44 protein-coding genes and 1 tRNA gene (2 of these 45 cut by a window edge) are annotated in these 57,671 nt (G+C 45.8%); 19 read left to right on the forward strand and 26 right to left on the reverse strand.

Annotation, left to right across the window (positions count from 1 at the left end):
- The 4 genes from AB4Z08_RS23605 to AB4Z08_RS23620 all read right to left on the reverse strand — a co-directional run.
- Positions 1 to 4: the start of a SusC/RagA family TonB-linked outer membrane protein gene (locus tag AB4Z08_RS23605; RefSeq protein WP_441576254.1), read on the reverse strand. 3,413 nt of this gene lie to the left of the window's left edge; 4 of the gene's 3,417 nt are visible here — the first part of the coding sequence; the start codon lies at positions 2 to 4; its stop codon lies beyond the left edge, outside the window.
- 191 nt (positions 5 to 195) lie between these two features.
- Positions 196 to 1,389 (reverse strand): FecR family protein, encoded by a 1,194-nt coding sequence (locus AB4Z08_RS23610; RefSeq protein WP_441576255.1) that lies wholly within the window; start codon positions 1,387 to 1,389, stop codon positions 196 to 198.
- Between the two features lie 92 nt (positions 1,390 to 1,481).
- On the reverse strand, positions 1,482 to 2,051 hold the full coding sequence (locus AB4Z08_RS23615; protein WP_441576256.1) for an RNA polymerase sigma factor: 570 nt from the start codon (positions 2,049 to 2,051) through the stop codon (positions 1,482 to 1,484).
- A gap of 167 nt (positions 2,052 to 2,218) precedes the next feature.
- The gene (locus tag AB4Z08_RS23620) at positions 2,219 to 3,220 is read right to left on the reverse strand and encodes a glycosyltransferase family 4 protein (protein WP_441576257.1); all 1,002 of its coding nucleotides are present in this window, start codon (positions 3,218 to 3,220) and stop codon (positions 2,219 to 2,221) included.
- 220 nt (positions 3,221 to 3,440) lie between these two features.
- Between AB4Z08_RS23620 and bshC the strand changes: the two genes are divergently transcribed.
- Both bshC and AB4Z08_RS23630 read left to right on the forward strand, forming a co-directional pair.
- A complete protein-coding gene (gene bshC, locus AB4Z08_RS23625) occupies positions 3,441 to 5,033 on the forward strand; it encodes a bacillithiol biosynthesis cysteine-adding enzyme BshC (protein WP_441576258.1) in 1,593 nt (530 codons plus the stop codon).
- A gap of 147 nt (positions 5,034 to 5,180) precedes the next feature.
- Positions 5,181 to 7,550, forward strand: a complete 2,370-nt coding sequence (locus AB4Z08_RS23630; protein WP_441576259.1) for an ABC transporter permease — start codon at positions 5,181 to 5,183, stop codon at positions 7,548 to 7,550.
- A gap of 70 nt (positions 7,551 to 7,620) precedes the next feature.
- Here AB4Z08_RS23630 and AB4Z08_RS23635 read toward each other — a convergent pair whose 3' ends face one another.
- A complete protein-coding gene (locus AB4Z08_RS23635; protein WP_441576260.1) occupies positions 7,621 to 9,852 on the reverse strand; it encodes an FUSC family membrane protein in 2,232 nt (743 codons plus the stop codon).
- 383 nt (positions 9,853 to 10,235) lie between these two features.
- On the opposite strand from AB4Z08_RS23635, the gene smc reads away from it, so the two are divergent.
- Positions 10,236 to 13,766, forward strand: a complete 3,531-nt coding sequence (smc, locus tag AB4Z08_RS23640) for a chromosome segregation protein SMC (RefSeq protein WP_441576261.1) — start codon at positions 10,236 to 10,238, stop codon at positions 13,764 to 13,766.
- Between the two features lie 77 nt (positions 13,767 to 13,843).
- Positions 13,844 to 14,239, forward strand: coding sequence for a DUF4259 domain-containing protein (locus AB4Z08_RS23645; RefSeq protein WP_441576262.1), 396 nt, complete (start codon positions 13,844 to 13,846; stop codon positions 14,237 to 14,239).
- A gap of 277 nt (positions 14,240 to 14,516) precedes the next feature.
- Here the strand turns inward: AB4Z08_RS23645 and AB4Z08_RS23650 are convergent, their stop codons facing one another.
- Positions 14,517 to 15,779 carry a NupC/NupG family nucleoside CNT transporter gene (locus AB4Z08_RS23650; RefSeq protein WP_441576263.1) on the reverse strand — a complete coding sequence of 421 codons (1,263 nt, stop codon included), beginning with the start codon at positions 15,777 to 15,779 and terminating at the stop codon, positions 14,517 to 14,519.
- Positions 15,780 to 15,930: 151 nt separating this feature from the next.
- Here AB4Z08_RS23650 and AB4Z08_RS23655 point away from each other — a divergent pair, with 151 nt between their 5' ends.
- From AB4Z08_RS23655 to AB4Z08_RS23665, 3 genes are all read left to right on the forward strand, one after another.
- Positions 15,931 to 18,216 (forward strand): DUF7133 domain-containing protein, encoded by a 2,286-nt coding sequence (locus AB4Z08_RS23655; RefSeq protein ID WP_441576264.1) that lies wholly within the window; start codon positions 15,931 to 15,933, stop codon positions 18,214 to 18,216.
- A 270-nt stretch (positions 18,217 to 18,486) separates the two neighbouring features.
- Positions 18,487 to 20,043: an FMN-binding glutamate synthase family protein gene (locus tag AB4Z08_RS23660; RefSeq protein WP_441576265.1), complete on the forward strand. Its 1,557-nt coding sequence runs from the start codon at positions 18,487 to 18,489 to the stop codon at positions 20,041 to 20,043.
- A gap of 41 nt (positions 20,044 to 20,084) precedes the next feature.
- Positions 20,085 to 20,468 carry a GreA/GreB family elongation factor gene (locus tag AB4Z08_RS23665; protein ID WP_441576266.1) on the forward strand — a complete coding sequence of 128 codons (384 nt, stop codon included), beginning with the start codon at positions 20,085 to 20,087 and terminating at the stop codon, positions 20,466 to 20,468.
- Positions 20,469 to 20,574: 106 nt separating this feature from the next.
- Here AB4Z08_RS23665 and AB4Z08_RS23670 read toward each other — a convergent pair whose 3' ends face one another.
- The 5 genes from AB4Z08_RS23670 to dnaE form a co-directional block, all read right to left on the reverse strand.
- Complete coding sequence (locus AB4Z08_RS23670) at positions 20,575 to 21,105, reverse strand: DUF192 domain-containing protein (protein ID WP_441576267.1); 531 nt, start codon at positions 21,103 to 21,105, stop codon at positions 20,575 to 20,577.
- Between the two features lie 12 nt (positions 21,106 to 21,117).
- Complete coding sequence (mqnE, locus tag AB4Z08_RS23675) at positions 21,118 to 22,299, reverse strand: aminofutalosine synthase MqnE (protein WP_441576268.1); 1,182 nt, start codon at positions 22,297 to 22,299, stop codon at positions 21,118 to 21,120.
- Complete coding sequence (locus AB4Z08_RS23680; RefSeq protein WP_441576269.1) at positions 22,296 to 24,437, reverse strand: M43 family zinc metalloprotease; 2,142 nt, start codon at positions 24,435 to 24,437, stop codon at positions 22,296 to 22,298. The genes mqnE and AB4Z08_RS23680 overlap by 4 nt, the downstream gene beginning before the upstream one ends.
- 120 nt (positions 24,438 to 24,557) lie before the next feature.
- The gene (gene trxA / locus AB4Z08_RS23685) at positions 24,558 to 24,875 is read right to left on the reverse strand and encodes a thioredoxin (RefSeq protein WP_133810785.1); all 318 of its coding nucleotides are present in this window, start codon (positions 24,873 to 24,875) and stop codon (positions 24,558 to 24,560) included.
- A 107-nt stretch (positions 24,876 to 24,982) separates the two neighbouring features.
- Positions 24,983 to 28,627, reverse strand: a complete 3,645-nt coding sequence (gene dnaE / locus AB4Z08_RS23690; protein ID WP_441576270.1) for a DNA polymerase III subunit alpha — start codon at positions 28,625 to 28,627, stop codon at positions 24,983 to 24,985.
- A 186-nt stretch (positions 28,628 to 28,813) separates the two neighbouring features.
- Between dnaE and AB4Z08_RS23695 the strand changes: the two genes are divergently transcribed.
- The 6 genes from AB4Z08_RS23695 to AB4Z08_RS23720 all read left to right on the forward strand — a co-directional run bounded on the left by AB4Z08_RS23695 (position 28,814) and on the right by AB4Z08_RS23720 (position 34,230).
- Positions 28,814 to 29,485, forward strand: coding sequence for a C40 family peptidase (locus tag AB4Z08_RS23695; protein ID WP_441576271.1), 672 nt, complete (start codon positions 28,814 to 28,816; stop codon positions 29,483 to 29,485).
- Positions 29,486 to 29,574: 89 nt separating this feature from the next.
- Complete coding sequence (locus AB4Z08_RS23700; protein ID WP_441576272.1) at positions 29,575 to 30,513, forward strand: hypothetical protein; 939 nt, start codon at positions 29,575 to 29,577, stop codon at positions 30,511 to 30,513.
- Positions 30,506 to 31,198 (forward strand): methyltransferase domain-containing protein, encoded by a 693-nt coding sequence (locus AB4Z08_RS23705; RefSeq protein ID WP_441576273.1) that lies wholly within the window; start codon positions 30,506 to 30,508, stop codon positions 31,196 to 31,198. Before AB4Z08_RS23700 ends, AB4Z08_RS23705 begins: the two co-directional genes overlap by 8 nt.
- A 24-nt stretch (positions 31,199 to 31,222) precedes the next feature.
- Positions 31,223 to 32,221, forward strand: a complete 999-nt coding sequence (locus AB4Z08_RS23710; RefSeq protein WP_441576274.1) for a polysaccharide deacetylase family protein — start codon at positions 31,223 to 31,225, stop codon at positions 32,219 to 32,221.
- Positions 32,222 to 32,224: 3 nt separating this feature from the next.
- On the forward strand, positions 32,225 to 33,466 hold the full coding sequence (locus tag AB4Z08_RS23715) for a glycosyltransferase (protein ID WP_441576275.1): 1,242 nt from the start codon (positions 32,225 to 32,227) through the stop codon (positions 33,464 to 33,466).
- Between the two features lie 8 nt (positions 33,467 to 33,474).
- Entirely contained in the window at positions 33,475 to 34,230 is a 756-nt protein-coding gene (locus AB4Z08_RS23720) for a glycosyltransferase family 2 protein (protein WP_441576276.1), read from the forward strand.
- A gap of 111 nt (positions 34,231 to 34,341) precedes the next feature.
- On the opposite strand, the gene AB4Z08_RS23725 is transcribed toward AB4Z08_RS23720, so the two are convergent.
- Both AB4Z08_RS23725 and AB4Z08_RS23730 read right to left on the reverse strand, forming a co-directional pair.
- Complete coding sequence (locus tag AB4Z08_RS23725; RefSeq protein WP_441576277.1) at positions 34,342 to 36,843, reverse strand: YfhO family protein; 2,502 nt, start codon at positions 36,841 to 36,843, stop codon at positions 34,342 to 34,344.
- Between the two features lie 175 nt (positions 36,844 to 37,018).
- On the reverse strand, positions 37,019 to 37,150 hold the full coding sequence (locus AB4Z08_RS23730; protein ID WP_441576278.1) for a hypothetical protein: 132 nt from the start codon (positions 37,148 to 37,150) through the stop codon (positions 37,019 to 37,021).
- 37 nt (positions 37,151 to 37,187) lie between these two features.
- Here AB4Z08_RS23730 and AB4Z08_RS23735 point away from each other — a divergent pair, with 37 nt between their 5' ends.
- Positions 37,188 to 37,994, forward strand: a complete 807-nt coding sequence (locus AB4Z08_RS23735; protein WP_441576279.1) for a queuosine precursor transporter — start codon at positions 37,188 to 37,190, stop codon at positions 37,992 to 37,994.
- 102 nt (positions 37,995 to 38,096) lie between these two features.
- Here the strand turns inward: AB4Z08_RS23735 and AB4Z08_RS23740 are convergent, their stop codons facing one another.
- Together AB4Z08_RS23740 and AB4Z08_RS23745 are read right to left on the reverse strand one after the other, a co-directional pair.
- Complete coding sequence (locus AB4Z08_RS23740; RefSeq protein ID WP_441576280.1) at positions 38,097 to 38,549, reverse strand: NUDIX domain-containing protein; 453 nt, start codon at positions 38,547 to 38,549, stop codon at positions 38,097 to 38,099.
- Between the two features lie 19 nt (positions 38,550 to 38,568).
- Complete coding sequence (locus tag AB4Z08_RS23745; protein WP_441576281.1) at positions 38,569 to 39,507, reverse strand: magnesium transporter CorA family protein; 939 nt, start codon at positions 39,505 to 39,507, stop codon at positions 38,569 to 38,571.
- Between the two features lie 125 nt (positions 39,508 to 39,632).
- Between AB4Z08_RS23745 and AB4Z08_RS23750 the strand changes: the two genes are divergently transcribed.
- Complete coding sequence (locus AB4Z08_RS23750) at positions 39,633 to 41,084, forward strand: lipopolysaccharide biosynthesis protein (protein ID WP_441576282.1); 1,452 nt, start codon at positions 39,633 to 39,635, stop codon at positions 41,082 to 41,084.
- 97 nt (positions 41,085 to 41,181) lie between these two features.
- On the opposite strand, the gene AB4Z08_RS23755 is transcribed toward AB4Z08_RS23750, so the two are convergent.
- The 3 genes from AB4Z08_RS23755 to AB4Z08_RS23765 form a co-directional block, all read right to left on the reverse strand.
- The gene (locus AB4Z08_RS23755) at positions 41,182 to 42,360 is read right to left on the reverse strand and encodes a TDP-N-acetylfucosamine:lipid II N-acetylfucosaminyltransferase (protein WP_441576283.1); all 1,179 of its coding nucleotides are present in this window, start codon (positions 42,358 to 42,360) and stop codon (positions 41,182 to 41,184) included.
- A gap of 96 nt (positions 42,361 to 42,456) precedes the next feature.
- Positions 42,457 to 43,242 (reverse strand): diaminopimelate epimerase, encoded by a 786-nt coding sequence (dapF, locus tag AB4Z08_RS23760; RefSeq protein ID WP_441576284.1) that lies wholly within the window; start codon positions 43,240 to 43,242, stop codon positions 42,457 to 42,459.
- Positions 43,243 to 43,435: 193 nt separating this feature from the next.
- Positions 43,436 to 44,314, reverse strand: a complete 879-nt coding sequence (locus tag AB4Z08_RS23765) for a nucleoside phosphorylase (RefSeq protein WP_441576285.1) — start codon at positions 44,312 to 44,314, stop codon at positions 43,436 to 43,438.
- Positions 44,315 to 44,519: 205 nt separating this feature from the next.
- On the opposite strand from AB4Z08_RS23765, the gene AB4Z08_RS23770 reads away from it, so the two are divergent.
- Positions 44,520 to 44,590, forward strand: a tRNA-Cys gene (locus tag AB4Z08_RS23770).
- Positions 44,591 to 45,128: 538 nt separating this feature from the next.
- A complete protein-coding gene (locus AB4Z08_RS23775) occupies positions 45,129 to 45,614 on the forward strand; it encodes a GNAT family N-acetyltransferase (protein WP_441576286.1) in 486 nt (161 codons plus the stop codon).
- A gap of 112 nt (positions 45,615 to 45,726) precedes the next feature.
- Here AB4Z08_RS23775 and AB4Z08_RS23780 read toward each other — a convergent pair whose 3' ends face one another.
- The 4 genes from AB4Z08_RS23780 to AB4Z08_RS23795 all read right to left on the reverse strand — a co-directional run bounded on the left by AB4Z08_RS23780 (position 45,727) and on the right by AB4Z08_RS23795 (position 50,771).
- Positions 45,727 to 46,464 carry a 3-keto-disaccharide hydrolase gene (locus tag AB4Z08_RS23780; protein WP_441576287.1) on the reverse strand — a complete coding sequence of 246 codons (738 nt, stop codon included), beginning with the start codon at positions 46,462 to 46,464 and terminating at the stop codon, positions 45,727 to 45,729.
- 48 nt (positions 46,465 to 46,512) lie between these two features.
- Complete coding sequence (locus AB4Z08_RS23785) at positions 46,513 to 47,835, reverse strand: Gfo/Idh/MocA family oxidoreductase (protein ID WP_441576288.1); 1,323 nt, start codon at positions 47,833 to 47,835, stop codon at positions 46,513 to 46,515.
- Positions 47,836 to 48,108: 273 nt separating this feature from the next.
- Complete coding sequence (locus AB4Z08_RS23790; RefSeq protein ID WP_441576289.1) at positions 48,109 to 49,614, reverse strand: sigma 54-interacting transcriptional regulator; 1,506 nt, start codon at positions 49,612 to 49,614, stop codon at positions 48,109 to 48,111.
- 62 nt (positions 49,615 to 49,676) lie between these two features.
- A complete protein-coding gene (locus AB4Z08_RS23795) occupies positions 49,677 to 50,771 on the reverse strand; it encodes a vWA domain-containing protein (RefSeq protein ID WP_441576290.1) in 1,095 nt (364 codons plus the stop codon).
- 330 nt (positions 50,772 to 51,101) lie between these two features.
- Here AB4Z08_RS23795 and AB4Z08_RS23800 point away from each other — a divergent pair, with 330 nt between their 5' ends.
- The gene (locus AB4Z08_RS23800; protein ID WP_441576291.1) at positions 51,102 to 51,947 is read left to right on the forward strand and encodes a sugar phosphate isomerase/epimerase family protein; all 846 of its coding nucleotides are present in this window, start codon (positions 51,102 to 51,104) and stop codon (positions 51,945 to 51,947) included.
- A gap of 19 nt (positions 51,948 to 51,966) precedes the next feature.
- The gene (locus AB4Z08_RS23805) at positions 51,967 to 52,221 is read left to right on the forward strand and encodes a hypothetical protein (RefSeq protein WP_441576292.1); all 255 of its coding nucleotides are present in this window, start codon (positions 51,967 to 51,969) and stop codon (positions 52,219 to 52,221) included.
- Between the two features lie 56 nt (positions 52,222 to 52,277).
- Here the strand turns inward: AB4Z08_RS23805 and AB4Z08_RS23810 are convergent, their stop codons facing one another.
- From AB4Z08_RS23810 to AB4Z08_RS23825, 4 genes are all read right to left on the reverse strand, one after another.
- Positions 52,278 to 55,511, reverse strand: coding sequence for a glycosyltransferase family 117 protein (locus tag AB4Z08_RS23810; RefSeq protein ID WP_441576293.1), 3,234 nt, complete (start codon positions 55,509 to 55,511; stop codon positions 52,278 to 52,280).
- Positions 55,512 to 55,682: 171 nt separating this feature from the next.
- Positions 55,683 to 55,976, reverse strand: coding sequence for a putative quinol monooxygenase (locus AB4Z08_RS23815; protein WP_441576294.1), 294 nt, complete (start codon positions 55,974 to 55,976; stop codon positions 55,683 to 55,685).
- Positions 55,973 to 56,800: an SAM hydrolase/SAM-dependent halogenase family protein gene (locus AB4Z08_RS23820; RefSeq protein ID WP_441576295.1), complete on the reverse strand. Its 828-nt coding sequence runs from the start codon at positions 56,798 to 56,800 to the stop codon at positions 55,973 to 55,975. The genes AB4Z08_RS23815 and AB4Z08_RS23820 overlap by 4 nt, the downstream gene beginning before the upstream one ends.
- A 245-nt stretch (positions 56,801 to 57,045) precedes the next feature.
- Positions 57,046 to 57,671, reverse strand: partial view of an SDR family oxidoreductase gene (locus tag AB4Z08_RS23825; protein ID WP_441576296.1) — the 3' portion only. The gene runs 187 nt beyond the window's last position; 626 of the gene's 813 nt are visible here — the last part of the coding sequence; its start codon lies off the right edge, out of view; its stop codon occupies positions 57,046 to 57,048.

The raw sequence follows: 57,671 nt of genomic DNA on the forward strand, positions 1-57,671 counted from the left end.
TCATGATCCTCAAAACTTTTAGAATGAGCTTCCCGCCCTCTTGGTTTGATAAAATGGAAATCGGAATTAATTGCATAGTTTTGCAATGTTTTGGGTTTGTGAATCTGTTTCTCGACGGTATTTAAAAGCCCGGATCCTGCCAGGAGTGTTAAGGCCACTCCTGGCTTCTTTTTGGGCAATAGTTTGTTGCTGGAGCTATCTTATAATCAGTTTTCTTCCCGTGGTGGCGTTTACTTTTTCTTCAATGCTGAAATGTACATTTGTGGCTTGTAATACTTTCAAAACCGTGGATAAACTACTGCTGCGTTTTACAATCGCAAAAAACTTTTCTTCAGGCATTTTCCCTTCGAAAACAATATCTACATTATACCATCTCGAAAACTGGCGGAGTACTGTAGCAAGCGAAGCGCTTTCGAAGTGAAAATATCCTTCTTTCCAGGCCATTATCTCTTCTGTGTTGACATGTGTATTTATAGTTAACTGACCATCGGGCGCCAGCACTGATTGCTGTCCAGGCGACAATCGTACTTCCTGGCTGCCTTTTTTTACATTCACTGCGCCTTCTAATAACGTGGTGGTAATAAATGGTTCATCCGTATAGGCGTTGACGTTAAAATGTGTTCCCAGCACTTCTACGGTAGTGCCATTGGCAACAACGCTGAAAGGAATGCTCCGTTTCCGCCGGGGATCATTTGCATGCGCTACTTCAAAATAAACTTCTCCTGTCACTTCCACTTTACGTACATCACCTGTAAATGCAGAAGGAAACCGGATGCTGCTGGCAGCGTTCAACCACACCCTGGAGCCATCTGCCAGCACCAGGGAGATCTGCTGCCCCTTTGGTGTGCTCATGGTATTATATACCACCGGCAGCACCTCTCCACTAACGGGTACATAACTGACTACATCTCCTGATTTGCGGATCAGCGCATTGCCTTGCTCAGCCAACTCTCCGTCCCCGGTGGCATTCAATACAATCTCTTTTCCATTATCCAGCGTAAGCACCGCACCTGTACGGCCGGGCGGCACATCAGCCATCGCTAACTGTTTGGCAGGGGCGTGGTGAATACGCTGCTGTATAAAAAAAAACGAGGTTGTCAATATCAGTATCGTACACACAGCTGCCGCCGGCATCAGCCACCGGCGCCTGCCGGTAATCGGTTTCTTTATCGGATTACCCATCCGGAGAAATGCTACCAGCGCCTTTTCCGGGGAATCTGAAGGATTAGCCAATGGCGGAGCATTCGTTACATATTCCTGCAGGATCGCCATCAGAACCGGCTTATATTGCTCCTGGAGTACTATATCCATCAACTCCCGTTCTTCTTCCTCATCGGCCTCCTTACGTATGTAGCGGTAGAACAGGTGTGTTAATCTTTCCTCTGTCATTTTAATTAAACCAATAGTCTGATAATAAAGAGTACCCCAGGTAGGGTGGTGGGTTAGTGGAGAAAAAAATATTTTCTGCGGAAAAGCAGCAGTCAACAGATCAAAAATACTTTGAAGCTTGCCTTGCAATAAGCACGGATAGATTTTAATGCTTTCGCGAGATGCGCTTTTACGGTTTCAGGATGGATATGCATTACATGGGCAGACTGTTCTCTTGACAAGCCCTCTATTTTTACCAGCTGATATACCTGTTTCTGCTGAGGAGACAATCGATTAACGGCTTTGTGAAGTAGTTGCTGGTATTCTGAAACAAGTATGGATTCCATGGCATCATTGTGATGCAACTCCTCCGGACGAAAGGTGGCAGCCTTCTTTTTTTCTATCGCTGTTTTCTTAAGCGCCTTATACGACTTGTTGCGCGCGATGATAAACAGGTATGATTCAAAACAATCCAGTTGCAGAAGATGCTCCCGCCTTTTCCATATAATAATGAAAACATCCTGTAGTAATTCCTCTGCGCTTACCTGTGAACGGGTAAGTGCCAATAAAACGGAGTAAACTTTAGCCTTGTGGTGATTAAACAGTTGTAGGAAAGCCAATTCATTGCCCGAGGCAACCATTGACAATAGTGCTTGTTCATTATAGTCCTTAGTCGATCCCATTACGACTCTTCTAAAATTGACGTCATAGATATTTCCTGCTAACTAAATGTAGTGCAATTGGCAGGAGGAAAAATTCCATTATTCCGGCAAATATTGACGCTATTTTTGCCGTAGACGAGGTTTCGATACGAGGGACAGTCTGTGGATATTTTCCGGAGAGATGGGTACTACATAGTATCGTACAACGCCATATATTGTTCCACCATTTTTTCTGCACTGAATTTTTCCCTGGCGTGTAAATAACAGTCCCGCCGGTTGATCAGGCTTAGATCTTCCACTGCGGCCGCTGCTTCGTGTATATTGTTTACCAGGAAGCCAGTTTTGCGGTCTGTAATCAGCTCGGGCATAGATCCTTTATTAAAGGCAATTACAGGTGTACCGCAAAGCATCGCCTCCGCCACGCTCAGGCCAAAGGGCTCATTAAAACTGATGGGATGCAGTAATGCCTGTGCACTACCCAACAGCTCACTGCGTTTTTTGCCGCCTACGGCGCCTATATACCGGATCTGGTTTTCGTCAATAAAGGGTTTCACTTTTTCATTGTAGTATCCTTCATCCTGAATAATACCTGCTATGACGAGTTTACGGCCGGTGTGGAGGGCTATCTGCACCGCTTCATGGGTACCCTTGTCCGGATGGATACGGCCATAATACAGCAGGTAATTATCGGGACTGGGCTCAAAGGCAAAATCAGCGGTGCGGATGCCATTATATATGGTGGCCGCGTAATGCAGCGTTGGATGGCGATCCGAGTTACTGATAGATACATATCTGACAATATCATTGAAGCGCTGGTATACCGGTAATATTTTGGGAGAAGAAAAGCCATGGATCGTTGTTACCATGGGCGTTTTAACCAATCTTGAATAGGTGAGGGGCAGGAAATCGAAATGATTGTGAATGATATCGAAGTCCCGGGCCTGTTCCATCAGGTAACTGATATGCATACACTCATTTACTTTGGCATCAGCATGTGGATCCTCTGCGTAGCCTTTGGCACAGATAGCCGATAGTTTGCCTGATGTAATAGCGTCAGCTGTCGCAAAAAGGGTCACATCTGCTCCTTTTGCCACTAATCCTTCTGCCAGGTTGCTGGCCATTTGTTCCCAGGGACCGTAATGCCTGGGAGGAGTACGCCATGCTATTGGTGCCAGTATCGCTATCTTCATATTGAGTCTTTTTGAATGAAAGAGGTGGCCATACGGCCATCCATCCCGTTACCATTGTCAAAACAAGCGCCAAAGAAAACCTTCCGGCCGTATTGGATACCGGCCAACCAATAATCTGATCAACCAATTAACTATTTACCTAACTTCGTACATTCAAAAATTTCGATGTATTGGCACTGCATCCTTTTTTTAATTGGTAATTTGTAATTCGCAACTTAATATGCTGGAGTATATTCCTTATGGGAAAACTGGTTATTTTAACCAGCTGGTAACAGATTTTTTAGCAGAGCATCCGCAGATAAGACCATTTTATACCTATTCTCCTGTACATCCGGACTTTGCAGCGGCTATTCAGGCCAGGCAAAACTTTGATACACCGAGAACCGCACTGGTGGCCGCGCTGGAAGCACAATATGCAGCACTCGAATCGGTAAAAGCAGTAAAGGATAATATTGCTGCTCTCCTGCAACCTACCACCTTTACGGTGTGTACCGCACACCAGCCCAACATCTTCACCGGCTATCTTTATTTCGCTTATAAAATTCTGCAAACAATAAAGCTTTGCACCACACTGAAACAGGAATTTCCGCAGCATAACTTTGTGCCGGTATACTATATGGGCAGTGAGGATGCGGACCTGGAAGAACTGGGCAGCATTTACCTGGATGGTAAAACACTGACCTGGAACACCCCTCAGCAGGGCGCTGTAGGCCGTATGCAGCCGGAAGGACTGGAGGTGATGCTGGCTGAAATTAAAAAAGGACTGGGCTACGCCCCACATGCAGAGGAGCTGATGGCGCTCCTGCAAAAAGCCTACCTGGAACATAAGAATATCCAGGAAGCGACCCTCTACCTGGTAGATGCACTGTTTGGCCGCTTTGGCCTGGTGGTGCTGGTTCCGGACAGCCCTGCGTTAAAACGTTTATACCTTCCCGTTATAAAGGACGAATTGTTTCATCAGGCTTCTCATGCCATCGTAAATGATACATTGGAAAAGTTGACCACGCACTATAAAATGCAGGCCAATCCCAGGGAAATAAATCTTTTTTATTTACAGGACGGTATGCGGGAGCGTATCGTACAGGAAGGCGATCAGTGGAAAGTATTACACACCTCGTTGACTTTCACCGCCGCCTCCCTGGAAGCCGAGCTGGAAGCGCATCCGGAAAGATTCAGTCCGAATGTGATTTTACGTGGTATGTTCCAGGAAACCATTCTACCTAACATCGCTTTTATTGGTGGTGGTGGTGAAATCGCCTACTGGCTGGAGTTACAGCAACTGTTTGCACACTATAAAGTTCCTTTCCCCATATTATTGTTGCGCAATTCCCTGCTGCTGACGGATGAAGTGTCCCGCCAGAGAATGCACAAACTGGGTATCACTACTGCAGAACTTTTTAAGACCACCGAAGATATTGTCAACGACTATGTGAAACAGCATACCAATGCTTCCCTGGTGTTGAAAGATGAATATGCTGCCATAGAGCATTTATTTGATGCACTGGAAGAGAAAGCCCGCAGCATTGATATTACCCTGGTAGCCACCACGGGGTCTGAACGAAAGAAAGCATTGAAGTCTATTGGTAAGCTGGAACACAAATTCCTCCGCGCTGAAAAGAAAAAATTTGCCTGGCAAACAGATCAGATCAGGCAAATCAAAAATAAACTGTTTCCCGCAGGTTCTTTACAGGAGCGTAAGGAAAACCTGCTGCCCTGGTATGCTGCAGAAGGCCCGGCCTTTTTCGATCGGGTGCTGGCCGCCATTACACCGGTAACAGATCAGTTTACAGTACTGGATGTGCCCAATGAATAGGATGCAGCTGTAATCATGTGTCATATACGAACGCCCATCGTACAATACCGAACAGGTTTAATAAATTTTTAATATATATTATTCTGATGAGTAATATGGCATGGCCATGGCATCTCCTTTGTCCCAACGGAGGAGCAACATACTACTATGCTTATAAACTACTTTAAGATTGCCTGGCGCAATCTCGTAAAAGACCGCAGATTTGCCCTCCTTAATTTAATTGGATTATCCACCGGCCTGGCTTGTGCGCTGTTGATTTACATATGGGTAAATGATGAGTTGAGTATGGACCGGTTCCATAAAAGGGACGCAACGCTTTACCAGGTAATGGAAAACCGCATCCAGGCGAGCGGTATCTGGACCGCGCGCACCTCATCTGTACCCACAGCAGACGCGTTGGCCAAAGATATGCCGGAGGTGGAATATGCGACCCTGACTATGCCTTCCAGGGAAGTAACGCTCTCCGTTAATAATGAAAAAAACATCAAAACAAAAGGGAAATATGCCGGTAAGGATTTCTTTAACATGTTTTCCTACGACCTGATCGCAGGAAACGCGAACCAGGTACTGGTAGATAAAAATACGATTGTATTGTCCGATGTGATGGCAGCGAAATTATTTGGTAGCACCGAAAACGTCATTGGTAAAAGAGTAGAGCTGCAGCATGAGCAGCAGTACGTTGTTGCCGGCATTTTCAAAGCGCCCGGCCAGCATTCCTCTGACCAGTTTGATTTTGTGTTACCGGCGCTCGCCATGGCTGAGATAGGACAAAATATCGACAACTGGGGCAATACAGGCAATTATACTTTCATCACCCTGAAACCCGGTACTGATCCCGCAAAGTTCAATATCAAAATTGCGGACTTCATTAAGCGCAATACAAATAATGATATTACTTACCGTACCCCCTTCATCCAGCAATACTCCTCCGTTTACCTGCATGGTCGCTACGAAAACGGCATACAGATGGGCGGTAGAATTGATTATGTACGACTGTTCTCTCTCATTGCCATTTTTATACTGGTGATCGCCTGTATCAACTTCATGAATCTCTCTACAGCAAAAGCATCCGGAAGAGCAAAAGAAGTAGGGATTAAAAAAGCAATGGGAGCCGGTCGTGGAGCGCTGGTACTGCAATTTCTCGGAGAATCAATGCTGATGGCCTTCACCTCATTGTTCCTGGCAGTGGTGCTGGTATACATTTCCCTTTCTGCCTTCAATGGTATCACAGGAAAACAGTTGTCGCTCTCTCATCTTGATACCACATTAATATACGCTGTACTTGGTATCACCCTGTTAACCGGCCTGTTGGCCGGTAGCTATCCGGCCCTTTATCTTTCTGCCTTCAAACCCGCCATGGTGTTGAAAGGGAAGCTCAAAGGCTCTGCCGGCGAGCTGGTAATCAGAAAAGGACTGGTGGTATTTCAATTCACGCTTTCTATTGTATTGATTATAGCAGTGCTGGTGGTTTACAGACAGATCAGCTTCATACAAACAAAGGACCTCGGCTACGACAAAAATCATGTGATTACTTTCTCCAAAGAAGGTAAACTAAAAGAGGAGCAGCTGCAGCAAACTTTCCTGGCCGAAGCAAGGAACATACCTGGCGTATTAAACGCCTCCAGTATAGGACACAGCCTGACAGGCCATAGCAGCGGCACTTCAGGCGTTAAATGGCAGGGAAAGGATTTGAAGGATAAAACTGAATTCGAGACAGTAACGGTAGATTTTGACATGCTGAAAACGCTGGACATAAAAATAAAAGAAGGCAGGGATTTTTCCCGCAGCTATGGCTCAGATACAACTATGATCATCTTCAACGAAGCTGCCATCAAATTCATGGGCATGAAAGATCCCATTGGAAAGAATGTGGAGTTATGGGGGACTAATATGCAGATTGGCGGCGTAGTGAAAGACTTCCACTTCCAATCATTGCATGAAAAAGTAAAACCACTTTTTTTTATACTGTCTCCTTCAGAAACTTACCGGTTCATGGTGAAAGTGCAGACAGGGAAAGAAAAAACAGCTATTGCGCAATTGAAGCAGTTATATCAGCAGTTTAATCCTGGTTTTTCCTTCGATTATAAATTTCTTGACGAAAACTACCAGTCCATATACACTGCAGAAAACCAGGTATCGCTTTTGTCCAGGTACTTTGCTGGTCTCGCTATCCTGATATCCTGTCTGGGCTTATTCGGACTCGCCGCTTTCACTGCCCAGCGCAGGAATAAAGAAATTGGTATCCGGAAAGTATTGGGTGCCACAGTAGGTACCATCGTGGTGATGTTATCAAAGGAATTCCTGAAACTGGTGGTAATAGCCATGCTCATCGCCTTTCCATTAGCGGGGTGGATGACCAGCCAGTGGTTAAAAGGTTTTGCTTACAGTATTCATCTGGGACCCGGCGTATTTATAGCAGCCGGCGTTGCGATTGTCGCCATCACATTTATGACCATCAGTTTTCAGTCTGTCAAGGCCGCCCTGGCGGATCCGGTGAAGAGCTTGAAATCCGAGTAGCAGCTATTATAAACGGGGAAGGCGTTTTGTTGACTAACAACAAAACGCCTTCCCCGTTTATATTAATTATTTATCCTTTCTGGGTCAGTGCTTTGCACATGTCTTTCACCAGCGATAATATCGCCATCAGCTGATCATGTACCTGTTTGGTTTCCAGCATTTCATCCCGCGTAGCCGTAGGTCCCTGGCCTTCATTGATTTCCTGTTGTCTTTTGTGTACGAGATCCTCCAGGTGATTATCGAGGCGTTCAAACGCATGCACCTGGGGTGATGGGTTGGCGCTGGCACTGGTAGCGGGATCCAACAGCAGCAGGAGTTGATCCATGTAATGCAGCAGGTAATCCGTTATTTCCCGGTATTCCGGCCGGGGAAACTGTACGCCGTGGTGCAGACTGTAAGCCGCCAGGGTGGCGGTATGCGAAGTAAGCGTATGATTCAGTACCACATAGTGATATACCTGTGAGCCGTTTTTCTGTTTGCTCTTTGGTTCGGAGAGCATACGCTGGAAAGCAGACATCATGTTGGCGGAAGCTACATAGGTATCTTTTCTGGCCAGCTTAAAATCAGTGACGGATACCTTTTCATTGGAATAGGCCCGCATCACCAGTTCAAAGTATTTACGGTTCGCCTCCATCATCTTCTTCATATAATCCGGCAGGAAATTATGCTCCCAGGTAGGCCACAGCAGCATATTGGCGAAGAAGGCAATGCTTCCGCCAATGAACGTATCGAGTACCCGCTGGGCAACATTATACAAGTCCGATGGATGCAGAAAATGCAACAGGAAGATGATGAATGGGGTGACAAAGAATACGCTGAGTGTATACTGGAAGCTCATGAAACTATAGGCGCCCAGGATACATAACAGCATCACTATAAAAATAACCGTGTTGTTATGGGTAACATATAATAGTCCGGCGGCAAACAAAGCACCAGTAACGGTACCGATTAAACGCTGTATGCTGCGTGACTTAGTCAGCCCGAAGCCAGGTTTAAGGATCACCACAATGGTCAGGAGTATCCAGTACACCCGGTCCAGGTGCAGCACCATACCCAGTCCATAACCCAATACAGTAGCCAGGCTCACACGAATGGCATGGCGAAAGATATGTGATTTCAACGTGAGGTTGTCCCGGAAGGTTTCAAAATCGTATTTCTGACGGGTTGTAAACTTGGAAAGTTCCAGTTTAGGATCTATCGATTCATCTTTCAGTCTTTCCAGGCGGGTAAGCCGGTGTAGGTTATAGATGCGCTGGGCCATATCCTGCAGGTTCTGCAGAATGTTGGTCAGCGGAATAGTGCGTGTTCTTTCCTTGAGGGTAGGGAATTTCATGGTAATGCTGGCGATGGCCTGCTTTACCTTTTCCATTTCAAACTTCAGGTTGGTTTTGGGGAGGGAGCGTTGCCCGGATGCTACCGCCATGCCAATATTCCGGAGTTCTTCTGTGAATTCCAGGATGAGGGCATGGAACTTTTCCAGGATGTCTTCGTCTTTGAAATCGGCCTGCAGGGCGTTATAGTCCGTTTGAGAAGCCATGATCTGTTCCTGCAGATCTACCATATCCAGGAATATCAGCACCATGCTTTTGTTGATGCTGGTAGTACCCTGTTGATCAGAACGTCTTTTCAGGAGCAGTTCCCTTACATTTTCCTGTTTTTCGTTGACGATGACCTGTTGTTCCAGCACAGCCTTGTAATTATCAGTGACATTTACGCCGGGGGTATAGAAATTGGCCCTTACTTCGAGGTAACGGGCAGTTTGAATGATACAGTCGCCCAATGCCTGCTGTACGTTGAGGTAGGGACGTATTTGCCAGAGGGTGAGAGCCAGTATAGCGTACCAGATACTGCCCAGCAGCACCATGGAAGAATGCAGCAGCGTGAGCGAAGGCGTTAACTGTGTTTCGCCCAGTATGGATACCAACACCAGCAAACAGCCCGTACCGATATTACCTCCGCGGTTGCCATATACCAGTAACATGGCAAACATAAAGCAACAGATAGCTATCCAGATCCCCATGGGGATGGTATAGGGGATGAGCAGCCCGGTGCCCAGCGCCGTAAAAAAGATCAGGATGGTGCTGATGATCAGGCCGTTCCGTTTATGGATAATGGTGCCGGGAACATCGCTGAGGGCAGTACATAATGCGCCCATAGACATCGCAATGCCAAGACCCAGTTGTCCGAACCAGGCAAATACAAGGGAAGGCACTACCACACTGATGGTAGTACGCATACCGTTGCTGAAATGATAACTGTAAAGGAAATTTTTGATGTTATTGATCCGCTGTTCTGTACGCAAACGTAAATAGGTTTTTGATGGCGCGAAGATAGCAAAAAGCGGAAAGGATAAAGCAAAAAGCCTATCGAAGCGACTGATCGGCACAGATAATTTTTCTTATTAATCTTCCGGGTATATTATCCTTACCGATCAGTCGCTTCGATAGGCTTTTTGCTTTATCCTTTTTGCTTTCTGCTTTTTTCTCACACCAAATTTAATTGTAATTGTTCTTTTTACTATATTTATAACCAGTCTATTATAGTTTTGAAGCGTGCTGCGAGCGAGAGCAAATGAGCCCTAATTGTGTATAAATAATTAGGTAATATAATTGCATCTCACTTAAATTACTTTTTGATTCGGGTAAAATTATATCTTTGACGCCTTAAAAAACCTCGGAGTACGACGTGCGCTTAAAAACACTAGAAATTAAAGGCTTTAAAAGTTTTGCAGATAAAACCGTTTTGAACTTCGACGAGGGCATCACCGGCGTGATTGGGCCAAACGGTTGTGGCAAAAGTAATATCATCGACTCCATTCGCTGGGTAATCGGCGAGCATAAGATCAGCAACCTCCGCTCTGATAACCAGGCCGGATTGGTGTTCAATGGCTCCAAAAGCCGCTCTGCAAGCGGTATGGCCGAAGTTAGCCTTACCTTTGAAAATACCAAAAACGTACTGCCCACCGAATTTACTACGGTGACGATTACACGCAAATTTTATAAAAACGGCGACAGCGAATACCGTCTCAATGACGTAGCCTGCCGCCTGAAAGATATTCACAACCTGTTCATGGATACAGGGGTGAGCACCGATTCCTATGCCATTATTGAGCTGGGAATGGTAGACGATATCATTAAGGATAAGGAAAACAGCCGTCGCAGAATGCTGGAACAAGCGGCGGGCATCTCCATATACAAAACCCGTAAAAAAGAAGCTAAATCCAAGCTGGACGCAACAGAAGGTGACCTGAACCGTATTGAGGACCTGTTGTTTGAAATCAATAACAACCTCAAAACACTGGAAAGCCAGGCCCGCAAAGCCGAACGCTTCTACGAAGTAAAGAAGGAATATCGCGAAATAAGTATAGAACTGGCGAAAGCCGCACTGGAAGGCTTTAACGTTACCTTCAAAGAACTGTCAGATACCCAGCAATCGGAAAGTGACCGTAAACTGGCGCTGGAAACAGAAATCCTGACAGCAGAAGCCGCGGTAGAACAGGATAAGCTCCACTTCGTAGCCAAAGAAAGAGAACTGCAAACCATGCAGAAATCTTTCAATGAACTCGTTTCTACCATCCGCACCAAAGAAAATGATAAAAATCTCGCCACCCAGCAACTAACCTATCTGCGTGAACGCGAAAAAAATATCAATGACTTCCTCAACAACGCGGAAGGACAACTACAGGGATTGACGACCTCCATTGAATTTACCGAGAAACAGGTAGAAGAAGAAGGAGAGGTATTTGAAACCATGGCAGACGAACTGGAAACCCTCCGCGATATGGTGGAGGAGAAGAAAGAACGTTTCCAGCAGAAAAAACAAGCCCTCGAAACATTGCGCAATGACCAGCAACGCTGGCAGCGCCAACAGTTTGAGGCAGAAAAGAAAGTAGCCGTAGCCGATACCTCTGTACAAAACCTGCAACGCAGCATGCAGCAGCTACAGGAAGAAAAGGCCAATCGCCAGCAGCAGATCGCCCAGCTGGAAACAGAAAAAGAGGCACTGCAACAAACACTTAGTGGCAGCAAAACGGAACTGGAAGCCATGGTGCAGTTCCAGGAAGAAACCAAAGGCAAAATCCTCGCTACCCAATCCGATATCGAAGGCCTGCGGGATAAACTGGTGGATGAGAACCGTACCCTCGATTCAAAAAAGAACGAGTTCGACCTCCTCAAATCCCTGGTAGACAGCCTGGAAGGTTACCCCGAGAGTATCAAATTTTTGAAGAAAAATCCCGATTGGAATAATAATGCCCCCATTCTGAGTGATATATTCTTTTGTAAGGAAGAATACCGCACCTGCGTGGAAAACCTGCTGGAACCGTATCTGAGCTACTATGTGGTCAACAATGTACACGAAGCAGTACAGGCCATACAGCTGTTGGATAACAATAAAAAAGGAAAGGCAAACTTCTTTATACTGGACCAGTTCCGCTCCGATAATGCCCCATTGCTGGCGCCCCCGGGCACCATTCCGGCACTGGACGTAGTGGAAATTGAAGAAAAGTATAAGGGTCTTGGCCAGCACCTGCTGGGCAAAGTATTTATAGGGGAAGACCTCACCCGCCTGGAATTCAGCCAACTGGCTGATGAAAGGATGTTGCTGGTGGAAAAATCCGGCCGTATGCACCGAGGTAAATACAATATCAGCGGTGGATCTGTAGGATTATTTGAAGGCAAGAAGCTGGGCCGGGCCAAAAACCTGGAAAAGCTGGAAGTAGAGATCAAAGATCTCGAAAGGGTAGTAGGTCAGCTGAAAGTAGCCCTGCAAAGCAAACACGATGAAGTATTAGGCTATAACAGCCAGCTGAATGAAAATAATATTAATGCTGCCAGGGAAAGGGTAAACCAGTTGAGCAATCAGCTGTTTGGCCTCCAGAACAGGATTGAAAACTTCCACCACCTCATTGAAGCCGGTGATAAACGCCTGGAAGAAATGCAGCAATCCCTGGAAACCAACCAGGAAAGCATTTCCGGCGTGAAAGATGAACTGGAAGGTCTCAATGACAGGGTGACCGAATTGCAGGAAAGCATCGTGGATGCCGACAGGACGGCCCAGGAATCAGAACAGCAGTTTAACATGGCCACTGTGCAGTTCAATAACCAGAACCTGCAACATACCCGCCAGCAAAGCAAAGTACAGGCACTCAAACAGGAGCTGGAGTTTAAACGCAAGCAACTGTCCGACCTGCATGTACAGATCACCAGTAATAAAACACAGTTGGAAGATGCGGTAGGCCATATTGCGGCCGCCGTAGAAAAACTGAGCCACGCAGATGATGGACTGGTAGAACTGTTCCGTCAGCGTGAAGAAGAGGAAAAAGCACTCAACGAAAAAGATCAGGAATACTATAATTTCCGTAACCACCTGCAGGAGCTGGAAAGCACGCTGAGAACAAAACAACGCGCCAGAGAACAACTGGAACAACAACTCAATACCATCAAGGATAAGGTGAATGAGCTGAAACTGCAACTGACCACCATGAAGGAAAGGCTCAGCGTAGAGTTCAAAGTGAACCTGGATGAAATCATTGATGAACAGCGCAGTTCCGAACTGCCGGTAGAAGAGTTGCAGGGAAGTGCGGAAAGACTGAAAAAGCGAATGGAGAATATGGGAGAAATTAACCCTACCGCCATTGAAGCTTATCAGGAAATGAAAAAAAGGTATGAGTTTATCCTGGAACAGAAAACTGACCTGGTAAATGCGAAAGATTCCCTGCTGGCAACTATCCAGGAGGTGGAGTCTACTGCTAACCAGAAGTTCCTGGATACTTTCAATGCAGTAAAAGAGAATTTCATCCGGGTATTTAAAGCCCTGTTTACGGAGGAAGATCAGTGTGATATGATCCTGAGTGATCCCGCTAACCTGGCCGATACCGGTATTGAAATTATCGCCAAACCGAAAGGTAAACGTCCGGCAGCCATTACACAGTTGTCCGGAGGAGAAAAAACACTCACCGCTACCGCGTTGTTGTTTGCCATTTACCTGATTAAGCCAGCACCTTTCTGTATCCTTGATGAGGTAGATGCACCACTGGATGATGCCAATGTGGGCAAGTTTACCAACATGATCAGGAAGTTTTCAGATAATTCACAATTTATTATTGTAACACACAACAAGCAAACCATGGCTGCTGTAGACGTGATCTATGGCGTAACCATGCAGGAACCGGGAGTCAGTAAGCTGGTACCGGTAGATTTCAGAAGTTTGAACTAGTCGGTTGGTTTAGTTGTTGTAAAGAGATTCGATTACTTTTATTCTTTATTCTAAAAAAATAAAAAAACGTAAACACTATGGGCGCATGGGGCACCAGGAATTTTGAAAATGATGGATCACAGGATTGGATATTTGACCTGATTGAAAACAAAGACGGTGGATTAGTTGCCGATACGTTAGCACGTATCATCAATAACATCGAAACACTGGAAGTATCGGATTGCGAAGAGGCGCTGGCAGCTGCTGAACTGGTTTCAGCGTTGGTGGGCCGCCCTAGCGAGGACTTTCCGGAAGACCCGCTTGATCAGCTGGATGTACTGAATCTCATCGGTACCCGTGCACTCAGAAATCAGGCGATTGCTGCAGTTAATAAAATTGTAGCGTCTTCTGAAATGAAGAATTACTGGGAAGATGCTGGTCAGGGTGAAGCCTGGGCTGCAGTGCAGGCGGGCCTGATTAAGCGTTTGGATTAATTTTCAACAGGTTTAGACAAACCGGGGGTAGGCGACTGTTTTACCACGGTATTGTTCGCGCGGATTTTTATGTAGATAAAATCTGTTTTCCACCATATTATTTCTACAGCGGATAGCGACGCAGGTAATTACCTGTTGACTGTCCGCTGTTTTTCTATTTTAGGAAGATGAGTACTGCGGTATTTTATCAGTAACGAAGCTCCTGCCCGGACCCGACAAAAAAAAGGACTGATCAGTAAGATCAGCCCTTTGCAATATCATTGAAATATTTATCTTCCTAAATTAATATCCCTGCAATGGCGGCAGACATGTAAGATGCCAACGTGCCACACAGCAAGGCTTTCAGCCCCAGTTTGGCCAGGTCCGCTCTTCTGTCCGGCGCCAGTTCCCCGATACCACCAATCTGCATACCCACACTGCTGAAGTTCGCAAAACCAGCAATGGCAATGGTTACAATGGCAATACCTTTGGAAGTTAACACAGGCACCGTTTTATCGGTCATGCTCTTAAAGGCCACAAATTCATTGATGGTTAATTTCTGTCCCAGTAATGTAGCTACGCTTTGAACATCGGTTTGCGGTACACCTATAGCCCAGGCCATTGGCATAAACAGTTTTCCAAAAATCCAATCGAGACTCAGGTTAAAGGCAGGGTTGAAAATATGACCAATATGAATCAGGCACCAGTCGATCAATGCGATGAAGGCGATAAAACCTATCAGCATAGCGATCACGTTCATGGCTATTTTAAAACCATCGCCGGCACCATGTGAGATGGCGTCAATAACGTTGGTGTAATTACTCTTCACTTCCATTTTTACACGACCCATAGTCACGCTTTCCTCCGTTTCCGGAAATACAATCTTGGAAATCACCAATGCCCCAGGAGCCGCCATGAGACTGGCCGTAATAAGGAACGGTGCAATATGTAAACCCGCCTGTAAGCCCATGTTTACGTATACCACCAGGATACCACCTGCGATACAGGCAAGACTCCCACTCATAGATGCGAGGATTTCACTTTTAGTCATGCTCGATAAGTAAGGACGGATCATTACCTGCGCTTCTACCTGTCCCACAAAAGCACTGGCCACATTGCTCAATGCTTCTGCACCACTTACCCGCATCACAAAATTCATGGCGCGCGCAATGACCGCTACTACCCGCTGCATAATACCATAGTGATATAAAACGGCTACCAACACACATACCAGGATAATGGTGGCTGTAACATTAAAGGCAAATACAAAACCACCGCCGGCATAGTCTTTTACACTACCATCATGTTGGGTGATACCAATGCCGCCATACACAAAGGCTGCACCCTGGCGGGCAAAAGCTTCCAGCTTACCCATTGCATCTCCCACCCGTTGGAAAAACCATGTAATAGGAGGGACTTTAAATACCAAAAGACCAATCGCTACCTGCAAACCAATGCCACTCAATACCAACCTGTAGTTGATCTTTTTCTTGTTGTTAGAAAACAAAAAGGCGATACCCAGAATAAGAACAATGCCTATAATGCCCTGAAAGCGTTCCATAAATGCAAATAAATCGTAAAATGTATGCAATGAAGCGACGAAGATAAGTTTTTTTGGGGTCGCTCAGACGCGAAACTGTTATCTCATATAATTTTTCAAAAAAAATATATTCAGAAATGTATTTTTACTTTTTCGCAACCGAATAATAACAATGCAGCGTATTCACTATCTTATTACCACCACGTTATCTCTTGCTTTATTTGCCTGTGGACAGGGGAATCAACACAAGAAGGGAAACAAACACGAAACGGATTCTCTGGCAATGCGGGAGCAGTTTGCCACATCACCGGTACTCGATGGAAAAACAGCCATCAGTCATATGCAGTTCGATAAAGGACTGGAAGTACAGCTGGTAGCAGCTGAACCCATGGTGGTAGCACCTGTGGCCATGACCTTTGATGAACGCGGCAGAATGTGGGTGGTGGAAATGACCGGCTTCATGCCTGATACGGTTGGTACAGGAGAAGATAAACCCGATGGTAAAATTGTCATTCTGGAAGATACCACCGGTGACGGGGTGATGGACAAAAGAACCGTATTCCTGGATTCCCTGGTATTGCCCAGGGCAGTATGTTTAGTAGAGAATGGTGTACTGGTGGCCACTCCACCACAACTCTGGTTCATCGAAAACAATAAGGATAAACCCGGTAAAAGAACGCTGGTCGATGATCAATATGCAGCAGGCGGCAACGTGGAGCATCAGCCCAATGGACTGCTCCGCGCTATGGACAACTGGATCTATAATGCAAAATCGGATAGGCGTTACCGTAAGGTGGGCAATAAATGGTTGAAAGAAACTACCCATTTCCGCGGTCAATGGGGTATTACCCAGGATAACCAGGGACGCCTTTATTATAATAACAACTCAGAGAACCTGCTGGGCGACTATTTCCCGCCAGGCTTAGGTGGCACCAATCCGGCACAACAAAATGCTGCCGGCTTTGATCAGAAAATAGTGCCGGACAACCGTACTTATCCAATTCATCCAACGCCGGGTGTAAACAGAGGGTACCAGAAAGGCACACTGGACGACAGTCTGCGCCTGGTGAACATGACCGCCGCCTGTGGCCCTATGATCTATCGCGCAGACTTACTGCCTGGGGAGTATCGCGGCAACGCCTTTGTGGCGGAGCCTTCGGCTAACCTGATCAAAAGAAATATTTTATCAGATAGCAGTTATGTGGTGAAAGGTGTACAAGCTTATCAGCATAAAGAGTTCCTCGCCAGTACCGATGAACGTTTCCGGCCGGTAGACTTGAAAACAGGACCTGATGGCGCTATCTATATCGCAGATATGTACCGGGGTATTCTGCAGCACAAAACATACATCACGGAGTATTTAAAAAACGAGGTGAAAATGCGGAGCCTGACGCAGCCGCTGAATGGTGGGCGTATTTATCGTATTGTGCCTGCAGGTACACATGAGCCGATGCCTCCTAAAATGTATGGAGCGCAGGGGTTAGTCAGTCAGTTACAGTCACCCAATGGTGTGCTACGGGATAAAGCGCAGCAGGTAATCATTGACCAGCACCTGGTCGCAGCGGCGCCTGATTTACGGAACCTGCTGAAAGATCCGTTGAGCCAGATACATGCACTGTGGACGCTGGAAGGGTTGCATCAGCTGACTGCAGAGGATCTCAGTGGTATATGGAAAGAGAAGAATGCAGCACTGAAAATGCAGGCATTGGCCGCATTGCCAGGTGTATTAAGTGGCAGCAATGTAAAAGCGATGGTGGCGGCACTGGATACCTTGTCTGATAATCCTTACCTGGCACCGGCAGTAGCCTACCTGTTGCCAACAGTTGCGAAGTTTGATAAAGTGAATGCCAGCAGGCTGGAAGACAAAATGATAAAAGCGTATGCCCCTAACCGTTATGTTGCAGCAGCATTGGTGAATAATGCAGTGAATAGAGAAGCTGTATTACTGAAAGAGGTAATTACCTGGAATCCTGATACCACGCTGGTATTGCGGCGGCAGCTGGAAGCCGTGTTGAAAAACATGGACAGCAAAGCCAATGCTAAAAAGATGGAGGAATTGAGAAAATCATTGCCACGTGGCTATAAAATATTCAACACCGTTTGCCAGACCTGTCATGGTAAAAGCGGGGAGGGGATTGCTTCTATGGCGCCACCTCTTAATGAAAGCAATTGGGTAAATGGCAATAAGAAAGCATTTATTTCTATTGTATTATACGGCCTGACGGGGCCGGTGGAAGTACATGGGAAAATGTATAAAGCGCCTGAAATAAATGGTGATATGCCGGGAATTGGTGGCAGCGATGAATTCAGCGATGCGGATATTGCACAGCTACTGACTTTCCTGCGTAGTGCCTGGAAAAACAAAGCCGACAAAGTAACAGCTGCTGATATACAGCAGGTGCGTAAGTTGAATACAGGCCGTCAGAAGCCTTTCACAGCCAGTGAATTGGCGAATTGATAGTTTGTTGTAAATAAAAGCCTTATATTTGCCGGATTACAATTAATTATTAATTGAATCCGGCAACTACCATATTACTCTTTCAAAACACACCCCGTACGATCAAACGTACCTGCGGGTTCCTGTTGCCGTTCTTATCCTGTCCTAAAGACTTCAACACTTAATCCCGGGCAACTTTTAGTTTATAAAGCGTTGTACCCGGGGGGATGACTACCTATGTAGTTTTATTCCGCTAGTATTTTTCCAAAACAATCTTATAAAATCAGTTTTATGAATCATCGGATAGCACGATGGGCAGTTTACTTTTTATGCCTGTTGCTGGATGTGAGCGTCGCTGCGAGCCTTTATCGTGGATATTTAACCGGATGGTTCCTGTTGCCGGTGGCAGTAGGTATCAGCCTGTTGACTATATACGACCGGCTGCAGGGAAAACATGCTTTGTTGCGCAACTACCCGTTACTGGGGCGTTTGCGTTACCTGCTGGAGCAGATCAGGCCGGAAATGCGTCAGTACTTTTTTGAATCGGATACGGATGGCAGGCCATTCAATCGTCGTCAGCGCGCGGTGGTGTATCAGCGCGCCAAAGATGTAAAACAAACTGTTGCCTTCGGTGCACTGGATAACATGTATGAGCCGGGCTATGAATGGGCCGCCCATACAGCGTTTCCAACGAAAGTAAAACCAGAAGATTTAAGGGTTAACATTGGCAATGCACAATGTGATCAGCCATATAATGCCAGTTTACTGAATGTAAGTGCCATGAGTTATGGTGCATTAAGTAAAACAGCCATTGCGTCCCTGAATGGTGGCGCGCAGCTGGGAGGCTTTGCCCATAACACCGGAGAAGGAGGTATTAGTCCTTACCACCTGCAACATGGTGGCCACCTGATCTGGCAGATTGGTACCGGCTATTTTGGTTGCCGCGATGAAAAAGGCAATTTCTCTCCTGAGATATTTGCAACAGCGGCAGCGGAACCTGCTGTGAAAATGATTGAGCTGAAACTGAGTCAGGGCGCTAAACCCGGCAAAGGTGGCGTGTTGCCTGCTGCTAAAAATACACCTGAAATTGCAGCCATCCGTAAAGTAAAAGCAGGCATCAGTGTATTGTCGCCCGCTGCGCATACCGCCTTCTCCAATGAGTATGAGATGCTGGCTTTTATACAGCAGTTACGTAAGCTTTCCGGAGGCAAGCCGGTAGGGTTTAAGCTGTGTGTGGGCCGTGCTGATGAGTTTGAGCGTATTTGCACGGCTATGGTAAACACGGGTATTTATCCTGACTTTATTACTGTAGATGGTGCAGAAGGTGGTACCGGTGCAGCGCCGCTGGAGTTTACCGACTCCATCGGGATGCCGTTGTATGATGCGCTGGCATTGGTGATCAACCTGCTGCGGCATTATAAACTGAAGCAACATATCCGTATTATGGCCAGTGGTAAAATCATTACCGGCTTTGACATTATGAAAGTATTGGCAATGGGTGCAGACGCATGTTACAGTGCCCGCGGCATGATGCTCGCTTTAGGCTGTATCCAGGCATTGCAGTGTGATAGTGGCAGTTGCCCGGTAGGGGTGGCTACACAGGATCCTACGCTTTATCAGGGAGTGAATGTAGCCGACAAACGGGTGCGCGTGGCTAATTATCACCGTAATACCATTGCGGCACTGGCGGAGCTGATGGGTGCGTGTGGCTTTGCTTCGGCAGAGAAGGTAAGTCCTGCGGCCTTATACAGAAGAGTAACGAGAACGGATATACGATCTTATGAAGAAATATATGCACCGAAACAGCTTTTAGCACTTAGCCATCAGCTTTTAGCCGCTAAAAGCTAGCCGCTAAAAGCTATTTATAATTGATTTAAAACCCGGTTATCATGAAAAAGAAACAGATTATTGTGTCCCTACATGATTACGAAATCCTTAAAACCCTCTGCTATGAGGCGCCTGCCACCGATAAGCTGAAAGAAGAGCTGGAGCGGGCTGTGGTAAAAAAAGGAAAGGTCCCTGATCATGTAGTACAGGTAAATTCAATGTTGCAGTTCAGAGATGAACGAAGTGGGACCGTGCGAAGTGTACAGCTGGTATTGCCTGCTATGAGCAACTTACAGGAAGGCAAATTATCGATCCTGTCGCCCATAGGCACCGCCTTACTGGGCTACAGCACCGGTGATGTGATTGACTGGGAAGTACCTGCAGGAAAAACGCAGCTGCTTATTTTGAGCGTGGGGCAAGAGATAGATAGGGCGCTGAAGGCATAAAGCATAAAGCAAAAAGCTATTTAGGCGAATGATCAAAGCGGAAATAATGTTTGCTTTGATCATTCGCCTAAATAGCTTTTTGCTTTATGCTTTATGCCTTCAGCTTTTACTGATATGCTATCTTATCCCCGTATGCAATGTGATACTTATCGCAGAAACCTCCATTTACTTCCAGCACATATTTCGCTTTCTTGTAAGAAGGTAAACTCTCTTCTGATAAAGGAGTGGCATATTTCTGAACGGACACAATCTCCATGTTATCTGCTATATAAATAATATCCAGGGAGATATAGGTGTTTTTCATCCAGAAGGCACGTTCTTCCATATCCGGAAAAATAAAGAGCATGCCCTGATCATCTGTCATCGTTTTGCGGTACATCAGTCCATCGGCGCGCTGTTCATCGGTTTGCGCCAGCTGTATATCAATTTTACGCAGGGTATCTGCACCGGATTTTGACAGAAAAGCCAGGGTAGCCTGTTTTTTAAATGCGCTGCCATTGGAGGTTTCCGTAACTGCGACTGTTGTTGGTGCCGCCGTAGCGGTATCAACTCCATTGTTGTTACTGTTGCCTGTATTCTGATGACAGCCGGCTATGTATAAACTGGCGATCAATATACATTTCAGGTGTAATTGCATAAGACAGAAGTACTATTTGGTCAGCAGTTCTTCATCAGAAAAAACTACTTCAGTATAATCTTTTATTTCGTTGTAAACGGTGTCTCTTTCTACCGGTCTTCTGCCGGCCTTCTTAATCAGCATGGCCAGCTGGGCAGTGTTCATAGACGGATTTTGTTCTTCTGATCCGGCCATAGAGTATATTTTGGTGGTATCATCTATGGTGCCATCGAGGTCATTTACACCGAAGGAAAGTGTCAGTTGTGCGGTATTTCTTCCCAGCATAGGCCAGTAGGCTTTCAGGTGAGGGAAGTTATCCATGTATAAACGGGCAATCGCGTATAGTCTGAGATCTTCCACGATAGAGCTTTCTGCAATATGGGACATATCATTGCCTTTATTGCGGAATTTCAGCGGAATGAATGTGTTGAAGCCACCGGTTTCGTCCTGCAGGGAGCGTAAGCGTTCCATGTGATCGATGCGATCAGCAAAAGATTCTACATGTCCGTACAGCATGGTAGCGTTGGTGTGCATACCACGGAGGTGAGCGGCTTTATGAATGGCGAGCCATCCATCTGCATCTACTTTATCATGGCATATTTTAGCACGTACTTCCGGTGCGAAGATTTCTGCACCACCACCAGGCATAGATTGCAGGCCGGCTTCATTGAGAATGCGCATACCTTCATCTACACTTACTTTGGCTTTGCGGAACATATAATCCAGCTCCACAGCGGTAAAGCCTTTGATGTGCAGGCCCGGACGATGGGCCCTGATTTGTTTGATCAGTTCCACGAAAAAGTCCAGCTGCATTTTAGGATGTACGCCACCAACTATATGTACTTCGGTAACGGGTTGGTTATCGTATTTTTTAACGATATCCATCATCTGATCTATACTCAGTTCCCATCCGTCTTCCCTGTTTTTATACAAGCGGGAATAGGAGCAGAAGTGACAGGTAAATATGCAGACGTTGGTAGGTTCTATATGAAAATTACGGTTGAAGTAAGTCTTGTCACCGTGCATGCGCTCTCGTACATGATTGGCTAAAGCACCCAGAAGGCCGATATCGCCTTTCTCAAATAAGATCAGCCCTTCATCGGGCGTAATTCTTTCCTGTTGAAGGATCTTTTCTGCAATGCGCTTCAATTCTGCGTCCAGGTTGGCTTGCTGAAGAAGCGTTTGAACAGCCGGATTATCTTTTCTCGTCGTCATCTTACTTTCATTAATTTGATGGTGTTGGCCCTGTTCCTGTAAATTAATTTTACAAAATAAACACCATTTGGCTCATTTACCAAATTAAAGGTCAGCCGGTTGCCAGCGCTGATATCTGCTGCAGGTTTACTCATCATAAACTGCCCTGCTGCGTTGTAAACAGATACCTGTACCAGGTCTTCCGGTACCTGGTAAAACGTTACCCAAAAAATGCCGGTGGTGGGGTTAGGATTGACTAAAACGCCTTTTTCCCGGAGTAATGGGTTGACATCTTTCGTTACAATATTTATATTATCAATATAGATATTATTCTCTGAATTTGAGATATTTCTGAATGCTACTTGAAACTTACCTTTATGTGAAAGAGCGGTCAAATCCAGTGAATCCCGGCGCCATTCACTGGCAAGCGGAACGAACTCTGTTTGTATGGGTTTGGCGCGTGTAATAAGGTTAGCTCCCCATTTGGAGTACAGCATAGTACCGGTCTGGCGGCAGTCGGAGGTGACGATCACCTGCAAGGTATCCCAGGAGATGCCGGGCGTAGCCGGGTCGGAAAACACGGCGGCGGCCACATCAAAAAACAGGAATACGGAATCGTGTCCCTCGGGATCGATTACCGGCGTAATGAGGTCATCTGTCTGGTCGTTCGTATTATAGCCAAGGTTCCGGATCAGGGCGGAAGCCTGACTGCCTTTGCCTACATCACGGGAGCGCTCCCAGGTAAAGCTGTGGTCAGGATTATACAGGTCCCAGCCCGGAGGAGGGAAGCTGTCATCTTCAAAGCCCTGTGTAAAAGGTAGTGTTACTTCTGCATCATAACGGAAACGGATATTCGCAGTATCGTTGGAAAGATTGGCATCCGGTTGTCCGTTCGGTGATTGCGTATAGGCTTTCAGGTTATAGCTGTTAATAGTCACATCAGCGCCTGGCAGGGTAACGGTTGTTTGTTGCAGACTGCCCAGGTTACCGGTCCATTTATAGGACGTGAGTGGTCCGCTGTTCAGCTGATACCAGATGGTGACATTGGTCAGGGAATTGGCGCCACGGTTGCGCAGGATCACTACTGGTGCAATATGGGTGTTGCATATTTTACCGTCGGGAGCGGTGATGCTCACCAGGGAGGCATCGTTGTTGACCAGTAAGGGTGGTACGCAGCCATTGGAGGTCATCAGACTGGGAATGATGTTCTCCAGTACAAAACGCATACGATCTACCTGTCCGGCGGTAAAGAGGTGCATACAGGCATCATCGGTATAATCCATATAGTTCATGAACATAATACCCGGTGCGGTACTGGTACAGTTATCCAGTTTAGGGAAAGTGGGGCAACCGTAGGTATTATCACCCTGAAGCGGCGTATCGGCGATTCCATCATCGATACTGCAGCTGCCGTTATCATCTCCCCAAACATGTTTTAAACCAAAATAATGACCAATTTCATGCGTAGCTGTTCTACCCAGATTATACACCCCGGTTACACTGCCGGTAGTACCAAAGGCGGTGTATTGTATCGCTACGCCTTCCTGTTCTACCGGGTAGCCGGTGCCCGGGGGAGCTGCCACTCCCAGGTAATTACCAGACAGGCGGGTTACCCATACATTCAGGTATCTGGAATGATCCCAGGCATCGGAACCACCAGTTGATTGATATTTTACATCGGCTGCGCCGTTGTTGATTGAAAAACTTTGCCCGGGTCCGGTCTTCACTTTCACCACACCACTCGTTGGTTCATCGCCGGGAGTTCGTTGTGCCAGACAGAAATTGATTTTTGTGTTACCGATCAGCGGCTTCCAGACAGCAGGGACCAGGGAAATATCGGTATTGCCGGCGTTATAGTCGCGGTTCAACACATCCAGTTGAGATTGAATCTGTGCATATGTAACAGCGGCAGTATCATCAAGCACCACATGTACCACTACGGGAATAGATACTGTTTGCGGAATGTCTTCTGTGCGTGCGTTGAGCCGCTGCAGTCTTTGTCCTTGCAGCATGAGGGTTTCATTTTTCTGCAGGAGTTCCTGTAGGCGGGGGATTTCTTTTACCCGTTGTTGCAAGGCTTCCGCGGTACCGCATTTACGCTGTGCCATAGCAGTAGCGCAAGAGAAAAAGGTAAGAAGGATAATAAAGTAATGGCGCAAAAAAGTAGAATTTGAAAATGAAGATACGGGAAAGCTTCGGATTTTTTCCGGCTCAGAATAAGACAAAAAAAAACGCTCCGGAATAAACCGGAACGCTCCTAAACTCAGTTTTTATAAAAATTACATATTGGCCTGTATTTTTTTATCCAGCACGGATTTAGGCACAGCGCCTACTTGTTTGTCAACTACCTGGCCGCCTTTAACGAAAAGGATAGCTGGAATGCTGGTAATACCGTAATTTATAGACAGTTGCGGATTCTGATCCACGTTAACTTTTCCGATATTTACTTTACCTGCGTAATCTTTAGACAGTTCTTCAATTACCGGACCGATAGCGCGACAAGGGCCACACCATTCTGCCCAGAAGTCAATAACAGTTAATTTATCGGAATTCAGAACTTCCGTTTCAAAGTTCGCATCAGTGATTTCTAAAGCCATATTCTGTGATTTAAAAAGTTTTATTTAACGATTGTTTTGATTTTCTGATTCGTGTTATATTATGATCAAATCTTGATCCGAGTGCAAATTACTGCATTTTTGGCATCCTACTTATTGATAATCTCTATGTACACATCAATATCCGGCTGTTTATGCAGGAAACCCGCCAACTCGTCATTCATCTCAATATTCCGGTTAAAAGTATGCAGTTTTGCCTGTGTCTGATCATCCCGGTCGGTCAGGTGTACATGCAGGATACTGTTGCCGGGGAAGCGGTTTACATTGTCTACCAGGAAATCAACGGTTTGTTTGTTGATGTACTTGGGCATGGTATTCAGATATACCTGTTTGGTATGTGTTTTCTTTACTTCCTGCAGCAGTTGTATACCACTTACCTTAAACTCATATTCATTATCATTGAAACGCTTGGATTTGAAGCCACCATTGATAAAGAGGCATAACCCCGGTTTCAGATAAGGGGCGAAGCGGATAAAATCTTCACTCCAGAGGGCGAATTCAAATTTGCCGGTATAATCTTCAATGGTCATTACTCCAAACTGCCGGTTGTTGCGGGAAATCCTTTCCTGGGCATTGGTGATATACACCGCCAACCTGAAGTTGCGTTCCCTGGAGCGGCCTCCGCTGCCTCCGGGCTGGGCTATTTCGGTCTGGTATTCCACCAGTTCCTGCACGGAGTTCATGTGGTAGTGTTTCATTTCAAAGCGATAATCATCGAGAGGATGTCCGGAGATATAGATACCGGTGATATCCTTTTCGTTGTTCAGCTTCATGATCAGTGGCCACGCATCGCAGGTAGGTATTTTAGGTGGTTCCACATCCGGCATGTCATCGGCACCGAAGAGACTGCCCATATTGGAGGAGCCTGCTGTTACCTGCTGACCGAATTTCACGATTTTATCCAGGCCGGTGAGGGCTTCACCTTCCGGCTTGTGGAAGTATTGTGCACGGTGAAATTCCGGGAAGCTGTCGAAAGCGCCGGACATCACCATGGCTTCCAGTGATTTTTTATTGACAGCGCGTTGATTCACGCGTTTGATAAAGTCGAATATGTTTTTAAAAGGACCTTCTTTTTTCCGCTCTTCCAGCAGATTTTCGATAGCGGCCTCACCCACACCTTTCAACCCACCGAGTCCGAAGCGGACCTGGCCCTGTTTGTTTACAGCAAAACCTTTGAAAGATTCATTCACATCAGGCGGCAATACATCGATGCCCATGCGTTTGGATTCTTCCATGAAGAAGGTGATCTTTTCAATGTTGCTGGCGCAGTTCAGTACGGCAGCCATATACTCAGAAGGGTAGTGGGCTTTCAGGTAAGCAGTCTGGTAGGCTACAAAAGCATAGCAGGTAGAGTGGGACTTATTGAAGGCGTAGGAGGCGAAGGCTTCCCAGTCGGTCCATACTTTTTCACATACTTTAGGATCGTGGCCATTTTTGGCGCAGCCTTCCATGAATTGCGCCTTCATCTTATTCAGTACCGCGATCTGCTTTTTACCCATGGCTTTACGGAGTACGTCCGCATCACCTTTGGAGAAGCCTGCCAGTTTCTGGCTCAGCAACATCACCTGTTCCTGGTATACCGTGATACCGTAGGTATCATTGAGGTATTCCTCCATTTCGGCAATATCGTATTGTACCGGTTCCAGCCCGTGTTTACGGCGGATAAAGGAAGGAATGTACTCCAGTGGTCCCGGACGGTACAGGGCGTTCATCGCGATGAGGTCATCGAACCTATCCGGTTTCAGCTCGCGCAGGTATTTCTGCATTCCGGGCGACTCGAACTGGAATGTAGCGTTGGTTTCGCCCTTTTGGTACAGGTCATATGTTTTGGCATCGTCCAGCGGAATATTATCTATTTCGATGGTGATGCCATGGTTCTGGCGGATCAGTTCCAGCGCACCTTTAATGATGGTAAGGGTTTTCAGCCCCAAAAAGTCCATCTTGATAACGCCGGCAGACTCAATAATGCTTCCTTCGAACTGGGTTACCAGCAAGTCGGAGTCTTTTGCAGTGGATACAGGAATGAGATCGTACAGGTCCTGCGGGGCAATGATGATACCCGCTGCGTGGATACCGGTGTTACGAACCGATCCTTCCAGTACACAGGCTTCGCGGAGTACTTCTCCCTGCAGGTCATCACCTTTGATGAGTTCCCGCAGCTTTTTTACGTTTTCAATGTCTTCACCAGCGAGACCTTCTTTATCGGCCAGGCTTTTTTCTCCTTCCAGGGGCGCGTTGAAGATACGGTCCAGCTGGATACCCGGTTTGTCTGGTACCATTTTGGCGAGGATGTTGGATTCCACGAGCGGGAGGTCCATTACGCGGGCCACATCCTTGATACTCATCTTGGCTGCCATGGTACCATAGGTGATAATTTGTGCTACCTGGTTACGGCCGTATTTCTGTACTACGTAGTCAATTACTTTCTGACGGCCCTCATCATCGAAGTCCGTATCAATATCGGGCATGCTCTTGCGTTCCGGATTCAGGAAACGCTCAAACAGCAGGTTATACTTAATGGGATCTATATTGGTGATGCCTATACAGTAGGCCACTGCAGATCCTGCAGCGGAACCACGTCCGGGGCCGATGAATACGCCCAGTTCACGACCGGCCTTGATGAAGTCGGCCACAATGAGGAAGTAACCGGCAAACCCCATGTTTTCGATTACCTGTAACTCAAAGTTGATACGTTCTTCAATATCGGCGTTCATTTCCATGTACCGGTTGCGGGCACCTTCATAGGTAATGTGCCGCAGGTACTGGTCCTGGGTGATAAATTCTTTTGGAATAGGGAAGTTGGGCAGCAGGATATCTCTTTTGAGATCCAGCAGCTGTACTTTATCTACAATTTCGTTGGTATTATCAATGGCCTGTGGAAGATCATGAAACAGTTTGGTCATTTCTTCCGTAGTCTTGAAATAGAACTGGTCGTTATAAAAAGCGAAGCGCCTGTTCTTCGGGCCGGCGGAATCATCGTCCGAAAAATCTTTATTGGTAGGGGTGCTTTTCTTTTCACCGGTGTTGATACAAAGCAGGATGTCGTGGGCGTTGGCATCTGCCTGATCCACATAGTGGGAATCGTTGGAGGCAATTACCTTTACATTGTATTTTTCTGCAAAGCGCAGTAATACGACGTTTACCTGCTCCTGCTCCGGAATACCGTGGCGTTGAAGTTCTACATAAAAATCTTCTCCGAAAATATCCAGCCACCAACGGAATTCTTTTTCTCCTTCCTCTTCTCCTTTGCGAAGAATGATGCGGGGAACAGAAGCGCCAAGGCAGCAGGTAGTAGCAATCAGTCCTTTGTGATATTGCAGTACTAATTCCTTATCGATACGTGGATATTTACCATAGAGGCCCTCCATATATCCCAGGGAACAGAGCTTGATGAGGTTGCGATAACCTTCATCATCTTTGGCCAGCAATACCTGGTGATAACGCACATCTTTTTCTTCTCTTGTAAACGCACGTTTATGGCGGTTTTCCACGACATAAAATTCGCAGCCTACAATAGGTTTTACTTTCAGCCTTTTATCTTTCGGATCACCCGGATTTAATTTATTATTATATGCTTCTGCCACAAACTGAAATGCGCCAAACATATTACCATGGTCTGTAATCGCCAGGGCAGGCTGATTAGAAGACATCGCCTTTTTATACAGCGATTTGATGTCGGCGGCGCCATCCAGTAATGAGTATTGCGTATGTACGTGAAGGTGGGAGAAATTCATCAGCGAGTCGTTTTCGTCAAAGAGCAAAAGTACGGGAAAAAGCAGAAAGCAGAAAGCAAAAAGCAAAAAGCCGTAGGAGTGGGTGTTTGAAGCGAATAACAAAATCGATTATTTGCTTCAATAGCTTTTTGCTTTCTGCTTTCTGCTTGTACTTTTGTATTTTAGCGAAAATTTAGCCAGACGCTTATGATCAGAGTAAAGGGACATCTATTTGTGAAGTTATCGATTTGTGCATTGTCACTTAGTTCCTGCGCTTCACTAAAGAAAAGTACTACCAGTAAGAAACCCTCCACCACACCTGCTACCGCCAACAACAGACCCGTTGAATTTATAGATGGCATAGCCACCAACCGTCATCCCCGCAACAACAGTAATTATAACAGCAAAGACGTCAGTATCAGTAAAAATATTTCCAGGGGCAGTGCCAACCTGGAAAATGCGCAGAGCTGGCAGTTTAAATATGCACAGTTACTGGATGTTCCTGTAGAAGACGTATTAAATCAGAAGCTGTATAGCTTTATTGAAGAATGGTGGGGCACTCCTTATCGCTTAGGAGGAAAAACAAGATCCGGTATTGATTGTTCCGGATTTGTAAATACACTGATGAATGCAGTGTTTCAGCTGGGACTCTCCGGAAATTCTACCGATCTTTTTACACAGGTAAAAAGATTACCCGTACGTGATTTACATGAAGGCGACCTGGTATTTTTCAGGATTCATAAGAAGCGTATTTCTCATGTAGGCATCTATCTCGAGAATGATAAATTTGTACATGCATCTACCAGTGCAGGGGTGATGATCAGTGATCTTAAAGAGCCTTACTGGAAGAGGTATTTCGCCGGTGGAGGACGACTTTAACCCGCTCTACACATTTGTTTTATTGTTAATTTTATACGATTTTTACCCTTTTAACTTAATCACCTGCCTTATGCAGGACCTTTCATATCATGGAATTTGCTCCCATCGTATTATTTGTATACAACCGGCCGGATTTGACGCTCAACACCTTAGAGTATCTTAGCAGGAATGAGGAAGCGAAAGAAAGTACCTTGTATGTATATTGTGATGGAGCCAAAGCAGGTGCCTCTCCGGAACAGCTGCAGCTGATAAAACAGGTGCGGGAAATAGTACACAGCCGGCAATGGTGTGGTAAGGTGGTGATCCTGGAAGCAGAAAAGAACAAAGGTCTGGCTACTGCCGTGATTGACGGGGTAACGGAAGTCATCGGTAAGCATGGTAAAATTATTGTTTTGGAAGATGACCTCACCGTATCGCCTTTCTTCCTGAAATTTATGAACGATGCGCTCACTAAATATGCGCAGGAAGAAAAGTTATTGGCGGTGCATGGTTATCTGTATCCATTTAAGGTGCCGGCAGATTATACCGCTTCTACTTTCCTGGTGCATGATCCGGGGAGCCTCGGATGGGGTACCTGGAGCAGGGCCTGGAAGAAATTTGAGCCGGATACCCATAAAGTAATTGAGCTGATAAAATTGAAGGGACTGAAGCGGGCATTTGATTTCTGGGGGGCTTATCCTTTCTTCAGAATGCTGCATCAGCATAAGAATGGCAAAGTGAGCTCCTGGGCCATTCGCTGGAGAGCTACGGCCTACCTGCATGATATGCTCACACTGTACCCGGTGAAATCACTGGTAAGGCATGATGGAAATGTAGCTGCTGCTACTCATCATTATAAAGAAGAAGATTGGTTATATACCGAGATATACCAGGCACCTGTGCCGGTAGGAAATATTCCGGTGGAGAATAACCTGCCCATGGAGAAAGTGTTTGCAAAATTCCTGCGTGCAAATGCAGGCATGACCATTCCTGCGAAGATTAAAAACAGGCTTAAACAATACTGGAAAAAAATAACCGGCCATGCTTAAGGTAATGCGTAACATATTCAGAAAAATAAAGCGGGACCTGATTTCGCCGGTTTCCTGGGATAATTTAAGAAAGCTGCAACCCGTATCTCCGGCTTTTGGATGGAGCAGGGGCACACCGGTGGATCGTCATTATATCACCACCTTCCTGGATGCACACCGCACCGATATTCACGGTCATGTACTGGAAATAGCGGAGAGCAGTTATTCAAAGCAATTTGGTGCACAGGTCAGCAGTTTTGAAGTACTGCATGTGCAGGCAGGCGCAAATGTTACCATTATCGGAGATCTGACAAACAAGGCGTCTTTACCTGCCGATAAAATTGATTGCTTCATCTGTACACAGACATTTAATTTCATTTACGATTTTAAAACCGCCATTGAAGGGGCACATCACCTGTTAAAACCAGGCGGTGTACTGCTGGCTACACTGGCCGGCGCCACACAGATATCGGCTTACGATCAACAGCGCTGGGGCGACTATTGGCGCTTTACTGCACAATCCGCCGCTAAAGTATTTGGTGAAATTTTTGGAGAAGAAAATATAGAGATCATTTCTTACGGTAATGTACTCACCTGTACGGCTATCCTACAGGGAATTTCTGCCGAAGAATTATTACCGGAAGAATTAAATTATCAGGATCCGGTGTATCCGATTATCATTGCAGTGAGGGCCAAAAAGGCGTAACACGATAAAATGTAGCACTATCTGATGGGAAACGTGAGTCAAAAAGTATTTTCAGCTATGCACTATGTGGCCAACAAAGTGCAGCGACCGGCGGTTATTTTATTGTATCACCGGGTAACTACCCTGCAGCAGGACCCACAGGAACTGTCTGTTACACCCGCCAATTTCAATGCACAGCTCACACATCTGGCATCCGATTACCATGTTTTGGATGCCGATCGTTTTTTATACCATGTAAAAAATAAAAAGGCTTTCCCCGAAAGATCAGTATTTATTACGTTTGACGATGGTTATGCAGATAACTATCATGAAGCATTGCCTATACTGACCCAACGCCAGGTACCCGCCTTGTTTTATATTACCACTTCAAAAATTAATACGGATTACGAGTTATGGTGGGATGACCTGGAACGCATACTACTGACCGTAGGAAATCTGCCACCGGAGCTGCGCATTAATATCAACGGCCAATCGTGGCAATATGCTACCGGTACGCTCATGGCTATACGGGAAACCTATTATGCCCTGCAGCAGGTGCTGCGTTTCTGCAAGCCGGCCGTGATTGAATCAGCCCTGGAACAATTATATGAGTGGTCCGGTAAAAATGCTACCGGAAGGCCTTCTCACCGCCTCATGACCTGGGAGGAAGTGAAGGCAATGGGCAACGCTGCTTATGCTACTATTGGTTGTCATACGCACCGGCATCCTGCAGTAGGCATGCTTAGCTATGAAGAGCAGTATACCGAAATAGGAATGYCCAAAGAAATACTGGAAGGGGTGCTGGGTACTCCACAGGCGCATTTTTCCTATCCTTTTGGTGGCAGGAAATTCCTGGGTACCAAACGCTACTATAATGCAGACAGTATAAAAGCCTGTAAGGCACTGGGCTTGCAGCTGGTAACGGCCAATTACTACGGACAGGTGCATAGCTGGAGTAATCCTTATGCCTTGCCCCGTATCCTGGTGCGTGACTGGCCCATTGACGTGTTTCGGAAGCATATGCAACAGTTCTTTAAATATTAGCGGGTGAAAATACTTTTTATCAATAAATATGAGAACAGCGGCGGTGCTGCAATAGCGGCACAACGGATTGCGGAAGGGCTCTCTCAGTATTATCATACCGAGAATCATTTCGTAGTGGGCACCCATCAGGCATCTGCGGATGTAACGGTGACCCGCCCGGGTATGATACGCAATGTGATAGAAAGAGGTCTCAATGTACTCAGCAATAAGGTGGGATTACAATACTTATATTTTCCTTTTTCATCGCCGGCCATCATGCGTGCAGCACATGCATTTAAGCCGGATGTGATCAGTTTACATAATATACACGGTGGCTATTTTGACGCCACTTTATTGCCGCGCCTATCCGTGGTAGCACCTATTGTATGGACCCTGCATGATATGTGGGCATTGACCGGTAATGCGGCCCACACCTTTGGTGACACGGCCTGGAAATCAGGCAGAGCAGGCAAGTCGGAGCATAAGCATTCACCATCTATGGGATTGCCCAATGGCAACTACCTGATGCGTAGAAAACAGCGCCTGTACGCCGCCAGTGATCTTCATATTGTATCTCCCTCTGAATGGTTATATGATATGACGATGGAAAGTCCACTGACAAGAGAAGAACCGCTGTATCATATTCCCAATCCAATTGACACGGATTATTTCCGGCCTCAGGACAAGGCTGCTTCCAGGCAGGCACTGGGATTGCCCGCAACCGCGCAGGTGATTACCTTTGTGTCTGAACGGCTGTTTAACAGTGAGTTTAAAGGAGGAGCAGAACTACTGAACATTTTACACCTGCTGGATGAGCAGCTGGATCGTAAGGTATATCTGCTCATGATAGGGAAGGATCGTTTACCAGGCACATTTAAGCACCTGGAATGTGTGTATACCGGTTATGTAAAGGATACACAAAAAATGATGCAGTGCTACAGTGCCAGCGATATTTTCTTTTATCCTACCAAAGCAGATAACCTGCCCAACGTACTGATAGAAGCAGGTAGTTGTGAAACGGCCTGTATTACCTTTGATGTGGGCGGTTGCAGGGAGATCGTAAAGGATGGTGAAACGGGGTACGTAATTGCACCGGGCAACCAGCAGCAGTTTGCCGAGCACACCTTGTCTTTGCTGAATGATCCGGCCACCTGCCGGCAATTTGGCAAATCGGCCAGAACCTATGTGGAACAGCGTTTCGGTATGAAGGTAGTAGCCGCACAGTATTATGAGTTGTTTCAATCCGTGGTAAAGGAGCCACTATAATTATTTACATGACCAAAGCAGCTAACCCGGTATTGAGCATTATCACCGTATGTTTTAATGCGGAGAAATTTATAGAAAGCACCATACAAAGTGTGCTGTCGCAAACGTATCCGCATATCGAATATATTATTGTGGATGGAGCCTCCAGAGATAATACCATGGGTGTGGTGGAGAAATACCGTTCCCATATTGCTACCGTTGTTTCTGAAAAAGACAAGGGCTTGTATGATGCCATGAATAAGGGCATGCAGCTGGCTACCGGGGATTACCTGTTGTTCCTGAATGCAGACGATGTGCTGGCAAATGAAGAGGTGATCCATAAAATGTTTGCTACCTGTGCCGATGCAGATGTCTATTATGGTGAGGCTATGTTCATGGATGAAAATGGCGCAGATATCGGTTTGCGATCTGAGCAAACACCGCATAAAGTGCCGGATCAGCTCACGTGGAAAAGTTTAAAACATGGCATGGTGGTGTCGCATCAGGCGTATGTGATTCGCCGCAGTTTAAGTCCGCTATATGATTTGCAGTATAAAGTTTGTGCAGATATAGACTGGATGATCCGTACCTTGAAAGCATCCCGCAACATATGCAATACACATGAAGTAGTAGCGCGGTTCAGGGTGGGAGGCACTTCCAAGCAGCATCAGCAACTGGCGTGGAAGGAACGGTATAAAATATTGAGCCGGTATTATGGACATATTCCCAATTTTGCCCATCATCTGTTTATAGGACTGCGTTATATTTTTTCGAAGAGATATTGATTTAGCTGTTAGCTGTTAGCTATTAGCTTTTAGGAAATGCAGCGAATGTTGGCTATCAAAGCGAAGGCCTGAGCAGATTTGCTCAGGCCTTCGCTTTGATAGCTTTCTGTTTTATGCTGTTTTTTGTCCGTCACTTTTGATATACTGATAGCATTCCCATCCAAAGATGACGATCACCAGTAACAGTAACAAGGTAGAAGAAATGCCGGCAATCTTCAGACCAGTGAAGACTTTGGTCGGTTCAAACCGCATTTCAATTTTATGATCACCAGCGGGTATTTTCAAGCCGCGTAGTGCATAATCGGTGCGGATGATGTCAGCAGGATTGCCATCGATGAACGCTTTCCAGCCTGCAGGGTAGTATATTTCGGAGAACACCCCAAAACCTTCCTGTGGGTTATGCGACACATATTGCAGTTTATTCAGACCATATTTGGTGAGCATGATGGTAGCACTGCTATCTGCGTTTGGTTTGAAGTTACCTAACTGTGCTGCAAATCGTTTGTCAATAACAGCAGAGTCGCGGGAGTTCAGGTAATCCAGCGTTTTCATTTCTGTATTGGCATCCGGTGCCCAGATGATATCTTTTACAAACCATGCGTTTCCATAAGCGCCAGGATTGCGTTGTGCTACCGGTTGTCCGCTTTTCTGATCTGGTACAATAAAATATTTCGTGTTGAGCATGTTCAGCACGTGCATATTTTGTTTGGAGATCTGATGGGTGATAAGATCCTGGTAGACCCACAATTTCGCAGGGCTGTAACCGCCGATGTTTTTGTGGAAATAGGAAGGAGATGCATCATCGAATGGTGATGTAGTGAGATTGAATACACGGTAGTATGGATCCGGATCCTGTTTGATCTGCTGATCAGCAGGGGAGGGTTGCATTACCTGCATATAGCTCATATCATCTACAAAGCTGTCGTTGTTCAGGTAATTTTTATCTACCTGTAACAGGTCAATGGTAACAGCAGCGGTGATGATCAGTGCAGCTGTCTGCCATTTTATTTTTGTTTTCAGGAAAGCCCAGATGGCGGCTGCCGCGATGAGGATGAATATCACGGAGCGGAAAGCATCTTTCAGCAACAGGCTGCTGCGATCTTTTTCCAGGGCGCGGATAAGGAGTTTACCATTTTCCTCGCCGCCCATCATTTGAGCGAAATAGTTGAGCATGCTGGCATCGCTCGCGCTGCTGAATCCTGTAAAGAAATTGCTGATCAGCACAAAGCCTGCCAGTATACCACCGGTGATCAGTAATGCTTCTTTCAGTTTTTTCAGTAAGGCCTCTTTGGTCAGTTTGCTGGCAGCTACTTCCTGCAACCCCCAGCATCCCAGCACCACAAAGGTGAGTGATGGCAGCACCAATGCCTGCGCAGGTGCACGGAATTTATTGTAGAGGGGGAGATGATAGAACAGGAAATCGTTGATGAAAGCCAGGTTTTTACCCCATGCCAGTATAAAGCCGATGACGGTGACTGCAACAAGCCACCATTTATGCCAGCTCTTTACTAACAGTAAAGACAATACGAAAAGGAAGCAGATGATAGCGCCTACATAAACAGGGCCGGAAGTACCTTTGGATTGTGCGCCGTAGTAAACCGGTAATTTCTGTTGTTCCAGGAACTGATCTACCTGGGCAGCAGGTACCCCGAGACTGATCATTTGCTGGCCGAAATTGGAGCTGTTGCTTAATTTCTGAGCGGAGGAGTTACCAACATAACCAGGAATGAGGAAGGTACCTGATTCGGCTTTACCATAGCTCCAGTCATATGCATAGTCGATATCCAGACCGGTAGATTTCTTTTGTACCACATCGCCCTGGTCCAGGGTGAGTTCTGATTTGCTGCCACGCATCGTATAATCGGTATACTCACGGAGCATTAACAGGCTATCCATAGAAGTAAGGATAGCCAGTGCGCCGGCAATGGCCAGCAGACCGGATGCTTTAAAGAACTGTGGCAGTTGCTTCTCCCTAAAGGCATGAATAAAGGCGCCTATAGCAAGACAGCCCACCATAATCAGTGTATAATAGATGATCTGGAGGTGATTATTGTAGATAAGCATGCCCGTAGCCAATGCGGTTAATGCCGCGCCGGTGAGTAGTTTGCCCCGGTAGGTGAGGATGATACCAGCCAGTACAGCAGGCATCAGGGCAATGTCGAACATTTTGGTGATGTGACCTACGTCTATGATGATGACATTGTAGGAGCAAAATGCAAAGGCAATGGCACCCATGACGCGGATCCAGTATTTAAAGTCCAGTATGCATAAGAGCAGGTACATGCTCATCATGGCCAGGAACAACATATTAACAGGGAAGGGCGTCTTCAAAGTGATCACCCAGTTCATGTACCCCATTTTGTTGGTACCCGGACCGGTGTAAATCACGTAGGAAGGCATACCAGAGAACATGCTGTTGGTCCATAAAGGGCGCTCACCGGTTGCTTCATAGTAGTCCTTTGCCTCTTTCGCCATTCCCTCCACATTCTTCATGTCGGCCTGGTTTACAACTTTGCCTTCCAGGACGGGAGAACAATACACCATTGCCAGCAGGAGGAAGATACCTATTGCTGCAAGGTGCGGAAGAATGGCTTTTAGCCAGTTTTGCTTCATCGGATATTTTGGATTTAGTTTTAAAGAAACAAAAATAACTGTAATTTATCCGAAATTTCAATATGCGCTGGATCCGGTTCCTCTTAAAATTTACATTTATATGCAATCTGTGCTTTCTGATCAGTGAAATTCTGCGTATTACCGTATATGATCATGCGTTAGATTCCATCGTGAATCACGTGCTGGTATTGGGTGTGGGGATAGCTTTCCCGTTGAATGGGTTGGTATGTGTGCTGACAGGTTTGCTGTTGTTGTTAAAAAAAATACAATGGAAGACATTGCCTCCCTGGTTATATTTGCTCAACATTGCCATTTTTATATTTCAACTTATAGTTAATTATTAAATGATCAGGAATCTGTTAAACGACAAGCCCACTAAACTGTTCGTCATATTTACCAGTTTTTTTGTGGCCAACGCGCTCATCGCGGAATGTATTGGCGGTAAACTGTTTTCGCTGGAGCAAGTATTTGGATTAACGCCACACAAGTTCTCTTTATTTGGAGAAAGTGGATTGTCCTATACCTTAACCGCCGGGGTATTATTATGGCCGTTAGAGTTTGTGATGACAGATATTGTGAATGAATATTTTGGGCCTAAAGCGGTGCGCCGTATTTCCTATATCGCGGTGGCGTTGATTTCGTATGCCTTCATTATGTTCCTGGTGGCCATGAGTGTGCCGGCAGACAGCTGGTGGCTGGGGAGTAAGGCTGCTGATGGGATTCCGAATATGCAAACGGCGTTCACCAGTATTTTCGGACAAGGTATGTGGATCATCCTGGGTAGCTTAACGGCTTTCCTGGTAAGCCAGATTGTGGATGTAACGGTATTTCACCGTATCAAAAAACGTACTGGCGACAAGCACGTATGGCTGAGAGCTACCGGATCTACGGTTGTATCGCAGCTGGTAGACAGTTTTATTGTGTTATTCATTGCGTTTAAGCTGGGTAATAACTGGAGCTGGCAGCGGGTACTGGCTATTTGTATGGTGAACTACAGCTATAAATTTGTATTGGCGGTGGCACTTACACCATTGATCTATTTACTGGAACATCAGATAGAACGCTACCTGGGACATGATGTAGCGAAGAAGATGAAGGCAGCCGCCATGGGTAAAGAACATCCTTATGAGGATCCGATAACGAATGATTAAAGCGAAAAGCTGAAAGCATAAAGCAAAAAGCTATTAAAGCGGATATAAGTATAACACTGGTATCCGCTTTAATAGCTTTTTGCTTTCAGCTTTTCGCTTTAATCAATATCTTTCTTTAACAATATCTGCTACTACTTTATCAATAGGTAAAGTAACGGCTGCTGCCGAAAACTCATTCCAGTCTATCCAGCGGGCGCGCTCTACTTCTTCCACACCTTCCGGTATGGTAAAATCGAACGGAACGGTGCTTACATTTGCGGTAAAGGGCGAGGTAGGCGTTACCAGGTAATAGATGGAGATGATCTGTGTTTCATTATCGAAAGCTGAGATCTGGAAGAAGTCTGTTGTGTAGATGTGCTCTACTACTTTTACATCCTGTCCCAGTTCTTCCTGCCACTCTCTTACAATACATTCGAGGGTACCTTCTCCAAATTCCAGTCCGCCGCCGGGGAACTTGGTATAGTAACCGCCACGGATATACTCATCACTCACCAGCACCTGTTGGTGATCGTTGATCATGATGCCGTATACTCTTACGTTAAATCCTGTTTGCATATTCAAGTATAGATGAGGGTTAGAACCATTTCTTCTTCATAAAATACCAGCTGATCACTACAGAAATAGCGATAGAAAGAATGACCGGTATATAAAAAGCGTGCATGGTATGCTGATAGGGAATATCTACGTTCATGCCATAGATGCTGGCCACCAGCATGGGAAATGTAAGGATAATGGTAATGGAGGTCAATCGCTTCATCACCACATTCAGGTTATTGGAAATGATGCTGGCAAAGGCATCCATGGTACTGCTCAGAATGTTGGTATATACGTTGGCCATTTCCAGTGCCTGTGAAGTATCTACAATCAGATCCTGCAGAAATTCCTTTTCATCTTCGTTGAGGCCGAGGAAATTGGTACGCTCCAGTTTCATGAGCAGGAGTTCATTGCTGCGGAGGGCAGTAACGAAGTATACGAGGCTTTTCTGGATACGCATAATACCCAGGAGCTCTTCGTTCCGGTTGGAATCGTAGAGTTTAGCTTCCAGCATGTTTCTGCGCTGGTTAATTTCTTTCAGATAATCCAGGAAGTTGATAACTACCTTTTCAAATATTTTCAGCACCATCATATTCCTTTTCTCCGGGGAGCGGTTATGAAAGGTGTTCAGGAATTTTTTGATAGCGGTATTATCGAAAGAATTGACTGTGATGATCTGGTGATGGGTCAGGATAATCACAATCGGAATGGTGATATAGAAGGCTTCACTTTCGTTGATCGAATTGTTTTCGGTAGGGGTTTTCAGTACAATGAGCTTTACATTGTCTTCCAGCTCAAACCTTGATTTTTCGTCGATATCCAGGGAATCCGTGAGGAAGTCGAGGGGAATATCCAACTCCTCCGATAACTGTTCAAATTCGGCCTGTTTAAGGGGAGGGGTAATATTTACCCATACACCGTTTTCCGGCTGTTTTATTTCTACAGTTTTGGAATCTATATTTGTGAAATACTGGATCATCGGGCGCAAAGGTACTTAAAATGTTGAATCATGTTCCCATTTGGTGTAATATTGCACATTAGGGAATAGTTAATTTTATTTATATATAAATGGGAGTCATAAAGCAACAGAGTATAAATTCGACATTGCTGATTTACATTGGTTTTGCGGTGGGCGGTATTAATATTGTTTTTTTATTCCCCCATTTATTCACTGAGGAGCAGTTTGCGCTGACCCGCCTGTTACCTGAAATTGCCATGATCCTGGTACCAGTCTGTACCCTGAGTTCAGTGCCCACTATCAGTCGTTTTTTTCCTTATTATTCCAGTCACCTGAAGGACAAAGATAATGATATGTTAACCTGGGCGCTATTGGCGACCCTGATAGGGTTTACATTATTTGCGGTAGGTACTTTCTTTTTCAAGGGTATGATCATCAACGCGTATATAGAGAAGTCGCCGTTGTTTATCACTTATTTCTACCTGTTATATCCCAATGTTTTTTTATTTGCGGTGTTTGCCGTTTTTGAGAGCTACAGCGGTTCCCGGCACCTGTCAGTATTTCCTAACTTCCTGAAGGAGCTGGCCCTGCGTTTACTGACCACGGTACTGATTGTAGCTTATTATTTTAAATGGATTGGTATTGATGCTTTTCTATGGCTATTTTCCCTTTTATATGGCGTATTGCTGCTGGCATTACTGGTATACCTGCACCAGCATCACTTTCTGCATTTCACCTTTAAGGTGAGTAAGGTTACGCGTAGATTGTCCGGGAAGATGGCTACCTATTCGTTTTCGTTGCTGGGAGCGATCTTATTTTCGTTGTTGGCGAAGAATATAGCGCCGCTGATTCTGGCCAGTACCAAGGGGCTGGGAGATGTGGCCTACCTCACCATTGTTAATTATGTATCGACACTGATATTGATTCCGCAGCGTAGTATTTCCGCCATTGGCTTGCCGGTACTGGCACAGGCCTGGAAGGAGCGGGATATGAAGAAGATAGATGAGGTGTATACCAAATCGTCTTTGCTGCAGTTAATTTATGGATTGTTTATTTTTCTCGTTATCTGGCTGAACATCGATAATTTTTTCCAGTTGCTACCGGCGAACTACAGTCAGGGCAAATATGTGGTGCTATACCTGTGTATAGCGAGGGTAATTGATATGGGGACGGGGTTGAATAGCCAGGTGTTGGCTACTTCCCGTTTCTGGCGTTATGATTTGTATAGCTCGATAGTTTTGCTGGCGTTGTCTTTCCCGTTGAATTATTTCCTGATTCGTGATTTTGGGATGACGGGTTCTGGTTATGCCGAGTTGATTTCCATATCGGTGTTTAATCTTATCAGATATGTGTTTATCTGGATGAAATTTGGCTTACAACCTTTTACCGTGAATACTTTGAAAGCAATAGGTGTGGCGCTGGTAGCTTATTTGGGTACCATGTGGATCCCGTTTATAATACATCCGTTTATTGATATCGCCATCAGAGGGGCGTTGTTTGCGGTGATATTTGTTTCGCTGATACTGGCGCTTCGGGTGTCTGATGATATTAACAGTACTGTTTATTCAACGATTGACAAGTTAAGGAGAAGGGGATAGGAATAGACTATTGTTGCTGCTAGCCGGGCTGTATCATCCTGTAAATACCGGCATGTTATGAAGGCTGGATCTCTGGCCTATCGATGAAGGAAGCGTATTAATTCAATATACTTTTCAGTGCCTCCAGTTTTTCCTTTTCATTAAATAATCTATCTACAATCGCAATATTTTCATCAATAGTGTGCTGATCCAGTGGCGCAATAAATTGTTTGAAATCCGTCTCACTGATTTCTTTGGAATCAAAAACGGCAACATCGTTTGTTTTCAGTAACTGGTACAGCGTACTATTGCTATGAATGAAAATCTTTTTGCCTCTGTATAGCAATGCCAGCACATTTCCGGCTGCCTGGGAGCGATAATGGAACATCACTGCCACATCCACCTGTGCCAGCAGTTTATAGTAGTCGTCACGCTGGAGGAAGCTGCGTAAGGCCATGACCTTATCGGCTCCGAAGATGCGGATGGCCTCACTTTCCACGAGGTCGCCATATTTATCGTTGCCATAGTTGAGGGGGATGACCAGCTTAATGGGCATGTCCCTATAGGCCGATAAGGCTTGTAACGCTTCGAGGTGGTTATTGGTGATGGTGTCTGAATTGCCCAGCAGGATAGTGGTAACGCTGTTGTCTTTAGGTGCATTCATAAATGCATGTTCGGCTGCATCAGGCTTTTGGCCAACATCGTAATAGAAGTATTTATGTTCTGCCGGAGTGGTATAATGATTTAATACCCATTCATAATCGATATGACTCCAGTGGAGAAAGAGGTTTAATCGTTTAAAAAAGAGGTCCCGGGTGCGGGCTACTTCACGTTCTGGTCCTCTGTAGTTGAAAAAACGTTGGGCAAAGGACGTTAGTACCCTTTTAGGGCGCATGGGATTGAACTTCAGCTGAGGTCGTTCTTCATTTTTTTCAAAATATGCCAGGCTTAATGGGCCATATATCGTTTTTTTGAAGCGGAAGGCGGGGATTTCCACTACATCGCCGCCCCAGAAGAACATGCCCGTTGTAACGTTGGGAGGGAGGCTCAGTACTGCGTTTACGGCCAGATCAGATGCCCAGTGTACAAATACTTTGTCTTTATCTGTCACTTTTTTTAAAATAGCCGTAAAAGCAGGGGTATAAAAGGGTGCAAAGGTTACCAGGTCAGATTTTACAAATTTGGCTTTATTCTTCCAGTTATCAATGATATAGACATTTTTCCCGGGAGCTACTTTTTCTGCATCGTGAATAAAGCCGTTGATGAACTTGTCATCGACCATTAAATGATAATTCATGCATTCCTGTTTATGCTGCTGCTATGATTGGATAGGGGCCGGATAGTGGCCGCTTTTACCGGAGTTTCCGGCAAAAACGGTCTAAAGCGGGTATAATTATTTTACGGTGATATTGCCTTCAAATACCAATGTAGCGGGGCCGCAGAGCCAGATTTCGCTGAAGGTGCGTTCTCCGGTTTTAGAGAAACGTACTTCCAGTTGGCCGCCTAACGTTTGCACGGGTACTACGTATTCTTTTTCTTCTTTGCCGGCAAAGGTGAGTGCGGCTGCAGTTACGCCGGTACCGCAGGAATAGGTTTCATCTTCCACACCTCTTTCGTAGGTGCGGACAAAGATGCCACTTTCGAATGGTTGTACGAAGTTGACATTGGTACCTTCTTCAGCAAAGCGTTCGTTGTAGCGGATGCCACGGCCTTCGTTGAAAACATCTACGGCCTGTACATCTTCCACAAATTTTACGAAATGCGGGGAGCCGGTATTCAGGTAATAGTAGAGGGGACCATGTTCCACATCATGTACATCCGACATTTTCAGGTTTACCCAGCTATCACCATCCATGGTGGCTTCGTGTTCACCATCTACAGCAATGAAATACAGGTTACCATCACCTACGCCCATTTTATGCGCAAAGGCAACGAGGCATCTGCCGCCATTGCCGCACATGGTACCTTCGCGGCCATCCGCATTGTAGTATTTCATGGCAAAGTCGTAGTCTTCGCTTTTATTCAGCAACATTAATCCATCTGCACCGATGCCAAAGCGGCGATCACACAATTCATTCACCTGTTCGTCTGTAAGCCAGTCGTATTTCCCGTCCCGGTTATCCATGATCACAAAATCATTTCCGGTACCCTGATATTTATAAAAGTGGATATTGTTCATGATGACAAAGATAAAAAAATAAGCAATGATGTGGAGGGAATCGCCTTCGGCGATTGTCTTTAGCAGGATTAAACTGATTTTGTTGATGTTATTACATTCTTTCCGGAGATTATCTTTTACATGGGAAAGTCAAAATCATCGAAATTATCAAAATGCTGGTAAAGACAGGCGCCGGAGGCGCCCACCTTCGCGCTTATATACCCGCGATAATGCCTAGTCCTTTTTCAATCAGTGCTGCTACTGCTGCGCCGCCATCTTTACTGAACTCCCTGCTGATGCGGTTGGCCACGATGGCGCTGATAGAGAGGCATTCGTGCCCCAGTACACGGCCCATACCATAGATACCAGATGTCTCCATTTCGAAGTTGGTGATGCGGTGTGATTCGTAGGAGAAGCCTGTCAGGTTATCGATCAGATTGGGATTGGATAAGGTGCCGCGCAGTACCCGGCCCTGTGGTGCATAAAAACCGGGGCAGGTAACGGTGATGCCTGTATGAAAACCATCTCTGAAATGGTTATGTAATTTTCCGGATGCTTCAAAGAGGCATGGATTGGCGCCCCCGGGTTGCAGGAATACCTGTCCACGGAAGGCTTCCAGCAGTTGTTTTTCGGCAATGGTATTTTCAAAAGCATAGTAGGGCATCAGGTTGTCGAGGCCCAGGCCATGAGAAGATACCACGAAGCTATCTACAGGAATGGCTTCCTGTAAAGCACCGGAAGTACCAAGGCGTATAATCTGTAATGAAGTGAGTTCGGATTTAACGAGACGGGTATTGAAATCAATATTTACCAGTGCATCGAGCTCATTGAGCACAATATCGATATTGTCGGTACCAATGCCGGTAGAAACTACAGACAGGCGTTTATTACCGATATAACCGGTATGAGTAACAAACTCCCGGTGTTGAAACTTACCTTCTATTTTATCGAAGTGTTGACTTACTGCACTTACACGGTCCGGGTCTCCTACAGTGATGATAGTGTGAGCCAGTTCATCCGGTCTTACGTCCAGGTGATACACCGCTCCGCGGCTGTTGATGATCAGTTCTGATTCTGCAATACGATTATCCATTGTACTAATTTTTATTTTTCACGAATCAACTTTTCCTGTTTTCCAGACTCAATATTCCTTTGTTCTGCCTTATTATCAAAATATTTTTTCAGATATTTTTTAAATAATATTTGGTAGTAATCAGAAATTTACTACTTTTGCAATCCCACAAAACGAATGAGATGTACGCCAGTGGGGGAGTTAAGGCGGACGTTTTGAAAGAGATGGTTTCGTGGCCGAGTGGCTAGGCAGAGGTCTGCAAAACCTCGTACAGCGGTTCGAATCCGCTCGAAACCTCTGAAAAAGAAAAAGCCGCGTATATCGCGGCTTTTTCTTTTTATACACATCCTGTAGCAGATCTACAGCTACAGCCAGCTATCCTCCCGGACAATAGCAGCTCCTGATTTCACACTTTTGTTAGTTATTTATAAGCGTAAAAAAAGAGGCTATTAATCAGTTTTTTATCATTTTATGATCTTCCGGCTAAAAATAGTTCTGTGAATGTTCATGATCTCCCGATCTGCTGCCAGACAAATGCGTAGAGGCTTACTGCTGGCAGGTTTCAGTCGTCGAAAATATTTATTAAAATAGCTGTGATAATGTCAATGTAAAAGGTTATATTGCATCCCCCCGCATCAGGCAGGACGAGTAAGCAGGAGGCATGAAATTTATCAATGATATACCAGAGCTATATTACACAGCGTATGTAATTTGATAATGAAGATATCCGGCAGCATGTCTACTAAAAAGAGGTGTTGTCTAAATTTATCCAAGCAAAAAGCCTTCTGCATGCAGAAGGCTTTTTGCGTTTTATATACAATTAAAAGAAGTGGTTATGACAGAGATTATTAAAGTAACCGCCGAAGATTCCAAGCACCTGGACCAGGTGAAGCTGCTTTTCCGCGAATATGCCAATTGGTTAAATGTTGACCTTAGTTTTCAGCAATTTGAAGAAGAGCTGTCACACTTGCCGGGTGTGTATGTACCTCCTGCCGGAGCATTGTTTCTGGCACAGGTAGATGGAAAACTGGCCGGCTGTGTGGCGGTTCGGTCATTCGACAACAGTACTGCAGAAATGAAACGTCTTTTTGTAAAGGATGTATTTAAGGGACATGGTGTAGGGAAGGCCCTTGCCAGCGCAGCTATTGAAGAGAGTAAGAAGCTGGGTTATAAACGTATTTTGCTGGATACCCTGGCGCATATGCGACCGGCTATTGATTTATATACTTCATTAGGATTTCAGCCCATAGCGGCGTATTATGATAATCCTATCAGTGATGCGGTGTATTTATCGCTGAATATAGAAGAAGCAACGGTTTAGCGAGCCAGCTTTTAGCCATTAGCTTTTAGGAAATGCAGCGGATGATTAACATAACATTGTCTTCGCTGCATTTCCTAAAAGCTAACAGCTAATGGCTAAAAGCTGCAACTGTTTACAGTTGCCTGATCCAGATATTTCTATAGCTTACCGGGTTACCATGGTCCTGTAAGGCGATAGACTTAGGGCCATGCTTTACGTAAAAAGGCTTGCCTATGTATTGTGTTTGTCCTTCCAATTCCACATTATTTTGTACCAGCACACCGTTTTGTAGTACCGTAGCACGTGCGGGCGATTTCAGGGACCCATCATCGTTAAAGCGGGGAGCGGTCCAGATCACATCGTAGGTTTGCCATTCGCCTGGTTTTTTGCAGGCATTTACCAACGGAATTTTTTGTTTATAGAAGCTGCCGGCCTGCCCGTTGGAGTAGGTGCGGTTATTGTAATTATCCAATACCTGCAGTTCATAGTACTCCTGCATGAAAATACCGCTGTTGCCGCGTCCCTGGCTTTCTCCTTTTACTTCAGCAGGTGTGCGCCATTCGATATGCAGTTGAAAATCTTCGAACTGTTGTTTGGTTTTAATAAGGCCGCTGCCTTTTACCACCGTCATCGCATCATTTTTCACTTCCCACGTAGCGGGGCCTCCTTTTTCTGCTTCCCAGTTGTCCAGGTTTTTACCGTTGAACAGGATGATGGCATCAGAGGGAGCGGTTAATGTTTCTGTTCCGGCATTAATTACTTTGGGAACCGGCTCCCAAACCTCTGTGGCTTCGGGTTTCATCTGCTCATTGTTTTGCGCCGCTGCAGCAAGGGATAGCAGCGTGCAGGCAGAAAGAAATAACGTACGCATATGTCTTTTTATTTTTTTGGTAGATGAAAATGGTGTTGTCGTTGTCGTTTATACGCTTACGTTAGGAAGCCTATAGCCGTTATGGTATTGCGCTGCTAACAGTTTATTGGCAGTCCTATCGGTAAATTTACCTTTGGCGTCGTCCCAGTAAACTTTTCTGCCGGTACGATACGCGATGTTACCCATTTGTGCAGTAGTGGCCACCAGGGCGCCTACCTGTACGGGGGCATGGAGATCGTCCAGCTTACGGGATTTCACTACTTCCACAAAATTGGTGGTATGAAGATCTAGGCCGTTGTCCACTGATTTTTGTCTGGGTACGGCTTCCATTTTACCTTTTTCAGGAATCACTTCCCAGCCGCCGCGGTCCAGCACCAGGGTACCATTGTTGCCGATAAATGCAATACCATGATCACGGCCATAAGGACCGCCATCGATACCTGTTGCCTGTTCCCACTGAATATTATAGTCTTCAAATTCGTATACGGTAGTGAGGGTATCCGGTGTTTCTGCGGCGTCATCGGGGTAAGCAAACTTACCACCTGCAGCCATAATAGATTTAGGTGCACCGGATTTCATACCCAGCAGGGCATAATCCAGGAGATGTACGCCCCAGTCGGTCATCAGTCCACCGGCATAATCCCAGTACCAGCGAAAGTTAAAATGGAAGCGGTTTTCGTTGAATGGTCTGTTGGTGGCGGGGCCCAGCCATGATTGGTAGTCAACTCCCGGTGGCGGGGTGCCGTCTGGTTTTACAGGAATGGATTTCATCCAGCCCATATATGCCCAGGCCTTTACCAGGCGTACTTTGCCTAGTTTGCCGGAATGTACAAATTCGATGGCATCTCTGAAATGTTGCTGGCTGCGCTGCCATTGTCCTACCTGTACGGCGCGGCTGTGTTGCTGTTGCGCAGCTACCATAGCACGACATTCAATGATGGAGTTGCCCATGGGCTTTTCTACGTATACATCTTTGCCGGCAGAACAGGCATCTGTCATTTGCAGGCAATGCCAATGATCGGGGGTACCAATGATCACAGCATCGATGTTTTTATCTTCCAGCAGTTTACGGTAATCGCTGTAAGCTTTTACTTTGATGCCTTTCTGCGCCAGTTCGCCTACACGTTTGTCGAGTACATTATTGTCGACGTCGCAGAGGGCTACGCATTGTGCTGCCGGGTTTTTCAGCATGGCTGTTAAATCGGCCCAGCCCATTCCATTAATGCCAATGGCAGCGATGTTAAGTCTATCGCTGGCTGCCACGGATCTCAGCGGTAATGCCTGCAGAGAGGCTGGCAGGGCAGATACCAATCCGGCTCCAGCCATCAGCGTAGAGGCAGATTTGATGAAGTTTCTACGGGAATTGTTCATGTAATAAAACGGTTTTTTGTAATTGTGGAATTGACACTTAAATATACAAAATAGAGAAAATTAGCGATGATTTCAGCGGTTTTTGTCGAAGGCAGGATTATACTGATTTTGATGATTTTCCCGATTTTGTTTTCCCGATCAAAAAGATTAGCGAAGATCACCACATAATATGGCCATCTTCGCTAATCTTTTTTTATCTTATAAAATCAAAAAGTAAAATCGGGAAAATCATCAAAATCAGTATAATCCTGCCTTCGACAAAAACTCGCTGTATTATTCTTCTTCCGGTTCTTCGCTATCGCCGCCCAGGCTGAAGTTCATCATGGTGCCCAGCAGGTCACTGAAGCGGGTTTCATTTTCCACTACTTTTTTGCTGATGAGTGAATAGGACGACAGGCCATGGAGTACAAATTCCATGAGGAGCAGGGCCTCTTTGTTATTGGCTTTAGGGAATCTGGCTTTAATCAGTTCCTTAAGGCCTTCCACTTTGCTGAGGGTAGCTTCGTATTGTTTATCGCTGACATCCTGTAATAATTGTACGGCATTGCCTTTGTCGAACCACTGAATAACACTGCGGTAGGGATTTTCAGCGGGAGCGCCCTGTTTCTTTTTCTTGAAAGAATCGGGGTTGGGGAAGTAAAGGGCGAAGAGGGTACGAATGGCTTTGTCGAGCAGGTTATGCGCTACCTGCAGGGGGCCTTCCTGTTCGCCTTCGTATACCAGTTCTATTTTACCGGTAATAGCAGGGATGATGGCCTGTAAATCGGCTATCCGCACCTGTGTTTCTTTTTCCTTGTTGATGATGGCACGGCGTTCTCCGGCGCTGACCGCGTTTTCGTAGGCCGCGATGGTGAGACGGGCAGACACACCACTTTTTTTATCTACATATTCACTGGTGCGTGCTTCGAAAGACACCTGTTCAATGAGGCGTTTTACCATGTCGGCGATCTGCACTTTTGTGAGCTGATCGGCATGTATATCGGCTTCCTGTTCGGTGATGAGCAGGGCGTTTTCGATTGTTTTCGGGTAGTGGGTGATGATCTGGCTTTCGATCCTGTCTTTCAACGGAGTAACGATAGAGCCGCGGTTCGTATAGTCTTCCGGGTTAGCGGTGAAGATAAACAGGATATCCAGTGGCATCCTTACTTTGAAGCCTCTGATCTGTATATCGCCTTCCTGGAGGATATTAAACAGGGATACCTGTATACGTGCCTGCAGATCGGGTAATTCGTTGATCACGAAGATGCCGCGGTTAGAGCGGGGAATGATACCGAAGTGGATCACTCTTTCATCGGCGTAGCTGAGTTTCAGGTTGGCGGCCTTGATGGGGTCAATATCCCCCACGAGGTCAGCTACGGAAACATCGGGTGTAGCCAGCTTTTCGCCATATCGTGCGCTGCTGTGCAGCCATGTGATCGGTGTTTGGTCACCTTTTTCTGCTATGAGGTCGCGCGCGTAGCGTGACAGCGGATTAAACGGATCGTCATTGACTTCGGAACCTTCGATGATTGGAATATATTCGTCGAGGAGGTCCGTCATTTGCCTGGCCATACGTGTTTTTGCCTGTCCGCGTAAACCAAGGAAAAGGATGTTGTGCCTGGAGAGCAGGGCTCTTTCTGTATCGGGTATTACAGTGTCTTCATAACCGATGATACCAGGGAAGGTGCTTTCTTTATCTTTTAATTTTTTAATCAGGTTACGTCTGATCTCTTCTTTTACTGATACTGATTTATAGCCACTTTTTTTAAGTTCGCCTAATGTTTTTATGCTTGTATTCATCTTCTATAATTACGAATTACAAATTACGGATTACGGTTTGTGAATGAGATGTTGCGGATCTCTTAATAGAATTTTCTTTTACCGCTTTCAAAGTCGCGGAAGAGAAATTGTCCCAGTTTATCTGTGCCGGAAAAGAAGGCTTTACCGTTGTTGGTTTCGGTAAATTCCTGAACGAACTTTTGCAGCCATGGATCTGTGGCTACCATGAAGGTAGTAATAGGTATTTTCAATTTTTTGCATTGTGCGGCCAGGTTAAGGGTACGGTTCAGTATTTTCCTGTCGAGGCCGAAGCTGTTTTTATAATATTGAGATCCTATTTTCAGGCAGGTGGGCTTGCCGTCAGTGATCATAAATATTTGTTTGTTAGGATTGCGCCGGCGGCGGAGAAGGTCCATCGCCAGTTCCAGGCCAGCAACGGTATTGGTATGGAAAGGTCCTACCTGCAGATAGGGGAGATCCTTGATCTCTATCTGCCACGCATCATTTCCGAATACGATGATGTCGAGGGTATCTTTGGGATACCGGGTAGTGATCAGTTCTGCCAGGGCCATGGCCACCTTTTTGGCGGGTGTGATCCTGTCTTCTCCATAAAGGATCATGGAGTGGGAGATATCGATCATCAGGGCGGTAGACGTTTGTGTTTTGAAATCCGTTTCTTTCACTTCCAGGTCGTCCTGGCTGATAGAGAAACTGTCTATGCCGTGATTGATCTGGGCGTTGCGGATGGAGGCGGTAATGTCCAGCTGGTCCACGCCATCGCCAAATTCGAATGGGCGTGTTTCGGCATTGAGCTCATCGCCCATGCCGGATTTGCGGACATTATGATTGCCGGTGGCCGACTTCTTCAGTTTACCGAAGATTTCTTCCAATGCGTTTTTACGGATGGTTTGTTCCGCTTTGGAAGTAAGTTCCACGGCTCCGCTTTCCTCGTTTTCGCGAAGATATCCTTTGTCTTTCAGCTCCTGTATAAAGTCGCCGATACCATAATCCTGGTTAGTAAGATTATATTCCTTGTCCAGCTCAGTGAGCCACTGTAGCGCTTCTGAAACATCTCCACTGGTGTAGGTGAGGAGTTGGGTAAAAAGGTCCAGTAGTTTCTGGAAAGGTGGTTTTTTATTTTCGTCCGGGTTGAACCTGGTAAATTGTATTCCTCTCATAGCACGTCTTCTGAATTAAATTTACCACTTTTCGGTTAGAAAGTACACCCTATTGCGAAGAGCTTGATAGGAGTGCCTTTCGGTGCTTGTCTTTGGCAGGATTATACTGATTTTGATGATTTTATTTCTTTTTATAGCGCTGCTTTCTTCTTTTCCGGAAGCTTTAAGTAAAGGATAATACTATTTTTAGGATAAGCTACAATCATCAAAATCAATATAATCCTGCTAAAGACAATCGCCGCAGGCGATCTCCTCCGCTACAATTTCTTGCGTGAAAACTTGCATTTTATCCTGAAAGCAACTACTTTCAATCATCAAAAAAATATTCATATGAAAAAACTGAGAAATGCATTGATGCTGGCAGGCGGATTAGCAGTTGCATTATTTGCAAAATCTGCGGCTGGACAAGCCAGGGCAGATGCATTGGGCTGGAAGCTGGGAGCGCAGGCATGGACATTCAATCATTTTACATTAGCAGAAGCGCTGGATAAAATGGATAGCTGCGGCATCCAGTATGTGGAAGCTTTTCCAGGCCAGGTAATTGGTGGTGGTATTGAAGGTAAATTTGATTACCACATGTCACCGGAACAGCAGGAAAAGGTGAAATCTTTATTTAAAAAGAAACACAAGGTGCTGATGGCATTTGGTGTAGTAGTACCCGGATCTGCGGCAGAATGGCGCATGTTGTTTGATTTCGCCAACAGAATGGGTATTCAGAGCATCACTTCCGAACCTAAGGAAGAAGACCTGGACCTGATTTCTTCCCTGTGTGACCAGTACAATATTAAACTGGCGATCCATGATCACCCTAAACCAAGTCATTACTGGAATCCTGAAATTGTGCTGGCAGCTATCAAAGGCAGAAGCAAATTAATGGGCGCCTGCGCTGATATTGGCCACTGGGTGCGCTCAGGTCTGGATCCGGTAGAATGTATTAAAAAACTGGAAGGTCATATTGTAAGCCTGCATTTTAAAGATCTGAACGATAAATCTGCAGATTCACATGACGTTATCTGGGGTAACGGTGTTAGCCAGATGCCTAAAGTACTGGAAACCCTGAAGAACCAGAAGTTCAAAGGATTGTTTTCTGCTGAATATGAATATAACTGGGATAACAATGTGCCAGAAGTGAAAGCCAGTGCTGCTTTCTGGAGAACAATGGTGTCTAACCTGTAATTAACTTTTCATCCCCGGGATGATGTGGTCCGGAGATAACGGTGATGCTTCACCGGGATCTCCGGATTTTTTATTGTTGCTGGAAGAGGAGGGGATCGCCTTTGGCGATTGTCTTTACCAGGATTATACTGATGCAGATGATTTGCATTGTTGTGAGCGCATTGTTGAAAGTGCCCTGCGAGGGGTTTACTTCTCCCGAAGGGAAATTAAAAGCGGGGGAGATGGCAGTCGGCAGGACTTCTCCCGAAGGGAAACTATAACAGGTAGTATATAAAAAAAGGAAAGCCCATACCAGCAACGGTATGGGCTTTCCTTTTTTTCGGCAGATGATTACTTCGAAGTATCTTCTGCAGCTTGTACTGCGTTGGAATCTTCTGTATTCATTTGTATTACGCCTTCTTTGTTTCTTTTAGTGCCGTTTACACCATAGTCAGATTTCATTTGGTGTAACCAGGTGATGAACTGTTGTGCATTCTGGCCATCGCGTTGTAAGTCGTTGGTCATTTTGCTGGCAGGTAGTTGTGCATAGTAGCGCAGCTGTTGCTCGCAATCTCTGATCACTTTGTCTGCCAGTTCATCGGCCCTCTTCGCATCACCCGCTATGTAATAAGCGTAGATGGTTTGGATAGAGGTATAGTTGTGCATGTTGCCCGGAGTAGTCATTGCATACGGGAAGTTAGTTTCCAGTATACCCTTATCCATATAATGAAGCACATTCAGGGCGCTGTCTTTCGACATACCATTCTGTGTCATGGCTACAGACAATTTAGTGAATGCCTGACGGAGGTACATGATCATTTTCCTGTTGGGCTCATCGAAGTAAGTACCGCGGGTTTGTGCGCCACCGAACTCAAATTTGTGCATCAGGTTATCATACATCACGCCTACGTTCGCATTGATATCCATGCCCAGCGGATCAGCAGCTGTTTGCTTAGCCAATGGCACGAGGTGGTAGGTGAGACCATCTGTCTGCATATATTCATTCAGGCCGAGATCAGTAGGGCTGGTAAAGTAGATAGGTCTTTTCCAGTTGTTGGCAGAAATGATGTCATATACAGCGAGGTCATTTTTCAGCAGGTAGTTTTTAGTGATTTTGAAAGGCATGGAAGGTAAAATCTTCGCACTGTCTTTCGCAGCCACCACGCCATTCGCTAGAATGGCCTGTTTGTCTACCGGAATATACAACTGACGGGTAGGCAGGAAGTTTTCTGCACCACCATCCTGGGTAGTCACTTTACTGTTAGGATCATCGCTTCCCATGAAGTTCATGATCTCAATCAGGTTAAAGGACTTGTTGGCAGGAATATTACCCGGATCGAAGAAGCGGATGTAGTTGCGGTTTTCGCCCTGGTATTTATCAGCAGACCAGGTCATTGGAATAGCAGGGCTTTCGTTTACGGCTCTGCGCATCTGATCAATGTACCAGTCAACACCGAGGAGACTCAGGTTGATCACGCGGATATCCGGACGGATGCCTTCTACTTCCTGTGCGTACCAGAGCGGATAAGTATCGTTATCACCTACGGTAAACAGGATTGCATTTTTCTGGCAGGATTCCAGGTAGTCTTTCGCCACATCTCTTGCTACGTACTTGGTAGAACGATCGTGGTCATCCCATTCCTGGAATGCCATGAGTACCGGTACTGTCAGCAAACAGATGGCGGTAGCCAGAACAGGACTGGCGGCGCCTTTAATTTTCTTTCTCAGGAAACTGTATACCGACAATACGCCTAAGCCAATCCAGATCGCATATGCGTAGAAAGAGCCTACAAAAGCGTAGTCACGTTCACGCGGCTGGTTACCGGCCTGGTTCAGGTAAATAATGATCGCAAAACCAGTAAAGAAGAACAGCAGTGATACGATGAGGGTATCTTTCCTGTGGTTATTATATTGGTAGAAGAAGCCCAGGAGACCGAGAATGAACGGCAGGAAGAACAGGGTATTGTGTGCCTTGTTATCTTTCAGACTGTCCGGCAACATGCCCTGGTCGCCATAAATCAGGTTATCTATAAAAGGAATACCGGAAATCCAGTTACCATCGCGTACGTTACCGTAGCCTTGTGTATCATTTTGTTTACCGGCAAAGTTCCACATGAAGTAGCGGAAGTACATAAAGTTCACCTGGTATTGGAGGAAGAACTTCACGTTGTCCACCAAACCTGGTTTTTCGCCCTGCTGTAATCCCAGCCAGGATTTATAGAAATCAGCATGACCCTGATCATTGCTGGCATCCCATACACGTGGGAACAGCATCATGTCTTCGGGTGCATATACCGGATCCATTTTTTTACCAGCTATCACATATTTTTTAGGACCACGTGCATAGATGTTACCGCCTTCTTTGTATTCCACCGGACGAGCCGTAAATACCTGACCATAGATCAGCGGGAAATCACCGTATTGTTCACGACCCAGGTAACCTACCAGGGAAATGGGGTTGTCTACATTGTACATATCTACTGAAGGATTGGCAGTAGAACGTACCATAGTAGTAATATAAGTAGAGTAGCCCAGCAGCATGAACAGCACGAAAGTGATCGTGAGGCGGCTGAAGTGGGTGGCTTTGGCGAAATCTGTTTTTATACCTACCACTTTCATGAGGTAAGGGATGGCTACAAAGAACGCTGCCAGTACAAATTTGAAGAAGATAACCCCACCGCTGGCATCATTAAATGCAGGTACCAGGATAACAGTGGCGATTACGATGAAAGGAGCGTACAGGCCGAATTTCGGTTTTCTGTAGCCAATCACCAGTATTGCTATGATCAACAGGAAATAGAAGATAAATCCGGAGAAATATCCCATTCCGAGGGTGTTTACGAAGAATACGTCCATGTAACCGGAAGCCTTAACAGTATCCTGGATCAGGTATTTCTGTACCAGACCAGTGATACCACAACCAGCTACAAACGCCCAGAAAGTACCCCATCCGGTTACTTTGAAGCGTCTGAAGTAGTACACCATTACCATGGCAGGGATGGTGAGGAGGTTAAGGAGATGGACACCGATAGAGAGTCCCAGCAGGTAGCCGATCAATACGATCCAGCGGTCTGCATAAGGTTCATCGGCTTCATGTTCCCATTTCAGGATCGCCCAGAAAACGATGGCGGTAAAGAAAGAGGACATACCATATACTTCACCTTCAACGGCGGAAAACCAGAATGAATCGGAAAAGGTATAAGCCAGTGCACCTACGGCACCAGCACCCATGATGGCAATCATTTTTTCCTGTGAAATTTCTTCACCGGCTTTCACCATCAGTCGGCGTGCGAAGTGGGTGATGGTCCAGAACAGGAACAAAATAGTGAAACCACTGGCCAGGGCAGTCATCGTATTAACGCCCAATGCAGCCTGAGAAGGTTTCAGGAACATACTAAACAATCTTCCAAGCAACACGAACAACGGTGCTCCGGGCGGATGTGGAACCTGTACTTTGTAAGCACTTGAAATAAACTCGCCGCAGTCCCACAAGCTGCCTGTAGCTTCCATCGTTTTAATGTAAACAAAGCAGGCAATGATGCAGATGACCCAGCCGACCATGTTGTTGGTCCTTTTAAAATTCATAAGGTTGTTTTAAGGTCCGACAAAAATATAAAAAACAGCAAATTATGCTAATCTGACGAACAGTTTTAACTTTTTGTAAATATCTTTTTAGCTGTTAGCCTTTAGGTATTAGCTTTTAGGCTCCCGTTTTGCGTTAGAGGGGAGCTTAAAAAAGCATTAAACTTCAATTACTTAGAGGCTAACGGCGGTTTGGACGGTCCAGGCGGCAGGTTTTGCGTTGAACAGGACTTTGGTAGCGGCCCAGGTTTCGCGGAAGAGGTCTGACTCACGGTACTTCTCTAGCGCGGCTTCAGATTCCCATTGGCTGAAGGTAAACCAGGTATTTCCGGAAGCGGGATGTTCCCATAGTTCCAGGTGTGTACATCCGGGGAAATGGCGGATCAGCTGTTGTTGTTGCGAAAAGAGGGCCCGGAAGCTGTTTACTTTTTCCGGGTCAAATTCCATTTTAACGATACGGTTAATCATTGAAAAATTATTCTTACAGTTTGGTAGTACGACAGTTGCTGGTATCCCGAGGGCTGGGTAAGCTGATCTCTTCTAAAGCCCTGGAGGCCGAAAAGGCCGGCAGCATTTCCTTTATTAATGGCGATTTCCAGGTATCCGGCCGCATTGAAGAGGGCCAGTTTGGTTCCTTCCGGTACATCGGCATATGTTTCGCTGACCTGGTTGATGACCTCATCGCGGCGGAAGAAGATACGGAAGCGGCGATTTTTGCATTGCATATCGAACTGTTGCCGGGTGATGTTCACCACCACGTTCTCGAAGCTGTCGATATGAATGATTTGCCCTTCTATGAAGTCATCGCCTACCAGCGGTTGCAGGTTGTTCTTTACATTGATCTGTTGGGTTAATGGTCCCAGTTCGCCCAGCGCCTTGCCGCGGCTTAATTCTCTGGCAGCTGATGCCAGGAGTTGTATGATAGTAAAGGTATTTTTGGGTGCATCAGCAGGCAGCGGTATTTTGATCACCTTCTCCGGCATACCTCCAACAATCATAGTTAGCAGTCCGTTATCGGCGCAACCCATGTATTGCCCGTTGTGTTCCGCCACCAGTACATGATCCGGTCGCTTGTCAAATAAATTGATCAATACAAAATGGAAGGTACCCAGCGGGAAGTAAGCGAAGGCGCTTTTACAGATATAAGCAGCCTGTGGTAAGTTAAAAGGGCTTATGTGGTGTGTGATGTCCGTAACATGACATTCCGGGCAGTATTGCCAGAGCTGCCCTTTAATGGCACCTACCAGGTAATCCTGCATTCCTATGTCTGATGTTAATGTTATGATGGACATGCCAGAAAATCTAAATCCAAATCCCTATGTTCAAAACCCACAATTCAAATCCCGTCCTCACTATGCTATCTGTTTTCTCACAATCAGAATGACAAATTAAATGTGCGCTTTCCTTCCAAAAAAGATGCCATGGGGGTTATGTGAGCTAAACTTAGTGCAAATAAAGACAAAAAACCCGATGCGATCGTTATTTAGGTGGAATTTTTTCACACTAACGTTAACGGCTAAAGTGAAATAATTGTTTATTACTGCAGGGGAGAACCCGGTTCTTTTTTAAAGTGATTGTATACCATACCATCCAGAAAGCCCGGTAACAGTTTGCTGAGCAGCACCGTTAACTTGCCCTGACCGGTGAGTACCAGGGTACGTTTACGTTTGGCAATTGCTTTCGCTATAGCAGCAGCCACCGCCTCAGCACTCATCAGCTTTCCTTCTTCCAGCGGCGTTTCGCTCTGTGCCTGCCCCTTAGGGTTCAAGGCTGTATTACGTATGTTCGATGCCGTGAAGCCGGGGCATACCCACATCACGTTAACGCCTGTATGTAAATTTTCTGTCCGCAGCGCTTCCAGGAAGCCCTGCATCGCAAACTTAGAAGCTGAATAACCCGTACGTGCCGGCAAGCCCCTGTACCCAGCAATAGACGATACCCCTACAATTGTTCCCTTATTTGCCAGAATAGATTCAAACGCAAATTTGGTACAATACACAGTACCCCAGAAATTGATATCCATCAGCGACTTCAACACACCCACCTCCAGATCACGGAACATGGCACGCATAGAAATACCCGCGTTGTTAATGAGTATATCTATCTTCCCGAACTTCGCAATCGTACTTTCAATAAACGCTTTGCAGTCTGTCTCTATGCTGA

The organism is Chitinophaga sp. RAB17, from assembly GCF_052114225.1.
Taxonomy (GTDB): Bacteria; Bacteroidota; Bacteroidia; order Chitinophagales; family Chitinophagaceae; genus Chitinophaga.

What these genes read in the sequence shown, in the direction of transcription:
- AB4Z08_RS23800 (WP_441576291.1), top strand. Translation starts at nt 51,102, where the DNA reads ATGAAAAAACTGAGAAATGCATTGATGCTGGCAGGCGGATTAGCAGTT.
- AB4Z08_RS23805 (WP_441576292.1), top strand. Translation starts at nt 51,967, where the DNA reads ATGATGTGGTCCGGAGATAACGGTGATGCTTCACCGGGATCTCCGGAT.
- AB4Z08_RS23700 (WP_441576272.1), top strand. Translation starts at nt 29,575, where the DNA reads ATGGAATTTGCTCCCATCGTATTATTTGTATACAACCGGCCGGATTTG.
- AB4Z08_RS23780 (WP_441576287.1), bottom strand. Translation starts at nt 46,464, where the DNA reads ATGCGTACGTTATTTCTTTCTGCCTGCACGCTGCTATCCCTTGCTGCA.
- AB4Z08_RS23695 (WP_441576271.1), top strand. Translation starts at nt 28,814, where the DNA reads ATGATCAGAGTAAAGGGACATCTATTTGTGAAGTTATCGATTTGTGCA.
- AB4Z08_RS23820 (WP_441576295.1), bottom strand. Translation starts at nt 56,800, where the DNA reads ATGTCCATCATAACATTAACATCAGACATAGGAATGCAGGATTACCTG.
- AB4Z08_RS23795 (WP_441576290.1), bottom strand. Translation starts at nt 50,771, where the DNA reads ATGAGAGGAATACAATTTACCAGGTTCAACCCGGACGAAAATAAAAAA.
- AB4Z08_RS23655 (WP_441576264.1), top strand. Translation starts at nt 15,931, where the DNA reads ATGCAGCGTATTCACTATCTTATTACCACCACGTTATCTCTTGCTTTA.
- AB4Z08_RS23660 (WP_441576265.1), top strand. Translation starts at nt 18,487, where the DNA reads ATGAATCATCGGATAGCACGATGGGCAGTTTACTTTTTATGCCTGTTG.
- dapF (WP_441576284.1), bottom strand. Translation starts at nt 43,242, where the DNA reads ATGAACAATATCCACTTTTATAAATATCAGGGTACCGGAAATGATTTT.
- mqnE (WP_441576268.1), bottom strand. Translation starts at nt 22,299, where the DNA reads ATGACGACGAGAAAAGATAATCCGGCTGTTCAAACGCTTCTTCAGCAA.
- AB4Z08_RS23705 (WP_441576273.1), top strand. Translation starts at nt 30,506, where the DNA reads ATGCTTAAGGTAATGCGTAACATATTCAGAAAAATAAAGCGGGACCTG.
- AB4Z08_RS23755 (WP_441576283.1), bottom strand. Translation starts at nt 42,360, where the DNA reads ATGAATTATCATTTAATGGTCGATGACAAGTTCATCAACGGCTTTATT.
- AB4Z08_RS23775 (WP_441576286.1), top strand. Translation starts at nt 45,129, where the DNA reads ATGACAGAGATTATTAAAGTAACCGCCGAAGATTCCAAGCACCTGGAC.
- AB4Z08_RS23720 (WP_441576276.1), top strand. Translation starts at nt 33,475, where the DNA reads ATGACCAAAGCAGCTAACCCGGTATTGAGCATTATCACCGTATGTTTT.
- AB4Z08_RS23670 (WP_441576267.1), bottom strand. Translation starts at nt 21,105, where the DNA reads ATGCAATTACACCTGAAATGTATATTGATCGCCAGTTTATACATAGCC.
- AB4Z08_RS23610 (WP_441576255.1), bottom strand. Translation starts at nt 1,389, where the DNA reads ATGACAGAGGAAAGATTAACACACCTGTTCTACCGCTACATACGTAAG.
- AB4Z08_RS23630 (WP_441576259.1), top strand. Translation starts at nt 5,181, where the DNA reads ATGCTTATAAACTACTTTAAGATTGCCTGGCGCAATCTCGTAAAAGAC.
- AB4Z08_RS23665 (WP_441576266.1), top strand. Translation starts at nt 20,085, where the DNA reads ATGAAAAAGAAACAGATTATTGTGTCCCTACATGATTACGAAATCCTT.
- AB4Z08_RS23650 (WP_441576263.1), bottom strand. Translation starts at nt 15,779, where the DNA reads ATGGAACGCTTTCAGGGCATTATAGGCATTGTTCTTATTCTGGGTATC.
- AB4Z08_RS23645 (WP_441576262.1), top strand. Translation starts at nt 13,844, where the DNA reads ATGGGCGCATGGGGCACCAGGAATTTTGAAAATGATGGATCACAGGAT.
- AB4Z08_RS23765 (WP_441576285.1), bottom strand. Translation starts at nt 44,314, where the DNA reads ATGGATAATCGTATTGCAGAATCAGAACTGATCATCAACAGCCGCGGA.
- AB4Z08_RS23620 (WP_441576257.1), bottom strand. Translation starts at nt 3,220, where the DNA reads ATGAAGATAGCGATACTGGCACCAATAGCATGGCGTACTCCTCCCAGG.
- AB4Z08_RS23735 (WP_441576279.1), top strand. Translation starts at nt 37,188, where the DNA reads ATGATCAGGAATCTGTTAAACGACAAGCCCACTAAACTGTTCGTCATA.
- AB4Z08_RS23810 (WP_441576293.1), bottom strand. Translation starts at nt 55,511, where the DNA reads ATGAATTTTAAAAGGACCAACAACATGGTCGGCTGGGTCATCTGCATC.
- AB4Z08_RS23730 (WP_441576278.1), bottom strand. Translation starts at nt 37,150, where the DNA reads ATGTTGAGCAAATATAACCAGGGAGGCAATGTCTTCCATTGTATTTTT.
- AB4Z08_RS23815 (WP_441576294.1), bottom strand. Translation starts at nt 55,976, where the DNA reads ATGATTAACCGTATCGTTAAAATGGAATTTGACCCGGAAAAAGTAAAC.
- AB4Z08_RS23615 (WP_441576256.1), bottom strand. Translation starts at nt 2,051, where the DNA reads ATGGGATCGACTAAGGACTATAATGAACAAGCACTATTGTCAATGGTT.
- AB4Z08_RS23785 (WP_441576288.1), bottom strand. Translation starts at nt 47,835, where the DNA reads ATGAACAATTCCCGTAGAAACTTCATCAAATCTGCCTCTACGCTGATG.
- AB4Z08_RS23740 (WP_441576280.1), bottom strand. Translation starts at nt 38,549, where the DNA reads ATGCAAACAGGATTTAACGTAAGAGTATACGGCATCATGATCAACGAT.
- AB4Z08_RS23725 (WP_441576277.1), bottom strand. Translation starts at nt 36,843, where the DNA reads ATGAAGCAAAACTGGCTAAAAGCCATTCTTCCGCACCTTGCAGCAATA.
- dnaE (WP_441576270.1), bottom strand. Translation starts at nt 28,627, where the DNA reads ATGAATTTCTCCCACCTTCACGTACATACGCAATACTCATTACTGGAT.
- AB4Z08_RS23745 (WP_441576281.1), bottom strand. Translation starts at nt 39,507, where the DNA reads ATGATCCAGTATTTCACAAATATAGATTCCAAAACTGTAGAAATAAAA.
- AB4Z08_RS23790 (WP_441576289.1), bottom strand. Translation starts at nt 49,614, where the DNA reads ATGAATACAAGCATAAAAACATTAGGCGAACTTAAAAAAAGTGGCTAT.
- trxA (WP_133810785.1), bottom strand. Translation starts at nt 24,875, where the DNA reads ATGGCTTTAGAAATCACTGATGCGAACTTTGAAACGGAAGTTCTGAAT.
- bshC (WP_441576258.1), top strand. Translation starts at nt 3,441, where the DNA reads ATGCTGGAGTATATTCCTTATGGGAAAACTGGTTATTTTAACCAGCTG.